The organism is Flaviflagellibacter deserti (genome assembly GCF_042652085.1).
In the GTDB taxonomy this organism is placed as follows: Bacteria; Pseudomonadota; Alphaproteobacteria; order Rhizobiales; family Methylopilaceae; genus Flaviflagellibacter; species Flaviflagellibacter deserti.
On sequence record NZ_JBHSJF010000008.1, the window covers coordinates 340,402 to 395,536 of the forward strand.

Sequence of the window (55,135 nt, forward strand, 5' to 3'; positions counted from 1 at the left end):
TGAGGCGCGGCGTCTGGGCGAACTCGCCGAGATCGAGAACCAGGCGAAGATGAAGCGCGCCCAGCGCCTCGACGAGCTGACCCGGACCTTCCAGGCCTCGTCGTCGGAACTGGTGCGGTCGCTGTCGGCGGCGGCGTCGGAGATGGAGGCGACGTCGGGCTCGATGTCGGCGACGGCGGAGGAGACCAACCAGCAGGCGGTGGTGGTGGCCTCGGCGGCGGAGCAGACCTCGGCCAATGTGCAGACGGTGGCGGCCTCGACCGAGGAGCTCGCCTCCTCGGTCGGCGAGATCAGCCGCCAGGTCGGCGAGAGCGCGCGGATCGCCGAAGCCGCGGTCGACGAGGCGAAGAAGGCCGATCAGATCGTCCAGTCGCTGGCGCAGAGCGCGCACAAGATCGGCGACGTCGTCTCGCTGATCGCCGACATCGCGGCGCAGACCAATCTCCTGGCGCTCAACGCCACGATCGAGGCGGCGCGCGCCGGCGAGGCCGGCCGCGGCTTCGCGGTGGTCGCTTCCGAGGTGAAGGAACTGGCCAGCCAGACCTCGAAGGCGACGAGCGACATCTCCAACCAGATCGCCGAGATCCAGACCGCGACCGAGGAAGCGGTGGCGGCGATCCGCGGCATCGGCGGCACGATCGATACGATCAACAAGATCACCTACACGGTGGCCGCCGCGGTCGAGGAGCAGGGGGCGGCGACCAACGAGATCGCCCGCAACGTCCAGCAGGCGGCGCAGGGCACCCAGCAGGTGACGATGAACATCGAGCAGGTGAAGGAAGCGGCCGGCACCACCGGCGCCGCCTCCGCCCAGGTGCTGGCGGCGGCGCAGGAACTCGCCCGCCACTCCGCCAATCTCGGCGGCGAGGTCAACTCCTTCCTCTCCAACGTCCAGGCCGCCTGATCCCCCAACCCCAGGCGTAACCAAAGGCCGGTCCAGAACGGACCGGCCTTTTCATTTTTGCATTCCGGGAATGGTCAGCCTGCCACGGCCGCCCGAAGGCGCAGTTTGTCGAGCCAGCGATCCCGATCCTCAAGCGATAGCTTGTCAGCTCGGCCGATGATCATGCGCCGGAGCGGCCGGATGCCGACGAGCCGCAGAACGTTACGCTCCAGTACCTTCAGCTCATGGGGACGGAACTGGAGAGGGTAGAGCGAGGATGGCATGCACATCGTGACGATCACGCTGGCGGTTTTGCCCGTCAGCAATGGCTTCGGCCCCGTTCTGCTTTCGGTCAGGGCGAAGCCGGGGCGAAGCAATTGTTCGAGAAAGCCCTTGAGCAGCGCCGGCATGCAGCCCAGCCAGAGCGGAAAGATCAGGACGATGTGGTCGGCCCAGGCGACGCTCTCCTGCGCCAGCGCGATCTCTTTCGATGGCGGCTGACGCCACTCGCTGTGGGAGCGGAGAAGAGGGAAAGTCACCGCCGCGAGATCGATGCGGCGGACGAGATGGCCGTTCTGTTGTGCCTCATCGCAATAGACGTCAGCCAGCGATTGGCAAAGATGAGGCTCTTTGCCATCCGGATGTCCCTGAATGACGAGGATGCGTGTCATCCCATAGGCGGATTAGAAAGCACTGTTAGTTTCACCCTGTCGCGGAAAACGATGTGGCGGGTGGTTGTGAGGACGATCGCGTCGATGCGCTCGAGCTCGCTGAGCATGCGCGATACGGTTTCGATGGTGAGTCCGAGATAATCGGCGATGTCGTAGCGCGACATCGGCAGATCGACAGAGGTTTCGGTTCCGACGCGGGAGCCGAGATTGAGCAGGAAGTTCGCGAGCCGCTCGATGGCGCTCCTGCGGCTGAGGACGACCTGGGCACGTGTGCGCTCGAGCGTGCGGCCGGTGAGCGACAGAAGCTCCTGGGCCATGGCGCAATTGTTCTCGGCTGCACGATCGATCAGCGAGCGCTGGAAAACGAGAAGCTGGGTCGCGGCGACCGCTTCGGCGGACAGCGAATGATCGTCATTGAGTTCGAGGCCGAACACGTCGTCCGGAAAATGAAAGGCATCGATCTGCCGGCGGCCGTCGCCGAGAAGGGTGAAGGTGCGTACGACACCGGATTTGACCTTGTAGACGAACCTGCGGGGCATGCCCTGCCCGAAGACCCGTTCGTCGGCCGCGTAGCTCATCACCACGGCCGGAACCGTGCCGGTGCCGCTCAGCTGCTCCGATCGTGGCGCCGAATGACACGCATCGATGCGCTCTTCGTGGGCAACTCCGATTGTCGAGCAGGCCGTGAGCATTTGCGGTCTCCCTCCGTCTCCAAATCAGTATGCGGAGCGGGGAAATCGCGAAATAAGGAGTGTCGCGTACGGGATTTCGCTTAACGTTCAACGGAGCATGACGCTCCCATCGGTTGCGGGTAACGAGTCGTAGTTCTTGATGACAGATCAGGCCGCCCGTTCGGAGACGAAAAAGGCCATCGGCTATGTCGTGGCTTGTGCCACCCTAGCGACGGGCGTGCTGATACGCGGTCTGCTCGAGCCCTTCACCGGCACGGCCGCCGGCTATCTCCTGTTCTTCCCGTCCATCGTCGTCGGAGCCGCGATCGGTGGCCTCGGGCCGGCTTTGACCGCGACTGCGCTCGCTACCTCCATCGGCATGCATGCGAAATGGCAGGCCGGACTGGCGCAGACCGATCTTCTCTATGCCGCCCTGTTCGCACTCAACGGGATCGGCATCGGCATCATTGGCGAGCGCGTCCGGCGAAGCCAGTGGCGGTGGAAGACCACGACGCGGGCGCTGCGCGGACGCGAGGCGCATCTGAAGTCGATCCTCGACACCGTGCCGGATGCGATGGTCGTTATCGACGAGCAGGGCATGATCCAGTCCTTCAGCTCCGCCGCCGAGCGGCTGTTCGGCTGGTTCGCCGACGAGGCTGTTGGCAGAAGCATCTCCATCCTGATGCCCACTCCCTATCGGGAAGCGCACGATACCTATCTCTCGCGCTATCTCGCGACCGGCGAGGCGCGCATCATCGGAACCGGCCGGGTCGTCGTCGGCCTGCGCAAGGATGGCTCCACATTTCCGATGGAATTGTCGGTCGGCGAGATGCGCTCGATGGACCAGCGCTTCTTCACCGGCTTCGTCCGCGACCTGACCGAGCGGCAGCAGACCGAAACGAGGCTCCAGGAACTGCAATCCGAACTGATCCACATCTCCCGGCTGAGCGCGATGGGCGAGATGGTCTCCACGCTCGCGCACGAGCTCAACCAACCGCTCTCGGCAATCGCGAACTACCACGCCGGAACGCTGCTCTACCTGAAGGACAGGAATGACGAGACCGCGGAGCTACTGCGCTCGCCGTTGCAGCATGCGAGCGATCAGGCATTGCGGGCCGGCGAGATCATCCGGCGCATGCGCAATTTCGTGGCGCGCGGCGAGACGGATCGGGAGGTCTTCAGTATCGGGCGCATCGTCGAGGAAGCGGGCGCACTCGCGCTTGTCGGCGCCAAGGAGCGCGGCATCCGGACGTCCTTCGTCTTCCAGCGCGAGAACATTCATGTCTTCGCCGATCGCGTTCAGATCCAGCAGGTCATCCTCAATCTCATCCGCAATGCGGTCGAGGCCATGGACGGCTGCCCGCGCCGCGAACTCCTCGTCATGGTTGCGAAAACGGAAGGCGGTTATTCCACAGTCAGCGTGGCCGATACCGGCAGCGGCATCGCGCCCGAGGTCGCGGACCAGCTGTTCCAGCCCTTCGTGACCACGAAACGCGAAGGGCTCGGCGTCGGCCTGTCCGTCTGCCGGACGATCATCGAAGCAAACGGCGGTCGGATCGAAGTTGACGAAAACCCAGGCGGCGGCACGATTTTCAGGTTTACACTGCCCCTGACTCAGGAGGAGGCTGCCGATGGCCGATGACTCGGTCGTGTGTGTCGTTGACGATGATGCGGGAGCGCGCCAGTCGCTGAGTTTCCTGCTCGGCATGGCGGGCATGAAGGCGGAAGCCTTCGAAGCTGGCCCGCATTTTCTGGAATCCCGGGCTGCCGATATCTGCAAATGCCTGATCGCTGATGTCCGCATGCCGCTGATGTCCGGCATCGAACTTCTGGACGCGATCAAGGCGCGGCGCCCTGAGCTCAGCGTCATCGTCATAACCGGCCATGGCGACGTCCCGCTGGCAGTCGAGGCGATGAAATCCGGCGCGGCCGACTTCATCGAGAAGCCTTTCGACAATGAACGTCTGCTCTCGTCCGTGCGGGCGGCGATATCCCAGCCCAGCGAAGAGATGAATCCCGTCAAGGCGGCGATCGAGGAGCGGCTGAACACCTTGTCGAGCCGCGAGAGGCAGGTCCTGATGAGTCTCGTGCGCGGCAATCCGAACAAGATCGTCGCCTATGAACTCGGCATCAGCGCCCGCACGGTCGAGATCCACCGCGCGCATGTGATGTCGAAGATGCAGGCGAAGAGCCTGGCCGATCTCGTGCGCTTCGCGCTGGTCGCGGGCTGCCTCAACGAGCCGGGTTAGGCCGCCTTCGCGGCGATGGCCGCGCCGCCGATGATCAACAGCGCCGCGACGATGATCGCGAGGCTCGATTCGGCCTGCCCGGTCAAGATCAGGAGCAGGGTCGAGACGAGCGGGGCTAGGTAGGAGAGCGCGCCGAGAAGCGGCAGGTTGCCGTGCTTGGTCGCATGATCCCAGGCGAAGAAGGCGAGGCCCGTCGGGCCGAGCCCGAGCGCGACGATCGCCAGCCATTGCCCGCCGTTCGGCGCGATTGTCGTTTCGAAGACCAGATGACAGATCGCGCCCGCGACGGCGATCGCGCCGCAGACACCGACGAGCATGCCGCTAGGCGTCGCGCCATATTTCCGGTTCGCGACCGAATAGCCCGACCAGACGAAGGCGCAGCCGAACGCGGCGAGATAGCCCATGGCCGCCCCCGCCGAGGCGGCTTCGGTGTTCTTGCCGAGGAACAGGCTGAACGTGCCGGCAAGGCCGAGCACTGCGCCGATCAGATGGGGGAGCCGCAATCGCTGCCCGGCGGCGAGCGTCGACAGCAGCACGATCAACAGAGGCCAGAGATAGGCGATCAGGCTCGCCTGCGCGGCGGGAGCGGCCGAGAGCGCGAAGAAATAGAGCGCGTGGTAGAGGAAGATGCCGACGAAAGCGGTCAGCCAGGGGGCCGCCGGCTGGCGAAGCTCGGCCAGACGTTCGCGCCCACCCATGGCGAGTGCCGCGAGGCCTGCGAGAAAGGCCACGCCGAAGGTCAGCGACAATAGCTCGAAGCTCGGAATGCCGTTCGCGTGGACGGTGAGCAGGGCAAGCGCCGCCCACAGCATGATCGCGACGAGGCCGATACCGGTCGCCCGCGCCTGGCCGGGACGCGCCGCTGTTTCGCTGAGTTCCGACATTCCATCCTCCGCGCCGTCTCTAGCCCCGCCGGCGCGCTCCGGATTGGCGTTTCCTCGCGAAGTTTATGCAGAACCTCTCGCCGTGACGGCAAGGCGGGCGTTTCGCCGGTATTGCCCAGGAGTGATGCCGTCGGAGAGGCGCATGCGGCGGGTCAGGGCGCTTTGGTCCGTGTGTCCGGTTCGAGCGGCGATCTCGGCAATGGATAGGTCCGTTGCCGCGAGGAGCTGCCTCGCCTGGTCGAGCCGCAGTCGCGACAGAGCCGCATGGGGGCTTTCTCCCAAGGTTTGCTTGAAGAGAGCATGAAGGCGCGAAGGACTGACGCCGCAGGCAGATGCGATCTCCGCTATGCCAATCGACCTCGAGCTGTGCGCTCGCATGAACGACAAAGCGGTGTGGATCCGACCGTCGCGGCGATGGGACAGGCTCGAGATGAAGAGGCCGTTCCACGCCGAAATCGCTTCGGTCGTCAGGTCCTCGCGCGCGAGCCGGGCCTCCAGAAAGTCGATCAGGCCCTGAGTATCGGCGCCGATCGTGAAGAACGGTGTCCCGACGAATGTATCGGCCATTCCTGTCGGCACGAATGCGTCCTCGACCGGAAGGTCGGCGACGATGAAGCGGTTCTTGCCGCGTGCGCTGAACGCATGCGTTTCGCCGGCGGCGATGAACACGCCGACGCCCTGCGAGACCTGTCCGTTGCGATGCTCGACCTCAAGGTCGAGGGCACCCCGGCACGGCAGCACGATCTGATGATAATCGTGCCGGTGCAGATTCACCTGATCCGCGTAGGATCGCAGTTCGACGCAGATCCCGTTCATCGTGATTCCCGCATCGCGGCCTCGAGCACCTCGAACATCCGCTCATCCAAGGACTGCGAAACATTGAAACGCAAGAAGCCATTCGCGCTTCGTGATAGGCTGAAGGCATTGCCAGGTGCGAGCACGACGTTCCGGGCGAGTGCCCGTTTCGCGATCTCGGCGGCGTCTAACCCCTCAGGGAGGCGGCACCATAGGAGCATGCCGGCTTCCGGCTCGATCCACGGTGTCAGGCCGAGTGGCGCCAACCGGGCGATCGTGGCGTCGCGTGCCCTGGAGAGGCGCACGCGCAGCCCCTCCATGTGTCTGCGATAGCTGCCGTCCTTGAGGATCGACAGGACAAGCTCGGCCGACATCCGGCTGCTGCCGAACGAGGTTGCGATCCGCAGATCCGTGAGACCCTCGATCCAGCCGCGCGGCGCGGCGATGAAGCCGCAGCGGAGCGACGCCGAGAGCGTCTTGGAGAAACTGCCGATATGGACGACGCGGTCCAGCCCGTCGAACGCCGCGAGCCTCGGCGCCGGCGTCTGTTCGAAATCGGCGAAGATGTCGTCTTCGACGATGGTCAACCCGGCCTCGTCGGCCAGCTTGAGCACCTTGTGCGCCGTGACCGGCGAGAGCGTCGCGCCCGTCGGGTTCTGCAGCGCGGAATTGGTGATGTAGAGCCGCGGGCGGTGTTCGCTCAGTGCTCGGGCGAACAGGCCGATATCCGGTCCGCTCGGCGTATACGGCACGCCGACGACCCTGGCCTGATGAGCGCGCAGCATGGAGTGGAAGTTGAAATAGCAGGGGTCGTCGACGAGCACGGTGTAGCCGGGCTGCAGCAGATAGCGGCAGACGAGGTCGATCGCATGGGTGCCGGAATCGACGAGCAGGATTTGTTCGGGCGATGCCTCGATCCCGCGTTCCGCCATGCGGCGCGCCAGCAATTGACGGAGCGGCGTCAGGCCGAGCGGGGAACCGTAATCGGCGAGTGTGGAATCATCGGCGCGCGAGAGCGCCCGCAGCGCCTTTCGCAGGGCGTCCTCCGGCATCCATGACGGAGGCAGCCAGCCGCAGCCGGGCTTCAGCACATCGTCGCCGGCTTCCAGCGATTGGCGCGCGATCCAGAACGGATCGACCGCCCGGTCGAGCGTCGGCCCGATCTCGGCGAGAGACAGAGGCGCCAGCGGTGCCGCGACATAGAAACCGGAGCCGGGCCGCGAGCGGATCGCGCCTTCGGCCGCGAGCCGGTCATAGGCCTCGACGACTGTCGAGTTGGAGACCCGCATCGTCTTCGCGAACGCACGTATGGATGGGAGTTTCGCGCCGGGCACGAGCGTTCGCGCGGCGATCCGGCCCCGGATCGTCGCCACCAGGCCGTCGGCAAGCGTGCCGTTGCCGATGACCCGCTCTTCCATCTGTACCGCTCCGGAGCCCATTACAGTTATGCTAAACTGTACTCCACCGTATCTGGGAAATCCACGCTCGATCGCCGCATGAATGGCCATGGGAGATCGGAATGGGTGAAGCGAATTCGGGCTGGATCAACGGCTTTCTCGGCGTCGTCATCTTCAGCGGCTCACTGCCGGCGACGCGAGTGGCAGTAATGGATTTCGATCCGATATTCCTGACCATGGCGCGTGCCGCCATTGCCGGGCTGCTCGGCGCGCTGCTCATACTGGCCTTCCGGGAAAGGCGTCCGGGTCGCGGCGATCTCGTTTCTCTGCTGATCGTCGCGCTTGGCGTGGTCGTCGGATTTCCGCTGCTGACAGCATTGGCGCTTCGGCACATCACCTCCGCCCATTCGATCGTCTTCATCGGCCTCCTGCCACTGTCGACCGCGATCTTCGCGGTGCTGCGCGGTGGCGAGCGGCCCCGGCCGGTCTTCTGGCTGTTTTCCGGTCTCGGCAGTCTCGCCGTCGTCGGCTTCGCCTTGGTGCAAAACGGTACGGCTTCGCTGACGGGTGATCTGATGATGCTCGGGGCAATCGTCGTCTGCGGTCTCGGCTATGCCGAGGGAGCGAAGCTCACACGCACGCTCGGCGGCTGGCAGGTCATCTCGTGGGCGCTGATCCTGTCGCTGCCCTTCACGGCGGCGCTCGCGATCGCCACCATGCCGGCGAGCTTTGCGGGCGTCGGCCAGCCGGCATGGCTCGGCCTCGGCTATGTCTCGACCTTCAGCATGCTGATCGGCTTCGTGTTCTGGTATCGCGGCCTCGCCCAGGGCGGCATCGCGGCGGTCGGGCAACTGCAACTGCTCCAGCCATTCATCGGCCTGACGCTGGCGGGTTGGCTGCTGCACGAGCCCGTCAGCGCATTGATGCTCGCGGTAACGATTTTCGTCGTGCTCTGCGTTGCCGGTGCGAGGAGATATGCCCGCTGATCGTCAGAATGGTCGGAGCAGGACCTGATCGCTCCAGACCGTGCTGCGGACCTCGGCGATGCCGATACCGGCGCGCTCGGCCAAGGGCCGGAACACTTCGATGCCCCGGAGGATCAGCTTGACCCGGCTGCCCTCGGCCAGCCGCTGGCGCGCCTCGTCGGCCCGGGTCACGGAACCGGCGACGAATTTTACGTTCGCGGCCTTCAGCGCGCTCAGATTGGCGACGATTGCCTCGTCGTTCCCATATTCGAACAGGCCGCCCTCGGAGCAGGCCGCCACGACGCCAGTCAGGCTGCCGAGCAGATTGCGAAGGACCGCCGTGTCGTTCCAGTCATAGGCCAGGTGTTCGAAGGAGATATCGAGCCCGGCGAGCTTGCGGCCGCGATCCTGCAACGCATGGAGGGCGTTGCGCCCGAAATACGGGCCGGGCTCGGCCATGTCGAGGACGTGGATCGTGAGCGGCCGGTTCAGCAGTTCCGGAGACGAGACCGCCAGCAGCATCAGGGCGTTGATGCTGTCCATCGCCGGCCCGCCCGCGATGTTGACGATATGCAGCGGGCGCTTGTCGTTCTCGGAGAGCTCCGCCCGCAGGCCATCCGCGATCAGGCGCGCGGTCTGCTGGGTCCGCATCCGCAGGAAGGTCGCATGCGGCGAGGACGCGAATCTGCGGTCCATCGGCGTGTCGTGGGGCGGCACGAGATGGTCGCCGCCGAGCTTCATCACATAGGTGCTCATCCCGTCGAGGAACGAGCCCTTGGGGTCGAACAGGGCGCGCGCCAATCGGGATTTCTTCGCCGCCGATTTCAACAGGAGCCGCCAGATGAATTTCGGCACGCGGCGGCGCTGGCGCTCGCTCCTTTCGATCTCGCGATTGAGTGCGGCGATCGTCTCCGCATCTTCCCGGATCGCAAACCGTGAATGCGCAATGTCCAGCACCGGCAGTTCGTAACCTTCGCGCGTCATGGCGAAGGCCACGCCGTCGCGCTTCATGTCGTCGATAGCCGACGTCATCGACCTAACCTCTCAACTCGATACTCTTTGGTCGTTTCGGAAACGTCCGGGTTCGGGTGCCGCTCCATTGGCTGGCCACCGCTCATGACCCGAGAAAATGCAGCGCTCCGTCCGGCCGTGTCGCAACGGCACACGGACGCTCTAGACGATCCGCGGATCACCGCACGAGCGTGGATGTATCAAAGGCTGTCGGATCGCTTGAAGTTTACAGATTGACACATGCCGCTCGCGGGGTGGGAAACTTCTGCGACATCTCCGCCCCACCATGACGTCCTACCTACCGACCCTTGGACGGGGCTGCCGGGACGGAATCACCGTTGCCGCGGCACCGCCTGGGCGACTGCTGATGGAGGCCATGATGCTTTTCCACGAACGCGGCGCGTTGCCTGTTCGTTTAGGCAATTGGGCGATCGGCGTGCTCCTTGCGGTATCCGTTGCCCTGCCGCTTCCGGCGAGCGCGCAGCTCGTACCGGCCCAATACCAGCCGGAATCCGGCCAAGCCGGCAAGGATGTGGTCTGGGTGCCGACGCCTCAGGCTCTCGTCGATCGCATGCTCGACATGGCGAAAGTCACCCCTAAGGACCGCCTGATCGATCTGGGGTCTGGCGATGGCCGGACCGTGATAACGGCCGCGAAGCGCGGGCTGACCGCCAGAGGCATCGAATACAATCCCGACATGGTGGCGCTGGCGCGGCGGAACGCGGCCGACGCCGAGGTCGCCGAGCGCGCGACTTTCGAACAGGCCGATCTCTTCGAAACCGATCTTTCGACGGCCGAGGTGATCACCCTGTTTCTGCTTCCCTCGATCAACGAGAAGCTCCGTCCGCGCATCCTCGAGCTCGCGCCCGGCACGCGGATCGTTTCCAATACGTTCGATATGGGCGACTGGCCGGCTGACGAGACCTCGGTGGTCGGCGACGGTTGCGAGCGCTGGTGCCGCGCCCTGCTCTGGATCGTTCCGGCCAAGGTCGATGGAGCCTGGCGGCTGGGTGAGCAGGAGTTGCGCCTCAGCCAGCGCTATCAGTCGTTCTCCGGCACCCTGGGTTCGGCGACCATCGCCGATGCGAAGCTCGACGGCACGAAGATCTCCTTCACCGCCAACGGCGTCCGATACACCGGGACGGTGAGCGGCGACACGATGAAGGGCGATTCATCGACGGGCAGTCCATGGTCCGCCTCACGCGGCTGATTCCATTCACCTCTCTGGAAGGAACGAGCCGTGACCGATCACGCCAGCCCGTCCGTCGACAAAAGCCCCCGTCCCATCCTCTCCGTCGTCGACGGGATTTCCATGCTGGTCGGCATCGTCGTCGGGATCGGCATCTTCAAGACGCCGCAGATCGTCGCTGCCAATGTCGGCAGCGAGGCGACGTTCCTCGCCGTGTGGCTGCTCGGCGGCGCGATTACCCTGGTTGGAGCGCTGGTCTATGCCGAACTGGGCTCCGCCCACCCGAACACCGGCGGGGAATATCATTTTCTCGACAAGGCCTTCGGCCGCACGACCTCGCTGATGTTCGCCTGGGCGAGGCTAACCGTCATCCAGACCGGCGCGATCGCCGCGGTTGCATTCGTGTTCGGCGACTACGCTCAGCGCATCCTTTCCCTCGGCGATTGGGGTTCGGCGATTTATGCCAGCCTGGCGATCCTGATTTTCACCCTGATCAATCTGTTCGGGACGCCAAAGGGCCGGGGCGTCCAGCTGTTCTTCAGCGCGTTGACCATCCTGGGAGTCTCGACCATCGCCCTTGCCGGCATTCTGCATGATGGGGCGCCTCCGCAGCAGCCCGCTGCTTCCACAGCGCCGAGCGGCGCCGTCGGGCTCGCCATGGTCCTGATCCTGCTGACCTATGGCGGCTGGAACGAGACGGCCTATCTATCCGCGGAATTGAAAAATCCGAGGCGCAACCTTCCGCGTGTGCTGCTCTTCGGTATCGCCGTGATCACGGTTCTCTACGTGCTGATCAATCTGGCCTACCTGAACGTCCTCGGTCTGGAAGGGCTCAGGCAGAGCGATGCCGTCGCGGCCGATGCGATGGCGCGAGTATTGGGCGACGGCGGCTCCGCCTTTCTCGCGCTCGCGATCTGTGTCGCCGCGCTGAGCACGCTCAACGGAACGATCTTCACCGGCGCGAGGCTCTATTATTCCCTCGGTCGCGATCTGCCGCTCATCGGTCCGCTGGGCACCTGGCAGACCGAGAGGAACGCGCCGGTGAACGCCATCATCGCCCAGAGCGCGATCGCTCTCGCCCTCGTGCTCCTTGGCGCGGCAACGAGGACGGGCTTCCAGACGATCGTTGAATATACCGCGCCGGTATTCTGGTTTTTTCTGCTGCTGGTAGGGCTGGCCGCCCTGATCCTGCGGACGCCGGGCGCCCGGTCGGGTGAGGTCTTCCGCGTTCCGTTCTACCCGGCCGCTCCGCTGATCTTCAGTCTGACCTGCGCCTACCTGCTCTATTCGAGCGTGGTCTATACCGGCACGGGCGCGCTTCTCGGCGTCGGCGTCCTGCTGCTCGGGTTGCCGGTGGTGCTGGCGGACCGGGCGGGCGGGGTCTTTAGGGCGATCACCCGACCCTGAGCTTGGCCGATGAGGTGACGCTTGCGGACACCAGGGATCAGATTTCGCCCTCCAGCGCGTCGAACGCTTCATGCAGTAGCTCGTCAAATGGACGTTTGCCGTCTTCCCTGCTCAAGGCATCGGACGCGAGACGCATCGCGCCAATGGCCATCATGGCAACGAGTCTGAGTCCAGTTTCGCGCTCAGGCTTCGGCCATCGTTCCCGCAGAGCCGCAAACAGCGCCTTCTCGTGCTGGATGTAGGACGCTTGCTTTCGAGCCTGAACCGCTTCGCTGGAACGCATCAAGCGGTCGATAGCGATCATGTCGTCGGCAGGGATGGGCGCGCAAACCTTCAGTATCGCATCGCGGATAGCGTGAAGAGGTCGCTTGTCCTGCGGCTCTTCCCGCAGCGCGGCGACGAGCATGTCGCCCATGCCGTTTTGCAGGGACAGCAGAATGTCGTCCTTCGATTTGAAATAATAGAAGAACGTCCTCCGTGAGATGCCCGCCTTGGCCGCGATCTCGTCGAGCGTCGTCGCCTCATAGCCCTTCTCGATGAAGAGGCACATTCCGGCATCAGTGATGCGCCGCAGGGTTTCGCGGCGCTTGTGTTCCCGCAAGCCTTCGCGGGGCGCGTTCTGGTCGCTGCTCCTTGTCATGGAAAATGGCCTGTTGAAAATTACACTCAGTGCGATATTATTTTACACCAAGTGCAGTTTTTTGAGAAGGCAGGATCATGGCAAAGTGGACGGCGTCGGATATTCCCTCGCAGACAGGACGCTCAGCCGTCATCACCGGCACCGGGGGGCTCGGGTACGAGAGCGCCCTCGCTCTGGCGCGGGTGGGCGGTGAGGTCATCATCGCGGGCCGCAATCCCGAGAAGGGCGCGGCTGCGGTCACGAAAATCCGTCACGAAGAGCCTTCTGCGATCGTCCGGTTCGAGCAGGTCGATCTTGCCAGCCTCCAGTCCATCGCGGATTTCGGCGAAAGGCTACGGAATCAGGAAGACAACCTTGATCTCCTCATCAACAACGCGGGCGTGATGGTGCCGCCGAAGCGGCAGGAGACCGCGGATGGTTTCGAGTTGCAGCTCGGCACCAACTATCTCGGCCATTTCGCGCTCACGGGCCAGCTCATGCCGCTTTTGCTCAAGGGGAGGAATGCGCGGGTGGTCACGCTATCGAGCGTCGCCGCCCGTAACGGCGCGATCGACTTTGACGATCTGAATGCGGGCAAGAGTTACAATCCGATGCAGGTCTATAGCCAGTCGAAGCTCGCCTGCCTGATGTTTGCGTTCGAGTTGCAGCGGCGCAGCGAAGCCAACCTGTGGGGCGTTGAGAGCATCGCCGCGCATCCAGGCGTTTCCCGCACCGATCTCCTGCACAACGCGCCGGGCCGCTGGAGCATCACCGGCATCACGCGGTCCCTGCTCTGGTTCCTGTTCCAGCCCGCGTCGCAGGGCGCCCTCCCCACGCTCTTCGCAGCCACGTCACCTCAGGCGAAACCTGGCGCGTATTACGGCCCGGACAGGATGAGTGAAACACGCGGGCATCCGGCCTTGTCGAAGGTCCCGCCGCAAGCATCGGACCGGGCTGCTACCGCGCGCCTCTGGCAGGTCTCCGAGGAGCTTACCGGCACCCGTTTCGGGTAATCACCCGCGCAGCCGCTGCAGCTTCTGGATAGTAAAGGTGGCAATCGGCGGGGAAATGGCGGAGAGGGTGGGATTCGAACCCACGGTACCCTTGCGGGCACAACGGTTTTCGAGACCGTCCCAATCGACCTCTCTGGCACCTCTCCGCGAGCCGTCATGCGATGGGAAGCGACCGTGTATACGGACCTTTCGCGCCGCACAAGCGTGAACCGTGAATTGGTTGACGCAGGACCGTCATGGATATAAGGAGAGCCCCTCGCAGAGGTGGGATTCGTCCCGGTCCTCTTCGTATCACCCTTAGGCTGCAAAGAAGACGGTCCTTCGAGGCCGATCCGAACACGGGAGAAATCGATGTTCGCAGTCATCAAAACCGGCGGCAAGCAGTACCGCGTCGCCGCGAATGACAAGATTACCGTCGGCCGTCTGGCTGGCGATGTCGGCTCCACGGTGGAGCTCGGCGAGGTTCTGGCGCTTGGCGGTGATACGCCGAGCTTTGGCGCTCCGTTCGTGGATGGCGCCCGCGTCGTGATCGAGATCGTCGAGCACAGCCGCGGCGACAAGGTCATCGCGTTCAAGAAGCGTCGCCGGCAGAATTCGAAGCGCAAGCGTGGTCACCGTCAGGACCACACCGTGATCCGCATCACGGACATCCTGGCGAAGGGCCAGGAAGCCAGCGCGAAGCCGAAGGCGGCCAAGAAGGTTGTCGAGGCGACAGATGCAGACGCAGCCCCGGCCAAGAAGCCGGCGGCGAAGAAGGCCGCCAAGGCGGCCGAGACCGAGACGGAGTAAAGACCGATGGCACATAAGAAAGCAGGCGGTTCGTCGCGCAATGGTCGCGACTCGGCCGGCCGTCGCCTCGGCGTGAAGAAGTTCGGCGGCCAGGCGGTCGTTGCCGGCAACATCATCGTGCGTCAGCGCGGGACCAAGTGGCATCCCGGCGCGAACGTTGGCATGGGCACGGATCACACCCTTTTTGCCCTCGTCGATGGCCAGGTGGCCTTCGTCTCGAAAGCCAACGGCCGCACGTATGTGACGGTCGCCCCGGCCATGGCCGAGGCAGCAGAGTAAACGGCGGATCAAGCGACGGTTCCGCCGGTGTCAGTCGACCCGGTGGAGCCGAATGGGCTCCAAAGTTCCGAAGGGGAGGCTGGCAAAGTCTCCCCTTCGTCGCATCTGGAGCTGCGTCATGATCTGCGAAGAACGCGAAGCATTACAGCACGAAGACTGTATCCTCAGGACGGGCAGATTGGTCCTGCGCCGTCCGCGCGCGAGCGATGCCGAAGGCGTCGCCCGTCTCGCAAACGATCGATGGATCGCCGAGAACACGGCGATGATTCCGCACCCCTATACGCTCGCCAATGCCAAGGACTGGATTGCCGGCATCCGCGCCGACGACAAACAGCATTTCCTGGCATTCGCGGAGATCGATGGCGTTCAGACGCTGGTCGGCGCGGGCGGCTTGAGCGAGGGTGAGGGCGGCGTACTGGATTTGGGCTATTGGCTCGGTGCGCCGTTCCGCGGAAAAGGCTATGCGACGGAGATCGCCCGCGCGCTCGTGGATTATGCCTTCGAGCAGATCGGTGTTGATCGCATCACCGTGTCGTGCCGTGTGACCAACACGGCGTCGCGACGCGTGATCGAGAAATGCGGATTTCAATGGTCGGGCTGCGGCCTTGCCAGCTCGCTCGGTTTCAAGGGCGCCTTTCCGGTCGACCGCTTCCGTCTGGAGCGGTGGATCTGGGAGAGCCTGGTGTCCTGGGGCCGCAATCGTAGCGGACGGCGTATCGTCCCGCAGATGCAGTCCCAGATGGGAGAAGCGACTTTATGAAGTTCCTTGACCAGGCGAAGGTCTACATCCGCTCCGGCGACGGTGGCGCCGGAGCGGTTTCCTTCCGCCGCGAGAAGTTCATCGAGTTCGGCGGGCCGAACGGCGGCGACGGCGGCCGCGGCGGCGACGTATGGGCGGAGTGCGTCGATGGGCTGAATACGCTCATCGACTACCGCTACCAGCAGCACTTCAAGGCGAAGACGGGCGGTCACGGCATGGGCGCTAACCGCACCGGCGCGGGCGGCGACGATGTCGTCCTCAAGATGCCGGCGGGCACGCAGATCTTCGAGGAGGACGAGGAGACGCTCATCGCCGACATGACCCATGTCGGCCAGCGCGTTCTTCTGGCAAAAGGAGGCAATGGCGGCTTCGGCAACGCCTATTTCAAGACCTCGACAAATCAGGCGCCGCGCCGCGCGAATCCGGGTCTCGAGGGCGAGGAGCGCTGGCTGATCCTGAAGCTGAAGCTCATCGCCGACGCGGGACTCGTTGGCCTGCCCAATGCCGGCAAGTCGACCTTCCTGTCCACGGTGACCGCGGCGAAGCCGAAGATCGCCGACTACCCGTTCACGACGCTCCATCCCGGTCTCGGCGTCGTCCGTCAGGACGGCCGAGAATTCGTGCTCGCTGACATTCCGGGCCTGATCGAGGGCGCGCATGAGGGTATCGGCCTTGGCGACCGCTTCCTCGGCCATGTCGAGCGCTGCCGCGTTCTCCTTCATCTCGTCGACGGCACGCAGGAGCATGCGGGCGAGGCCTACAAGACCGTTCGCGCCGAGCTGGAAGCCTATGGCGGCGGGCTCGCGGAGAAGGAGGAGGTCGTCGTCCTGACCAAGGCCGACGCGCTCGATCCCGAGACGCGCAAGCAGCAACTCGCCCGCCTGAAACGCGCGGCGAAGAAGACGCCGCTGATCATGTCCGCCCATTCCGGCGAGGGCGTGCCTGAAGCGCTTCGGGCACTGCTGGGCATCATCGACATTGATCGCGCCATCGAGGACGCGGAAAAGGCGCCGGTCGCGCGCACCGAATGGCGACCGTGACGGCTGACGCAGTTTTGTGTTAGCGCCTGTCCACTCTCGCTTTTCGGCCGCCCCGTGACCGTTCCCCAGCTCATCCAGTTCCGCCGCGTCGTCGTGAAGATCGGCTCGGCCCTGCTCGTCGACCACGAACAGGGCGCCTTGAAGCGCGCCTGGCTGGAGAGTCTCGCCGAGGATATCGCGGCGATCCGCCATCGCGGTGCGGATGTGCTGGTCGTCTCGTCTGGCTCGATCGCGCTCGGCCGCACCATCCTCGATCTGCCGAAGCGGGTGCTCCGCCTCGAAGAAAGCCAGGCCGCCGCGGCCGTCGGCCAGATCGCATTGGCGCGCGCGTGGTCGGAAGTGCTCGGCACCCATGGCCTGACCGCCGGCCAGATTCTGCTGACGCTCGGCGATACGGAAGAGCGCGAGCGCTATCTCAACGCCCGCGCGACCATCGCCCGGCTGATCGACTTCAAGGCCGTCCCGGTCATCAACGAGAACGATACCGTCGCCACGACCGAGATTCGTTACGGCGACAACGACCGCCTCGCCGCGCGGGTCGCGACCATGGCGAGCGCCGATCTCCTGATCCTGCTGTCGGATATCGACGGACTCTATACGGCCCCTCCGGCGCAGGACCCGAGCGCCAAACATATCCCGGTCGTCCCGCGCATTTCGGCGGAGATCGAAGCCATGGCCGGAGGCGCCGCCTCGGCGCTGTCGCGCGGCGGTATGCGGACCAAGATCGAGGCCGGCAAGATCGCGACCTCGGGCGGCACCCATATGGTCATCGCCTCGGGCAAGATCATGCATCCGATCCGCTCGATCGAGCAGGGCGGTCGTTCGACCTGGTTCCTGGCCTCGGGCACTCCCTCCGCCGCCCGCAAGACCTGGATCGGCGGTTCACTCGAACCGAAGGGCGCTCTGGTCCTCGACGACGGCGCGGTGAAGGCACTCCGCAGCGGCAAGAGCCTGCTCCCGGCGGGCGTGACGCGTGTCGAAGGTGGCTTCCAGCGCGGCGATGCGGTGGTCATTCGGGATTCGGACGGCACTGAGATCGGCCGCGGGCTCGTCGCCTACGATGCCGCCGACGCGCTTCGCATCGCCGGCAAGAACAGCGCGGCCATCGAGGAAGTGCTCGGTGCGCCCTTCCGCAGCGTCATGGTCCATCGCGACGATCTGGTGATCGCCGGGCGGTAACGTCGGGTAGAGCACGGCTTTGCCGCAAGTGAACGCTGGGTCCAGATTCTGCGATGCGCCGCCCGCGCACGCGATCCGCGAAATGCAATTGACGGGCGTTAATCGCTCGTCATAGCGACCAGCCGCTCCGCGTCTTTCGGCGCGGCGCTTTTCTGGTCATTGTCGAAGTAGACGAAGACGTCGCGACCCTCCTTGCGCCAGCCTGCAATCGCCGCCGCCGTGTCCGACAAGGCGTCGTCCGCGTAGCTGCCGGCATAGCGCCCGTCTGTCCCGTGACCTCGTACATACACGAAATCCGCGGTAGCCTCCGGTGGTGCCGGGGCGGCAGCATGGTCGCTGATGCAAAGCGCGATATTGTGGTCGCGCAGCAGGTTGAAGATCGCCGGCTCGTACCAGCTCTCGTCGCGGAACTCGAACGTGTAGCGGTGTTCCTTCGGCAGTTGCGTCAGGAAGCTCGCGAGTCGCTCGCGATCGACCTTCATCTGCGGAGGCAATTGGAAGAGCACTGGTCCGAAAGCCGGTCCGAGGCCGGACATTCTGCCGAACACCATCTCGATGCTGTCTTCGCAGTCCTTCAGCCGGCGGAAATGGGTGATGAACCGTGATGCCTTCCAGGCGAAGACGAAGCCCTCGGGAACGGTCTCGCGCCATTCGTCGATCGCCTTGACCGTCGGCAGCCGATAAAAGGAGTTGTTGATCTCGGCGGTATCGAAGCGGCTTGCGTAGAAGCTGAGGAGCTCCTTTATCTTCACTTCCTTTGGGTAGAAGGGGCCGCGCCAACTGCCATAATGCCAGCCGGACGTGCCAATACGCAGCTGCGTTCCGGCGGCTGTATTCAGTGTGTCGCTCCGCGTTTTCTGCCGTATAGAAGACGCGCGATTAGAGTTTTCGAGTATGGTCATGAATGTTGCCACCCAGGGGCTGAACGCACTAAAGGCCCAAGAGGTCGCGTCGGCTTCGAATATTTCTTCGGTTATGAGCGAAATCGGGCGCTCGGCCAGTGCCGCCGCGCGGGTGCTGGCGCTTGCCGGCCGACCGGAGAAGGATCGCGCGCTCAAGGCCATGGCCGCCTCGATCCGCCGTCATGCACCGGATATCCTCGCCGCAAACGAGATCGACGTCGCAGAGGCGCGCAAGGCGGGCTCGACCGGCGCGCTGATCGACCGGCTGATCCTCAACGACAAGCGCATCGAAGGCATGGCCGAGGGCATTGAGACCGTGGCCGCGCTGGAAGATCCGGTGGGCCGAGTGCTGGCGGGCTGGACCCGTCCGAACGGCCTCGAATTCGAGCGCGTCTCCTGGCCCATCGGCGTCATCGGCGTCGTCTATGAAAGCCGCCCGAATGTCACCGCTGACGCCGCCGCGCTAACGCTGAAGTCGGGCAATGCGGTGATCCTGCGCGGCGGATCGGACAGCTTCCGCTCCTCGTCGGCGATCCATGCCGCAATCGTCGAGGCGCTGCGCGAGACGGGCCTGCCCGAGGCCTCCGTCCAGATGGTGCCGACCCGCGACCGTGCCGCCGTCGGCGAGATGCTGTCGGGCCTCGACGGCAATCTCGACGTCATGGTGCCGCGCGGCGGCAAGAGCCTCGTCGCCCGTGTCCAGTCGGAAGCGAAGGTGCCGGTATTCTCGCACCTTGACGGCAACTGCCACATCTACGTCCACGCTCCTTGCGATCTCGACATGGCAAAAACCATCGTCCTGAACGCCAAGCTCCGCCGCACCGGCGTCTGCGGTGCGGTCGAGACGCTGCTCGTCGATAGGGCCCTCGCTGGGACACATCTCGCGCCGCTCGTGACCATGCTGCTCGATGCCGGCTGCGCAGTTCGCGGCGATCAGGCGACGCGGGCGGTCGATCCGCGCGTGACGACGGTGACCGAGGAGGACTGGGCGACCGAGTTCCTCGACTCGATCATCGCGGTCGGCGTCGTCGACGGCCTCAATGCCGCGATCGAGCACATCGAGACCCACGGCTCACATCACACCGATGCGATCCTGACCGGCGACACCGATGCCGCCGAGCGGTTCCTGCGGGAAGTCGATTCCGCCATCGTCCTGCACAATGCATCGACCCAATTCGCCGACGGCGGAGAATTCGGCTTCGGCGCCGAGATCGGCATCGCAACCGGCCGCATGCATGCGCGCGGTCCGGTCGGGCTGGAGCAACTGACGAGCTTCAAATACCGCGTCCGCGGGTCGGGCCAGACCCGGCCGTGACGGAGCGGCTCCCGGCCTCGGTGCCGGGCATGCGGATCGGTCTCTACGGCGGTTCGTTCAACCCGGCCCATGCCGCGCATCGCATGGTCGCCGAGCGTGCTCTCAAACGGCTTGGCCTCGATCGCGTCTGGCTGCTGGTCACGCCCGGCAATCCGCTGAAGGAGACGAACGGTCTCCGTCCACTCGCCGAGCGCATTGCCATCGTTGGTCGCGTGATGCGCGATCCCCGCATTGTCCCGACCGGCATCGAGGCCACGCTCGGCACGCATTTCACGATCGACAGTCTGAAGGCACTCAAGGCCCGCTGCCCGGGCGTCCGCTTCGTCTGGATCATGGGCGGCGACAATCTGCGCGACTTTTCACGATGGCGCGATTGGCGGGGAATCGCCCGGCAGATGCCGATCGCCGTGATCGACCGGCCGGGCACGACGCATTCGGCCGTGCGCTCGAACGCGGCGCAATGGCTAAGACCATACCGGATCGAGGAAAGCGACGCGGCGATGCTCGCCGACCTCAAGCCGCCATCATGGGTTTTCCTGCACGGCCCCCGCTCCGACCTGTCCTCGACGGCCGTCCGCCAGGGCGCTTCACCCGAGCCAGCTTGAAGAATACGTCATCTGGGCCCATTATCATGACGGTGCGGACATGATCCGCACTCATCGAGGGCGATACCACTGCAGATGCACCAGACCCCGGAGCCAGCCTTGACTGTGCTTCCGACAAGCGCCGGCCCCTTTTCGGGAGACGGCCTGATTTCCCTGATCCACGGCCTTCTCGACGAGGCGAAAGCCGAAGAGACCGTCGCGATCGATCTGAAGGGAAAATCTTCCCTGGCGGACCAGATGGTGGTCACCCAGGGACGCTCCAACCGCCACGTAGCCTCGATTGCCGATCGCGTCGTGCAAGGTCTGAAGGATGCCGGTGCCGGCAAGCCTCGGGTCGAAGGCATGAACACGGCCGACTGGGTGCTGATCGATGCGGGAGACGTGATCCTCCACATCTTCCGCCCGGAAGTCCGCGCCTTCTACAATCTCGAGAAGATGTGGTCCGCCGACCGTCCGGAAGAGCGGCTGGTCGTCTGAGCGTATCATGACGGCGGCATGAGGATTGTTGTCGCCGCCGTCGGGCGCATGAAGGACGGGCCTGAGCGTGAACTCGCGGCCCGATATCTCGAACGTGCGGAACAGGCCGGGCGCGCCATTTCGCTCGGACCCTTCGACATACGCGAAATTCCGGAGAGCCGGTCGCGCCGGCCGGAAGATCGCAAGCGCGACGAAGCGCAGGCCATTCTCGCGCTCCTTGATTCGTCCTCGCCCCTGATCGTTCTCGACGAGCGCGGCAAATCCCCCTCCAGCACGGAATTTTCGGCCCGCATCGGCCGTTGGCGCGACGAGGGGGCATCGGCTCTTCAATTCGCCATCGGCGGTGCTGACGGACTTGACGAGACAGTCCGAGCGAGGGCTGCAATGGTGCTGTCCTTCGGCGGACTGACCATGCCGCACCAGCTCGTGCGCGTGCTTTTGGCCGAGCAGCTCTATCGCACTACGACCATTCTCTCGGGACATCCCTATCACCGGGAGTGACTGGAGCGCCGGCAAGTGGTTAATGGATCGTCAATGCTTGCGGGACTTCACTGAGCCGATGCGGCGGTATTCAGGCTCACTTCTTCTACGCGGACTGTTCGTGGCCGGCCTTTGCTCGGCCCCTGTGCTTGCCCAGGCACAGGACCAGCAATCCGACCCCGAGATCAGGCAGAAAGAGCTCCAGGATCGCAAGGGAGAGCTTGAGCGCTCCAAAAAGTCCGAGACCGCGATCCACGCCGAGATCGAGGTCTTGTCGCGCGAACGCGCCGAGCTCAACGCCGATCTCGTTCGCACGGCGGGAAAGATCCGCGACACCGAGACCAAGATGAGCGCGACGGAGCAGCGCCTCACCGATCTCGGCGAGGACGAGGCCGATGTCCGCAAGAAGCTCGATGGCAGCCGTGCCGTCGTCGCCGAACTCCTCGCCGCGCTCCAGCGGATGGGTCGCCAGCCGCCGCCAGCTCTTCTCGTTCAGCCGGAGGATGCGCTCACCTCCGTCCGCTCGGCGATGCTGCTCGGCACGGTCCTGCCGGAGATTCGCGAGCAGACCGAGGAATTGGCGCAGGACCTGGCGGAGCTGAATCGCGTCCGCAATGACATCTCGGTCGAGAGGAACAGACTCACCGCCGATCGAGCCGATCTCGACGCTTCGCAGGCGCGCCTAAAGCTGCTCGTCGATGCCCGCCAGCGGCGGCAGGAGGAGCGGGAGAAAGCCCTCGTCGAAGAGCAGGATCGCAGCCAGCAGCTTTCCCGCGAGGTGAAATCTCTCGAAGATTTGATCGCCCGGATGGAGCGGGATGTCGCGACCGCCCGCGACGCCGCAGCCGCCGCGGCAGCGGCCCAGCCACCGGTCAATCCCGGCCGTTCCGACTTCGCCGCCCTCAACGATCCGGGCCGCATGTCGCCGGCGATCGCCTTCTCTTCCGCGAGGGGCATGTTGCCGCTTCCGGCCTCCGGCGAACGCATTTTCGGGTTCGGCGAAGACGATGAATTTGGCGGACAGCGCAAGGGCGTCTCAATTTTGACGCGAGCGGCGGCTCAAGTAACAGCGCCCTGCGACGGCTGGGTGGTCTATGCGGGGCCGTTCCGATCTTACGGACAACTCTTGATCCTGAACGCTGGCGGTGGATACCATGTCCTCTTGGCGGGAATGGACAAGATCGATGTCTCTCTGGGGCAGTTCGTTCTGACCGGCGAACCCGTCGCCCAAATGGGCGAAAATAGTAAAGTAGCTTCGCTCGTCACTGCGAATTCCGCACAGCCCGTGCTGTATGTGGAATTTCGCAAGGACGGCCAGTCGATCGATCCTAGCCCCTGGTGGGCCAGCAGCACTGCCGAGAAGGTCCGTGGATGATGCGTAAGGTTTCCCTTGTTTTTGCCGGCGCCCTTCTCGGCGCCACCGCGATGAGCGTCGTCCAGGAGCCGGGTCTTTTCACCAAGGCCTGGGCAGCGGCGAACGCGGACACGTATCGCAGCCTCAATCTCTTCGGTGACGTGTTCGAGCGCATCCGCGCCGACTATGTCGAGAAGCCGGACGACTCGAAGCTGATCGAGACCGCCATCAACGGCATGCTCGCGGGCCTCGATCCGCATTCGAGCTACATGGACGCCAAGCGCTATCGCGACCGCCAGGTCGACATTCGCGGCGAGTTCGGCGGCCTCGGCATCGAAGTCTCGATGGAAAACAATCTGGTGAAGGTCGTCAGCCCGATCGACGACACGCCAGCGGCCCGCGCCGGCATCCTCGCCAACGACATCATCACCCATATCGACGGTGATCCGATCGAGGGCCTGACGTTGCAACAGGCGGTCGAGAAGATGCGCGGACCGGTGAACACGCCGATCGTGCTCAAGATCATGCGCAAGGATTCGGAGCCGCTCGAGGTCAAGCTCGTGCGCGACCTGATCCGCATTCAGGTCGTCAAGCACCGCACCGAAGGCACCGATGTCGGCTATATCCGCCTCGCCTCGTTCAGCGAGCAGACGGCCGAAGGCATGCAGAAGGCGATCGAGGACATTCACTCGAAGATCCAGGACAAGGATCTGAAGGGCTACGTCATCGACCTGCGTAACAATCCGGGTGGTCTGCTCGACCAGTCGATTCAGGTCGTCGACACCGTGCTCGAGCGCGGCGAGGTGGTCTCCACCCGCGGCCGCCAGCCGGAAGACGTGCAGCGCTACAGCGCACGTTCCGGCGACTTGACGAATGGCAAGCCGATCATCGTGCTGATCAATGGCGGTTCCGCTTCCGCGTCGGAGATCGTCTCCGGCGCCCTGCAGGACCACAAGCGCGCGACGATCCTCGGCACGCGTTCGTTCGGCAAGGGTTCGGTGCAGACGCTCATCACCATGGGCAATAACGGCGCCCTGTCGCTGACCACCGCCCGCTACTACACGCCGTGCGGCCGCTCGATCCAGGCCAAGGGCATCGAGCCGGACATCATGGTCGAGCCGGTGATCCCGGACGAGCTGAAGGGCAAGGACCGCACGCAGGGCGAAGCCGGTCTGCGCGGGCACCTGCTCGGCACCGGCGAGAAGCCGCGCCAGGCCGATCCGGTCTCGCAGGACGAGATCTCGAACGACGACAAGGACAAGGATAAGGGCGGCGGATCATCGGCCTATGTTCCGCCGGATCCGAAGGACGACGTCCAGCTGCAGAAGGCGCTTGAGCTCCTGCGCGGCACGGCGACCGATGCGACCTTCCCGCCGAAGCCCGGCGAACTCAGCGCCGAGTGCGCCCAGATGGCCAAGAAGTCCGATGCGGGCTCCAAGGCTCCGAAGAAGGTTGCCAACTGACCTTTTTCACAGGTCAGCTTACGAGAATCAGCGGCTGCGATTAGATTCGCAGCCGCTTTCTTTTTGCTCGGGTGCCAGCCGTGGCGGCGGACGACGACCTGAACGTCCCTCTCGGAACGTCGAAGCGGCCGAAGCGCCGTCTTCCTGATGTGATGCCCTATCTCGCCGGGCTGATCGGCATTGTCCTTCTGGTCCCCGTGGCGTGGGTCGCCATCGTCGACGATCCTCTGGGAGGCGAGCCATCGGCGATCGCGAAGATCGAACGGCAGCGCACTCGCCCCACGACGCCAACCGACGGCACACAGGCCGCGCCGCAGACGCAATCCGCATCCGGTGCCAATGCAAGCGGACCCGCGAAGGCGGAGCCTGGTGAACAGGCAGGAAAGAGCGGACCTCTCATCATCAAGGTGCCGTCGCCGAACGGAAGTCCGAAAGGTCCGTTTTCGGGCGTCGATCCGGCGCTGTCGGAGACCGTCAAGCAGGGTGCCTTGCCGAAGATCGGCGAGGATGGTCGCCGGCCGCTCGACGTCTATTCCTCGACCTCGGTCGCCGAAGCCGAGGACCGCCGCCCCAAGGTCGCGCTCCTGATCGGTGGGCTCGGCATCGCCGACAAGACCACCGAGGCGGTGATCGAGAAGCTGCCGGGCCAGATCACTCTCGGCTTTACGCCCTATGGCGCGGATTTGCAGACCTGGATCAACAAGGCGCGCGCCCACGGCCACGAGATCATGCTGCAGATACCGATGGAGCCGTTCGACTACCCGAACAACGATCCCGGTCCCCAGACCCTGCTGACCGCGCTGCCGACCGACGCCAATATCGACCGTCTGAAATGGGTCATGAGCCGCTTCGGCGGTTATTTCGGCGTCACTAATCTGATGGGCGCCAAGTTCATCGGCAACGAGGAAGCCCTGATGCCGATCCTGACCGAGACGGCGCGCCGGGGCCTCGCTTTCCTCGATACGGGCGTCTCGCCGCGCAGCGTCGTGTCCAAGCTCGCGACCGATTCGGGTGCCTCGGTCGCACGCGCCGAGATGGTCATTGACGAGACACCCGAAGCGGCGATGATCGATGCCGCTCTGGCTCGTCTTGAGGACCGCGCTCGCAATGAAGGCTCGGTCATCGGCGTCGCCAGCGCCTTGCCGGTGACGCTCACGAGCGTCGAGCGCTGGGCGGCCGGGCTCAACGCCAAGGGCATTTCGCTCGTCCCGGTCAGCGCCGTCGTGAAACTGTCCAACCCTTCCTGAGTGCCATGGGCGATCCCGAAAGCCTGCCTTACCGCCCCTGCGTGGGCGTCATGCTCGTCAACCGCGATGGTCTCGCCTTTGTCGGTCGCCGCGCGCCGGGCGGCCAGGAAATCGGCGAGACCTTTGCCTGGCAGATGCCGCAGGGCGGTATCGATGACGGTGAGGACGTCTACGAGGCGGCGCTTCGCGAGCTCTACGAGGAGACGAACGTCAAATCGGTCGAGAAGATCGGAGAGACCAGGGATTGGGTGACCTATGACCTGCCCCCGGACATCGTCGGCAAGGCCTGGAAGGGGCGCTATCGCGGCCAAAAGCAGAAATGGTTCGCGCTCCGCTTCACCGGCAAGGACAAGGAAATCGACGTCGAGAAGCCCGGCGGCGGCCACCACAAGGCCGAGTTCATCGAGTGGCGCTGGGAGAAGATCGAAAACCTCACCGGTATCATCGTGCCGTTCAAGCGCGCGGCCTATGAGGAAGTGATCGCGGAACTCGCGCCTCTGGTTGCGAAGTGAGCGATAAACCCTACCGCCCGAATGTCGGCGTTGCCCTGTTCAACCGCGACGGCCTCGTCTTCGCGGGCCATCGCTTCGCCTCCTCGGGCCCGGAACTGATCGATCCCGCAACCGCCTGGCAGATGCCGCAGGGCGGCATCGACGAGGGGGAGGACATCATCGCAGCCGCCCGCCGCGAACTCTGGGAAGAGACTGGCGTGAGGACCGCCTCGGTCCTCGGCGTTACCGAGCACTGGTGGACCTACGATTTTCCACCCTACGACGGTCCGACGACGCACAAGCTCGCGCCGTTCCGGGGGCAGAAACAGCGCTGGGTCGCCTTCCGTCTGGAGGGTTCGCTCGACGAAATCCGGATGGATGTCGAGGGCTGCGACGAGGACCCCGAGTTCGACGCCTGGGGCTTCTTCCCGCTGGCCATGCTGCCGGCCCTCGTCGTGCCGTTCCGGCGGCCGGTCTATGAGAAGGTCGCGGAGGCTTTCGCCGTCTATTCGGCGCCGCTCGGCTAGCACCAAGGCGTACCTGGCCATCCCTTCGGCGATACGACCGTGCGCTTCATCGAGACGTTCAAGAGCAGCTATTACACGGATCTATCGCTCAATCAGTGGCTCGCGCTGACACCGCCGGAACTGGTGCATGCGCACCTGAACCTGGATCCGCAGACATGAGCGTGTTCGACAAGAACAAGACGCCCGTCGTCTGATCACGTTCCCGGGAATCCGCGGGGGCGGTCAGACCGGCCAGTCGCCGAGCCGCCATGCGGAATCCCAGAACATCCATTCGAGCTGCGTCGCCCGCTTGAACGCGGCGTGCATCGCCGCGACCGTTTCCGGTGCCGCCTTGGCGGCGACGCGGTCGGTCGTGGCGATGACGGCGTTCACCGCTTCGTGGAAGTCCTCGCCGGCATAGGTGTCGATCCAGGCCTGATAGGGATTGGGCGAAGCGGCGCGGCCGAGGATGTCGGTGCCGACCCTGGCGTATATCCAGAAGCAGGGCAGGAGCGCCGCCAGAACGAGCGGATAGCTCTCCGACCACGCCGTCGCGACTAGGAAGTTCGAATAATGATGGCAGACGGGCGAGAGCGGAGTCTTCTCGAAATCGGCCGGCGTCACCCCGAACTGCTTGAAATAGTCGGCGTGCAGGGCCCGCTCGACAATGATCGCGACCTTGGCTCCTTCGGCAAACTGCACGATCCCGTCGGTATCGTCTGCCTTGGCCGCCGCGACCGCGAGGGCACGGCCGAACGCGATCAGATAATGGGCGTCCTGGATGATGTAGTGCTTGAACCGGTCCTCGGTCAGCGTGCCGGCCGCCAGCGCCTCGTTGAAGGGCATGGTGCGGATCGTCTCGTAGAGCGCCGCGTTGGCGCTCCAAGCATCTGCTGAGAAGGGCATATTAGGCCTCGCTTCCCTCTCCCTCGGGGAGAGGGCGACTCAAACCGGCAGGTTCGAGCGGGGTGAGGGGTAAGACCTGTCGAGAGGGCGTACCCCTCACCCGGCCAAAGCTGCCGCTTTGTGCCGACCTCTCCCGCTGGGAGAGGTAAAATCGTCAGTGTGAGGCGTGGACGTGGTGAGGCACCACGAGCGCCTGCAGGTCCTTGATCCAGGCGAGCTGCTGCTGTGCCTTCGCGCGGCTCTCGTCGTCATGCGCGAGCGAGATTGCGTGCTCGGCTGCGGCGATCTCGGTCGCAAAGCGGGCGTCGTTCAGCTCCTCGACCGGCAGCGCGAGGTCGGCGAGGATCGTCAGGCCGGTCGGATTCACCTCGGCGAAGCCGCCACGGACATAATAACGACGCGCGTTCGAGCCGCTGCGAGCGGTCACGATACCCGGACGCAGGACGGTGATGAACGGCGCGTGGCCGGCGAGCACGGTGAACTCGCCCTCGATGCCCGGCACCGTCACTTCGTCTGCTTCCTCGGAAACGACGAGGCGTTCCGGAGAGACGAGTTCGAAGGGGAAGCTGGCCATGCTCTTAGTTCCTTAGATGCGCCGGCCACCGCCGACGACGAAGCCCAGACCGAGCCCGATGATTGCACCGATCGCGGCGAAGATTCCGATGTGCTGCCACTGGTCGGAGGTCAGCTTGCCGCCGCTCTCCGCCCGGCCCTCGCCCGTGATCTGGATGTTCAGGCCGGGGAGATTGATCTCCGCGGACTCCGGACGGGTGACGTAGCCGGTGAGGCCTCCGGCGAGGAGGCCGAGTACGAGAAGGATGACCTTCGTGTTCACCGGCTACCGTAACCTTTCAGATCAGGCCGCTTCGGCGGCGAGCTTCTGGGCCTTCTCGATGGCTTCGTCGATCGAGCCGACCATGTAGAAGGCGGCTTCCGGCAGGTGATCGTACTTGCCTTCGACCAGACCCTTGAAGCTCTTGATCGTGTCTTCGAGCGCCACGAGCTTGCCCGGCGAACCGGTGAAGATCTCGGCGACGTGGAACGGCTGCGACAGGAAGCGCTCGATCTTGCGGGCGCGGGCGACCGTGACCTTGTCGTCTTCCGACAACTCGTCCATGCCGAGAATGGCGATGATGTCCTGGAGAGCCTTGTAACGCTGCAGGATCTGCTGGACCTGACGGGCGACATTGTAGTGCTCCTCGCCGAGGATCGCCGGCGAGAGCATGCGCGAGGTCGAGTCGAGCGGGTCGACCGCCGGATAGATGCCCTTTTCGGCGATCGAGCGCGACAGAACGGTCGTCGCGTCAAGATGGGCGAACGAGGCGGCCGGGGCCGGGTCGGTCAGGTCGTCGGCCGGGACGTAGATCGCCTGCACCGAGGTGATCGAGCCCTTGGTCGTGGTGGTGATGCGTTCCTGCAGCGCGCCCATGTCGGTCGCGAGCGTCGGCTGGTAACCCACCGCCGAAGGAATACGGCCGAGAAGCGCCGACACTTCCGAACCCGCTTGGGTGAAGCGGAAGATGTTGTCGACGAAGAACAGCACGTCCTGACCCTGGTCGCGGAAGTTCTCGGCGACGGTCAGGCCGGTCAGCGCGACGCGGGCGCGGGCGCCCGGGGGCTCGTTCATCTGGCCGTAGACGAGGGCGCACTTGGAGCCGGCAGTCGAACCGCCGTTCTCCTTCGGGTCCTTGTTGACGTTCGACTCGATCATCTCGTGATAGAGGTCGTTGCCTTCGCGGGTGCGCTCGCCGACGCCGGCGAACACCGAATAGCCGCCGTGGGCCTTCGCGATGTTGTTGATCAACTCCATGATCAGAACGGTCTTGCCGACGCCGGCGCCACCGAACAATCCGACCTTGCCGCCCTTGGAATAGGGAGCCAGCAGGTCGACGACCTTGATGCCGGTGACCAGAATCTCCGACTCGGTGGCCTGCTCGGCGTAGGACGGGGCGGGCTGGTGAATGCCGCGCGTGCCTTCACCCTTGATCGGGCCGGCTTCGTCGACCGGCTCGCCGATGACGTTCATGATGCGGCCGAGCGTGGCCTCGCCGACCGGCACCGTGATCGCGGCGCCCGTGTCGGTGACCGGCTGGCCACGGACCAGACCTTCGGTCGAGTCCATCGCGATCGTGCGGACAGTGTTCTCGCCGAGGTGCTGGGCGACCTCCAGAACCAGGCGGTTGCCCTGGTTCCGCGTCTCCAGCGCGTTCAGGATCTGCGGCAGATGTTCGTCGAACTGAACGTCGACGACGGCGCCGATGACCTGGGCGATGCGTCCCGTTGCGATGGCCATAGGTAGTCTCCTTGAATCCGGTCCGGTCAGGCGGCGATCAGCTTGACGGGGATGTTCCCCATCGTCGCCTTGGAATAGGGGCAAACGGTGTGGGCGTCCTCGATCAGCGCCTGGACCTTGTCCTTGTCGACGCCGGGGATGGACACCGTGAGCTCGACGGCGAGCGAGAAGCCGCCATCGACGTGAAGAGTGACGTCGGCCGTCACGCGGGCATCCTGCGTGTCGACGCCGTGCTTCTTGCCGAGAACGAGAAGCGCCTGGCCGAAGCAGGCCGAGTAACCCAGAGCGAACAGCTGTTCGGGGTTATGGCCCTCGCCGCTGCCGCCGAGATCCTTCGGCAGGGCCATGGCGAGCGCGAGCCCGCCATCGGCGAGGATCGCACGGCCGTTGCGGCCGCCCTTGGTCGTTGCAGAGGTCTTGTAAGCCATGGCCGATCCTCCTCGTTCGCTCAGAGCGCCTCGGCGCCCGAGATGATTTCGATGAGTTCCTTGGTGATCTGCGCCTGACGAGTACGGTTGTAGTTCATCGTCAGCTTCTTGATCATGTCGCCGGCATTGCGCGTGGCGTTGTCCATCGCGCTCATGCGCGCGCCCTGCTCGGACGCCGCGTTCTCGAGGAGAGCGCGGAAGATCTGGATAGCAACGTTCCGCGGCAGAAGATCGGCGAGGATCTCGTTCTCGTCCGGCTCGAACTCGTACGGAACGGCTGGGCCTTCCGTCGCTTCGACCGGGATCTGCGCCGGGATGATCTGCTGCGCCGTCGGGACCTGCGAGATCACCGAGCGGAAACGCGAGAAGAACAGGGTCGCGACGTCGAACTCGCCGGCCTCGAAGCGGGCGATCACGCTTTCGGCGATCGATTGCGCGTTCGAGAAGCCGATCTGCTTCACTTCGCGAAGATCGACGGCCGATTCCAGACGACTCGCGAAGGTACGGCGCAGGATTTCAGCGCCCTTGCGGCCGACCGGAAGGATCGTGACGTCCTTGCCTTCCGCGATCAGGCGGTTGGCGTGTTCGCGTGCGAGACGCGAGATCGACGAGTTGAACGCGCCTGCCAGGCCACGCTCGGCGGTCGCGACGATCAGCAGGTGCTTCTGGTCGCGGCCGGTGCCGCGGAGCAGCAGCGGGGCGTCCGGCGAATTGGCAAGGCCGGCCGCAAGATTGGCCAGAACGCGGTCCATGCGCTCCGCATAAGGACGCGCAGCCTCGGCCGCCATCTGGGCGCGACGCAGCTTCGCCGCGGCGACCATCTGCATCGCCTTGGTGATCTTCTGCGTCGCCTTGACGGAGGCGATGCGGTTGCGGAGGTCTTTAAGCGAAGCCATCGGGTCTCAGCTCGTCAGGCGAAGGTCTTGGCGAAGGCATCGACCGCCGACTTCAGCTTGGCGCCGTTGTCGCTGGAGATTTCCTTCGAGGTGCGGATCGCGTCGAGCAGGTCCTGGTGGTTGGCGTGCAGGTAGCTCAGGAGACCCGCTTCGAACGGCAGGACCTTCGAGACCGGCAGGTTGTCGAGATAACCGTTGGTGCCGGCATAGATCGACACGACCTGCTCCTCGACCTTCAGCGGCGAGAACTGCTGCTGCTTCAGGAGTTCGGTGAGGCGCGAACCGCGGTTCAGGAGCTTCTGGGTCGTGGCGTCGAGGTCAGAGCCGAACTGCGCGAAGGCCGCCATTTCGCGGTACTGCGCGAGCTCGCCTTTGATCTTGCCGGCGACCTGCTTCATCGCCTTGATCTGGGCGGAGGAGCCGACGCGCGACACCGAGAGACCGACGTTCACCGCCGGGCGGATGCCCTGGTAGAACAGGTCCGTCTCGAGGAAGATCTGGCCGTCGGTGATCGAGATCACGTTGGTCGGGATGTAGGCCGACACGTCGTTCGCCTGCGTTTCGATGACCGGGAGAGCGGTCAGCGAACCGGCGCCGTTCTCGTCGTTCAGCTTCGCGGCGCGCTCGAGGAGACGCGAGTGAAGGTAGAACACGTCGCCCGGATAGGCTTCGCGGCCCGGCGGGCGGCGCAGCAGGAGCGACATCTGACGATAGGCGACGGCCTGCTTGGAGAGGTCGTCATATGCGATCAGGGCATGCATGCCGTTGTCGCGGAAGAATTCGCCCATGGCGCAGCCGGCGAAGGGCGCCAGGAACTGCATCGGAGCCGGGTCGGAGGCGGTCGCTGCGATGACGATCGAATAATCGAGCGCGCCGTTCTCTTCGAGCACCTTCACGAACTGCGCCACGGTCGACCGCTTCTGGCCGATCGCGACGTAGACGCAGTAGAGCTTGGCCTTCTCGTCCGTGCCCTGGTTGATGGGCTTCTGGTTGAGAATGGCGTCGAGGATGACGGCGGTCTTGCCGGTCTGGCGATCGCCGATGACGAGCTCGCGCTGGCCGCGGCCGACCGGGATCAGGGCGTCGATCGCCTTGAGGCCCGTCTGCATCGGCTCATGGACCGACTTGCGCGGAATGATGCCCGGCGCCTTGACGTCGACGCGGCGGCGCTCGGTGTATTCGATCGGGCCCTTGCCGTCGATCGGGTTGCCGAGAGCGTCGACGACGCGGCCGAGGAGGCCCTTGCCGACCGGAACGTCGACGATGGCGCCCGTGCGCTTGACGGTGTCGCCTTCCTTGATTTCGCGGTCCGAGCCGAAGATGACGACGCCGACATTGTCGGTTTCGAGGTTGAGGGCCATGCCCCGGACGCCGCCGGGGAACTCGACCATCTCGCCGGCCTGGACCTGGTCGAGGCCATAGATGCGGGCGATGCCGTCACCGACGGACAGAACCTGTCCGACTTCGGAGACTTCGGCTTCCTGTCCGAAATTCTTGATCTGGTCCTTGAGGATCGCGGAGATCTCAGCGGCGCGGATGTCCATCAGCGCACCTCTTTCATGGCGTGTTGGATGGCGGAAAGTTTGGTTCGAACCGAGGCGTCGACCATGCGGCTGCCGAGCTGCACGATGATGCCACCGATAATCTTGGAATCGACCTTGACGTCGACCTTCACGTCCTTCGACGTGATCTCCTTGAGGGCGTCCTTGACGTCCTTCATGCGCGCGTCGGACAGCGGCTCGGCCACCGTCACTTCGGCTGTGAGTTCGCCGCGAGCCTTGGCCACGATGGCGCGGAAGCTGCGGATGATGCCCTGGATCGCGAACAGGCGGCGGTTCTGCGCGGCGAGGCGGATCAGGTTGCCGGCGATGCCACCGATCTTGGCGGCGTCGAGAACGGCGGAGATCGCCTTCAGCTGCTCTTCCGATGAAAAGACGGGGCTCTTCACCAGGCGCTGCAGATCGGCACTGTCCTTAAGGAGGGCTTCAAAACGGCCGAGATCGGCGTCTACGGTATCGACGGCCTTGGCCTCGGAGGCCAGCTCATACAGCGCGGTCGCGTAGCGGCCGGCCATGCCTGTCGGGGTCGCGTCGTCTGCTGGCACCGAAACGGTCTCTCGTCTTCCATCCCAAGGCCCGGGACCGCCGTTTCAGGCAATACGCAAGCCATTGGAATTTATTGGATTTTCTTAGGCCAGGAGGCCGGTCCACGGAGGCGATCCCTCTGTAAACCGCGGGTTGACTAACACAGCGGTCGGGGCGGGGCAACACGATGACATGCGACGGAATCGCCCCATATTTTCGCCCGATTTCAGAGAGGGCGGGTTACCGTCTTATCCCGGCCCTCAAAGGAAGCTCACCGGGTCGACGTCGATATGCAGCGTCAGTGCTCCACGCAGGGGTAGTGCCGAGGCGAGCCATCCCCTGATGAAGCCCGAAAGATCGGTCGCGCGGGGAGCCTTTACGATCAGCCGGATACGATGGCGCCCGCGGATAACGGCGATCGGCGCCTCGGCTGGGCCGAGCAGGCGGATGTCGGGCGTTCCCGGGAAAACGCGGGCGAGCGACCGGGCATAGCTCTCGGCCTCCGCGCGCGCTGGAGCGGTGACGAGCAGGCTCGCCATCCGACCGAATGGCGGCAGCGCCGCGTCCGAGCGCGCATTGATCTCGGCGGCGTAGAACGACTCGCTGTCGTGTGCCTTGAGCGCCTGCATCACCGGATGGCCGGGATCGTGCGTCTGCACGAAGCCGCGCCCCGGCCGGTCGCCTCGCCCGGCGCGCCCGGTTACCTGCTCCAGAAGCTGGAACGTGCGCTCGGCCGCGCGCGGATCGGCAGTGCCGAGTCCGAGATCGCCGTCGACCACACCGACGAGCGTCAGGTCCGGAAAGTTATGGCCCTTGGTGACGAGTTGGGTGCCAACAACGAGATCGACCGCGTGCTCGGCGATCGCCGTCAGTTCAGCGCGCATCCGCTCCGCGCCGACCGTGATGTCGCTCGAAAGGACCGCCAGCCGCGCATCCGGAAACAGGGCGGCCGCCTCGTCGCGGATGCGCTCCACGCCCGGCCCGACCGCCGCAAGCTTCTCCGAATCGGCCCCGCATTTCGGACAGGCTGGCGGCACCGGCTCGTGGTGGCCGCAATGATGGCAGACGAGCTGATTCCGGAACCGGTGCTCGACCAGCCAGGCGGTGCAGTTCGGGCAGGCGAATCGGTGGCCGCAGCTTCGGCAGAGCGTCAGCGGCGCGAAGCCGCGACGATTCAGGAAGAGCAGCGCCTGCTCGCCGCGCTCCAAGGTCTCGCGGACGGCTTTCTCCAGTGGCGGCGCGATCCATCGGCCGCGCTGTGGAGGATTCATCCTGAGATCGATCAACCCGATCTCCGGCAGTGTCCGGCCGCCATAGCGCTCCGGCAGGAGGTGGTGTTTGTAGCGTCCGGTCTCCGCATTGACGCGACTCTCGATGGAGGGCGTCGCCGAGACGAGGACGACCGGTGCGTTCGACAGCCGTCCGCGCACCACCGCCATGTCGCGGGCATGATAGATTGGCGTATCGTCCTGCTTGAACGCGGTGTCGTGCTCCTCGTCGACGATGATGAGGCCGAGATCACGGAACGGCAGGAACAGGGCCGAGCGGGCGCCGACGACGATCTGCGTCTCGCCGCTCGCTGTTCCGGCCCAGGTCCGGGCCCTGCGGCGCGGGGCGACCGTCGAGTGCCATTCGCCCGGCGGCTCCCCGAATCTCTTGGCGACGCGGTCGAGGACGGCGCGGGTCAGCGCGATCTCCGGCAGCAGGATCAGCACCTGCCGCCCCATCCTCAGCGCCTCGGCCGCGGCTTCCAGATAGACCTCGGTCTTGCCGGCTCCGGTCACGCCTTCAAGCAGATGCGTCTCGGCGGCCTTCTCCCGCACGCTTGCCGCCAGCGCTTGGGCTGTCAGTGCCTGGTCCTCGTTCAGTTTCGGCGCCGCATAATTCGGGACGAGGCCGGACCCGATCGGTTCCGGCGGGAGTTCGACGACCGTCAGCGCGCCTTCGCCGATCAGTCCGTCGACCACGCCCGAGGATACGCCCGCCTCGCGCGCCAGATCGGCCTTGCTTCGCGCCATCCCATCGGCCGCCGCGTCAAGCACCCGCCGTCTGGCCTCCGTCATCCGGCGCGGCTCTTCACCGGTCGTACGTACGGCGCGTTTCGCGGGCTCGTCGCCGACATGCCGTGCGCCGCGCATCGCAATCCGCAGCACCATGCCGGCCGGGGAGAGGGTATAGCGCGACACCCAGTCGACGAATTTGAGCAGTTCAGGCGCAAGTCGCGGCAGGTCGAATACGCCGGAAACAGGCTTCAGCTTCGCGGCCGGCACCTCGGGATCGCCCGGGCCCCAGGCGACGCCTGCCATGGCGCGGCGGCCGAGCGGCACCTCGACGATGTCGCCAGGCTCGATCTCGGACCCTTCGGGCAGCGAATAGGTGAAGCTGCGGTCGAGCGCGACCGGCAGCAGGACTTCGACCCTGTCCTTCATTCGGGTTTGTGGCAGACCGCTTCGATATTGTGGCCGTCGGGATCGAACACGAAGGCGGCGTAATAGTTCGGGTGGTACTGTTCGCGCAGTCCGGGCGCGCCGTTGTCGCGGCCGCCGCTTGCCATGGCCGCGTGATAGAAGCCGTCGACCCCGGCGCGGCTCTCGGCGATGAAGGCGAAATGCATGGGAGGCGTGGTCTTTCCCTCGGAGCCGATCCAGAACGCCTGCTCGTCGTCGCGCCCGAAGCCCGCGGCCTTGTTGATCCCGTCCTGCTGGACGACTTCCGTCAGCAGCGACAGGCCTAGCGGCGCGAGCGCGGCTGAATAAAACTCTTTGGCCTTGTCATAATCGCCCACGCCAAGGCCTATATGATCAATGATCATTGTCGTTTCCCGGAACCCGCGAGACCTTACCCATGAAATTCTTCGCTGACACCGCCGATGTTGCTGAGATCCGTGAACTGGCCGAAGCCGGCCTGATCGATGGCGTCACCACCAATCCGTCGCTCGTGCTTAAAGCCAATCGTCCCTATAGCGACATCCTGAAGGAGATCTGTGACGTGACCTCCGGGCCGGTCTCGGCCGAAGTCGCGGCCACCGATCTCGACGGCATGCTCAAGGAAGGCCGTGAGCTCGCGAAGATCGCCTCGAACATCGTCATCAAGGTGCCGCTGACCCTCGACGGCCTCAAGGCCTGCCGCACCTTCCGTTCTGAAGGCACGATGGTCAACGTCACGCTCTGCTTCTCGGCGAACCAGGCTCTGCTCGCCGCCAAGGCTGGCGCGAGCTTCATCTCGCCCTTCATCGGCCGCCTCGACGACATCAACCTCGACGGCATGGACCTTATCGCCGAGATCCGCCAGATCTACGACAACTACCCGACCATCGAGACCGAAATCCTCGCCGCCTCGATCCGCTCGCCGAACCACGTCAAGGAAGCCGCCCTGATCGGCGCCGACGTCTGTACCTGCCCGGCCGCGGTCATCAAGAGCCTGGTCAAGCACCCGCTGACCGACAAGGGCCTCGAACAGTTCGTATCCGACTGGAAGAAGACCGGTCAGACGATCGCGTGACCACTCACGAAATTGTTGGAACCAAACGGGAGCGGGCGACTTTACTTTCATTCGCCCCTCCCACGGTGTCACAGTGTCCTCCCACGGTGTCACAGTGTCGTATTTGCCCCGCGGTCCTGAAAGCGATACCGCCACAATGAAGGCTGCCGGAGACCATCTCGCCTCGCTCGGAGCCGAGATGCGCTATAAGCTTCTGGTCGACGCGGTTACTGATTACGCCATCTACATGCTCGATCCCGCTGGGATAATCAGCAGCTGGAACAGCGGGGCTGAGCGTTTCAAGGGATATGTGGCGTCCGAGGTCATCGGCAGCCATTTCTCGTTGTTCTACACGTCCGAGGATCGAGAGCGCGGAGAGCCGGAACGTGCCCTCGCGACGGCCGAGCGGGAGGGCAGGTTCGAGACCGAAGCCTGGCGGGTCCGCAAGGACGGCACCCGTTTCTGGGCCCATGTCGTGATCGATCCGATTCGCGATCCGAAGGGGCGGCTGATCGGCTTTGCTAAGATCACGCGTGACAACACCGAGCGTCAAGCAGCGCGCGAAGCACTCTTGGAGAGCGAACGCCGCTTCCGCATCCTCGTCCAGGGGGTGACCGATTACGCGATCTACATGCTCGATCCGCAAGGCCAGGTCACGAATTGGAACCCCGGCGCCGAGCGCATCAAGGGCTACGGCGTGGACGAGATCATCGGCCAGCACTTTTCCCGTTTCTATACGCCCGAGGACATCGCGACCGACTTACCGAACAGAGCGCTGGACACGGCCGCCCGAGAGGGCAAGTTCGAGAGCGAGGGCTGGCGTGTTCGCAAGGATGGCACCCGCTTTCGGGCAAGTGTTGTCATCGATGCCATCCGCGACGATGCAGGCGAATTGGTCGGCTTCGCGAAGATCACTCGCGACGTCACCGAGCAGCACAAATCGGCCGAAGCGCTGGCTCAGGCGCGGGAGGCGCTGTTCCAGGCCCAGAAGCTGGAAGCGATTGGCCAATTGACCGGCGGCGTCGCGCACGACTTCAACAATCTTCTTACCGTCATTGTGTCCAGCCTCGATCTGCTCAAGCGGAAGGTCTCCGAACCTCGCGAGGTCCGGATCGTGGAGAACGCGCTCCTCGCCGCCGAACGCGGCGCGAAGTTGACGAACCAGCTTCTCGCCTTCGCTCGCAAACAGTCCCTGCGTCTCGAAAAGCACAATCCAAACCAGCTGATCGACACCTTCGAGCCGATCCTGCGCCGCGCGATCGGGGATACGATGTCGGTCGGTGTCACCCTGTCCGTGGGGATGCGCACGGCGATGCTCGATGTCGCGCAGTTCGAAGCCGCGCTGCTCAATCTGGTGGTCAATGCGCGTGATGCCTGCGGCGGAACGGGGTCGATCGAAATAGCGACGGTCGTCGAAGAGGTGGTCGAGCCTCGCCGCCTGCTGATGTCGTCGATCGAGCCCGGGCACTATGTGCGCGTGTCGGTCAGTGACACCGGTGAAGGCATGTCCGCCGACGTTCTGGCACGCGCTTGCGAGCCCTTCTTCACGACGAAAAAGATTGGTGAGGGGACGGGCCTCGGCTTGAGCCAGGTCTATGGCTTTGCCAGCCAGTCGGAGGGCCACATCGACATCCACACGCGCCAGGGTGAAGGCACCACCGTCACGATCTACCTTCCCGCCGGCGAGCCGGCTGAGGACACGCTCGCGCGCAGCCGTGGCGGCAGGACGGTTCTAGTGGTCGACGACGACGAGCAGGTGATGATCGTCGCGGTCGAGCTGTTCGAAAGCCTGGGCTATGACGTTCTCACCGCCGCCGACGCTATCATTGCGCTGGAGATCCTCAAGCGGGACAGGCCCATCGACCTGCTGTTCACCGACGTCGTGATGCCACGAGGCATGAGCGGCATTGATCTGTTTCACGAGGCGCGACGGTTGCGTCCGGAAATGAAGGTGATGCTGTCGTCGGGCTTCCCGCTGCCGGCGCTCGAAAAAGCCAATATGCAGCTCGGCGATACCGCGTTTATCGCGAAACCCTATCGGTGGACCGAGCTCGTGGAACGATTGAGGGGACTCGAATTGGCGCCGTCCTGACGCCGCTCACCAGTCCTTAAATCCCGCTCGGGCATTCTCATGAAATGCCCGAAGCCGCCTCCATCGCCCTGCCTGTAAAAGCGGACGTCCAATCCGCCTTTTCCGCCTGGACCACGCATCTCGCCGCGGAGCGCCGCCTCTCGCCGAAATCGGTCGAGGCATATGGGCGGGATGTCCGCTTCTTCCTGACCTTCCTCCAGACCCATCTCGGCGGTCCGGCTTCGCTCGACGATCTCAAGTCTCTCGGCCCGCGCGATGTCCGTGCCTTCCTAGCGCGCCGCCGCTCCGAGGGGTTGCAAAGCCGCTCGATCATGCGGGCATTGGCCGCCGCGCGCAGCTTCTCGCGCTTCCTGGAACGCTCGGGCAAGGGCTCGGCCTCTGCGCTCACCGCCATCCGCGCCCCGAAGATAGCGCGCAGCCTGCCGAAGCCTCTCGCCGCATCCTCCGCCCGAAAAATCGTCGACGCCGAGACCCGCGCCGGCGAAGAACGTGAGCCATGGGTGCTCGCCCGAGATGCCGCCGTGCTGGCACTGCTCTACGGCTGTGGCCTCCGCATCGCTGAAGCGCTGTCGCTCACCCGCGCCGAAGCGCCGATCGGCGCGACCGCGAGACTCACCGTCACCGGCAAGGGCAACAAGATGCGCGGCGTGCCGGTGATCCCGGCCGTAGCAAAAGCGGTGGAAGTCTATATCGCGCTGTGTCCCTGGACGCTGATGGCGGATGAACCGCTGTTCCGCGGTACCAAAGGCGGGCCGCTGTCACCCCGCATCGTCCAGCGCGCGATGCAGGAAATGCGAGGCGCGCTCGGCCTGCCGGAGAGCGCCACCCCGCACGCTTTGCGGCATTCCTTCGCGACGCATCTCCTGGCGCGCGGCGGTGACCTTCGTTCCATCCAGGAACTTTTAGGCCACGCAAGTCTTTCTACCACGCAGATCTATACCGAAGTGGATTCCGCCAGGCTGATCGCGGTGCACGCCGCAGCTCATCCACGCGCCTGATCTTCAGGCGTGAACCGGAATCGTTTCTTCGGCGACACATTGCAAGACATCGGGCGGAAACAGGGCACACCTATTAACCGCCGCAACTCGAAACCGGAGGCTATCGTGTCTCTTAAACGTAATCTGATCCTGCTCGGCTGCTATTTCGCCGCGCTCGTCTTCATGTCGCTGCCGTTCACCCTCATCGAGACGGACGGCCCACCCTCGACGTTCGCGCAGGTCGAAGCACGCTGAATGATGTGACGCCGTGTGGCGTCACATATGAATGGCGCGCTTCTCCACCGCGAACGCCGCTTCCTTGACTGCTTCTGACAGCGTCGGGTGAGCGTGGCAGGTCCGGGCGATATCCTCGGACGACGCGCCGAATTCCATCGCAATCGCAGCTTCCGCAATCAGCGTCCCGGCATCGGGGCCGATGATGTGCACGCCGAGAACCTCGTCCGTCTTTGAATCGGCGAGGATCTTCACGAAACCGTCCGTCGTGCCGTTCGCCTTGGCGCGGCCGTTCGCCGTGAACGGGAATTTGCCGATCGCGTAATCGATCCCGTTCTCCTTCAGCTCTTCTTCCGTCCGGCCGACGGAAGCGACCTCGGGGTCGGTATAGACGACGTTCGGAATGACGGCGTAATTCACATGTCCGGCCTTGCCGGCGAGAAGCTCGGCGATCGCCACGCCCTCGTCCTCGGCCTTGTGTGCGAGCATCGGCCCGTCGATCACGTCGCCGATGGCGTAGATGCCGTCCACGCTCGACTTGTAATGGCCGTCGACCGCGATGCGACCGCGCTGGTCGAGCTGAACGCCCGCGGCTTCGAGCCCGAGACCCTCGGTGTATGGAACGCGGCCGATCGCGACCAGCACGACATCGGCTTCCAGGATCTCCGCATCGCCGCCGGCAGACGGCGCGACGCTGACCTTCAGCACATCACCGGACGTGTCGACGCCGGTCACCTTCGAGCCGAGCTTGAACACCATTCCCTGCTTGGAAAGGATGCGCTCGAAGCTGCGACCGAGCTCGGAATCCATGCCGGGCAGGATGCGATCGAGGAACTCGACCACCGTCACCTCGGAGCCGAGGCGGCGCCAGACCGAGCCGAGTTCGAGGCCGATCACGCCGCCGCCGATCACCAGCAGTCTGCCCGGCAGCTTGTCGAGTTCCAGAGCGCCGGTCGAGGAAACGACCCGCTTCTCGTCGATCTCGACGCCGCGGAGTCTTGTCACGTCCGAGCCGGTCGCGATGACGATGTTTTTCGTTTCCAGCACCTGCTCGCTGCCGTCCTCGGCCTTCACCAGGACCTTGCCCGCCGAGGGGATCGAGCCGCTGCCGAAGAAGCTGTCGACCTTGTTCTTCTTCAGCAGGAATTCGACGCCCTTCACATTGCCGTCGACGCCCTTCTGCTTGAACGCCTGCATCGTGGAGAGGTCGAGCTTCGGCGCCGGAACGCCGATGCCCATCTCCGCGAATTTGTGGCCCGCCTCGTCGAACAGGTGCGAGGCATGCAGCAGCGCCTTCGACGGAATGCAGCCGATGTTTAGGCAGGTTCCGCCGAAAGTCGCCCGCTTCTCGACGACGGCCGTCTTGAGGCCAAGCTGGGCAGCACGAATCGCACACACATAGCCGCCGGGGCCGGTGCCGATGACGATGAGATCGTAGGACATTTGATTCTCGTGGGGCGCTTCGGGGAGGAGCGGACGGCAACCCTATATGGGGTGGCCTCGGGTGTCATCAACGTGGAGGGTTCGGTTCGGAAATCGGGACAACCAGATGGGGATTTCGACTTTGGTCTACGTTGCACTGCAGGCCTAGGGGCGCTCCTCTTACCACAAAATGAATTCATAATTCATAGGGGGGTGGAGCGCCAATGTGGAGCCAAGTCTACAATCCGTTCAACAACATGGCGCTGTCGACGCTCGCGGCGGCAATTCCGGTCGTGCTGCTTCTGGCGATGATCGCCTCGGGCAAGATCAAGGCGCATCTCGCGGCCATCATCGCGCTTCTCGCCGCAATCGCGGTCTCTGTTTTCGTCTTCACGATGCCGGCGAGTTTGGCATTCCGCGCCACCATCCTCGGTGTCGTCACCGGCTTCTTCCCGATCGGCTGGATCGTCCTCAACGTCATCTTCATGTACCGGCTCACCGTCGCGACCGGGCGCTTCAAAATTCTCGAGCGTGCGATCGGCGGCGTCACGCCGGACCGCCGCCTCCAGCTCCTCCTGATCGCATTCTCGTTCGGCGCATTCTTCGAGGGCGCGTCAGGTTTCGGTACTCCGGTCGCCGTCACCGGCGCGATCCTGATGGGTCTCGGCTTCTCGCCGCTCGCGGCGTCCGGCCTGTCGCTCATCGCCAACACCGCGCCGGTCGCCTACGGCGCGCTCGGCACCCCGATCGCCGGCCTCGCCAGCGTCACCGGTCTCGATCCCTATCTTCTGGGCGCGATGGTCGGTCGCCAGCTGCCGTTCTTCTCGCTCATCGTCCCGTTCTGGGTTGTCTGGGCGTTCGCCGGCTGGAAGGGCATGAAGGAAGTATGGCCGGCGGTGCTGGTCTGCGGCGTTTCTTTCGCCATTCCGCAATTCGTGATCTCGAACTTCATCAATCCCTGGATCGTCGACATCGGCGCCTCGCTGATCTCGATGGCGGCCCTGATCGGCTTCATGCGCATCTGGCAGCCGAAAAAGCTCTGGCTGTCGCCTGCGCTTCGCACCAGGGACGATTCGGCCTCGACCATGGCCCCGCGCGAGCTTCAGCCCACCGATCTCAAGCCGACCTCGGCCGAGGTCTGGAGCGCGGTCACGCCGTGGATCATCGTCTGCGTCATCCTGCTGGTCTGGGGTTCGGGCTGGTTCAAGACCTGGGTCAACGGGATCTTCACCTGGAACTATCCGGTCGAGGGCCTGCACAATCTCGTCCAGAAAGTCCCACCAGTGGTGCCCGCTCCGTCCTCGGAAGGCGCGGTGTTCTCCTTCACCTACATCTCCTACACCGGCTCGGGCATGCTGCTCGCGGCGCTGATCTTCGGCCTCATCGTCGCCGGCTTCTCGCCGGTGCGGCTGGTCAGGGAATACGGCAAGACGATCTGGATCCTGCGCGCGTCGCTGCTCACCATCGCGGCCATGCTCGCGATCGGCACCCTGACCCGCTATTCCGGCGTCGACGCCACGCTCGGCCTCGCCTTCGCCTCGACCGGCGTGCTGTACCCGTTCTTCGGCACGCTGCTTGGCTGGCTCGGCGTCGCACTGACCGGTTCGGACACGGCGTCGAACGTGCTGTTCGGCGGCTTGCAGAAGATCACCTCCCAGCAGCTCGGCCTGTCGCCGATCCTGATGGGCGCGGCGAACTCCTCGGGCGGCGTCATGGGCAAGATGATCGACGCCCAGTCGATCGTCGTCGCCTCGACCGCCACCAACTGGTTCGGCCACGAGGGCACGATCCTGCGCTTCGTGTTCTGGCACTCGATCGTGCTGGCCTGCCTCGTCGGCGGGCTCGTAATGCTCCAGGCCTACGTCTATCCGTTCACCGAAATGGTCATTCACTGACGGGTGAGATGAAACTGCGCGTGTCCCGGGGCGGCGAAGCCGAGCCCGGGATCCATAGCCCCGGTGCTAACAGCCGTCATCCTCCGTCAAGCCGGAGGATGACGGCAACGGAATTGCCGCGGCGTATAGGTTCCGGGGCTCCGCTTCGCGGCGCCCCGGAACACGTAATCACCCGAACAGCAGCACCATCAGCATCACGAACAGCCCGATCGTCGCGACGGTCCAGACCAAGGTTCGGACATAGGGAATGCCCGCCAGATAAAGCGGGATGTACACGACGCGCCCGGCGAACCACAGCCAGGCGCCGACCGCGCCCCAGCCGCCGGTCTTCTGCGTGACCGCAAGCGCCAGCGACAGCGCGACCAGTGCCGGAAACGTCTCGAGATAGTTCTTCAGCGCCCGCTCGGCGCGACCCGCGACCGGGTTCATGAGCGGCTGCGTCTCGTCACGCGCTCCCGCATTCCATTGCCGCCCGCGTTCCTTCGTTCCGATCGAGCTCTGCAGCGTGATGTGGACGAGGAGCAGGACGACGCCGAGCGCCAGAACCAGGATTTCGGAAGGAAGATTCACGGCGCCGCCTTCTGCAAGGCAAGCCTTACCCCGAATGCGATGAAGACCGCGCCCGTCGTCCGGTTGATCCAGCGTCCGGCACGGGAATAGGCGGCCCGGATCGCCTTGGTCGTGAAGAAGACCGCGACCAGAGAGAACCAGGCGCCGACCATCACCGCCATGATCGTGCCATAGCCGAACTGAACCGGTATCGGCGTCTCGTGCGAAACGAGCACCGTGAACAGCGAACGAAGAACAAGGCGGCCTTCGGATTCAGCAGATTGGTCAGGAAGCCCATGCCGAACGAGCGCAGCAGTGAGCGGCCGTTGCTCGGGGGGTCGGCATGGGCAATCGGCGCCGCCGGAGTGGGCGCGCGCAGCGACATCACGCCGATGAAGATCAGATAGGCCGCGCCCGCCCATTTGATGATGTTGAAGGCCAGGATCGACTGCGAGACGAGCAGGCCGACGCCGAGCACAGTGTAGGTGACATGGACGAGGATCGAGGCTGCGAGCCCCCAGGCCGCCATCACCCCCGCGCGGCGTCCGAAGCCGGTGCTTTCGCGGACGATGAATGCGAAATCCACGCCGGGTGCGACGACTGCAAGCGCGAAGACGCCGAGCAGTGCGGCGAGTTCAGAAATGTCGATCACGCGGCCTGCGGGGCGAGGGGGGCGTTGAACTCCCAGACATGGCCGAAGGGATCGCGAACCTTGCCGTAACGCGAACCCCAGAACACGTCCTGCGCCGGCAGGACCAAGGTGGCGCCGGCCGTAACCGCGCGCTCGATCGCGGCATCCGTGTCGGAAGGCGCCTTCATGTTGATGTTGATCGCCATGCTGGCGCCGCCGCGCGTCAGCGGCGACAGGACGTCGCCGCCAAACTCCGGAAACTCGTCATGCAGCATGACCTCGCCGCCGAAGAGGGCGAGGTTGGCGTGCATCACGCGTTTGCCGTCCTCGGCCATGTGCTTGAAGGTCGTCGTGGCGCCGAACGCCTTCTCGTAGAAGGCGATCGCCTCGCTGCCGCCCTTCACGCAGAGATGGGCCTGGATCGGCGGAATATCGGGTCCGAACGCCATGGCGTCATCTTCTCAGAGGTCGAGGATCAGGCGGGCCGGGTCCTCCAGCGCCTCCTTGACCCGGACGAGGAAGGTGACCGCGCCCTGGCCGTCGACGATGCGGTGGTCGTAGGAGAGGGCGAGATACATCATCGGGCGGATGACGACCTGGCCATTCTTCGCCACCGGACGCTCCTCGATGCGGTGCATGCCGAGAATGCCCGACTGCGGCGCGTTGAGGATCGGAGTCGACATCAGAGAGCCGTAGACGCCGCCATTGGTGATCGTGAACGTACCGCCCTGCATGTCCTCGATGGAAAGCGCGCCTTCGCGTGCCTTCTTGCCGAGGCCGGCGATCGTCTTCTCGATATCGGCGATCGTCATGTCCTGCGCCTCGCGGACGACGGGCACCACGAGGCCACGATCGGTGCCGACCGCAACGCCGATATTGTAATAGTTCTTGTAGACGAGGTCCTCGCCGTCGATCTCGGCATTGACCGCCGGGATTTCCTTCAGGGCCTGGATACAGGCCTTCACGAAGAAGCCCATGAAGCCGAGCTTCACGCCGTGCTTCTTCTCGAACTGCGTCTTGTATTCGGTGCGCAGGTCCATCACCGCGCCCATGTCGACGTCGTTGAACGTCGTCAGCATGGCGGCGGTGTTCTGGGCATCCTTGAGGCGCCGGGCGATGGTCTGGCGCAGGCGGGTCATCTTCACCCGCTCCTCGCGCACGGCATCGGCCGGCGCGGAAGGAGCGCGGACCGTGGCCGGAGCCGCTGCCGCCGCCGGGCGGGCGCCGCCACCCTCGATGACCGAGAGCATGTCGCCCTTGGTCACGCGGCCGTCCTTGCCACTGCCTGAAACGCTCGCCGGATCGACACCGCTTTCGGCGCCGAGACGACGAACGGAGGGAGCAACGGGGAGCTCGGTGACCTTCTGGGTCGCCGGGATATCCTTCGGCACCGCGCGCTGCTTGGGCTCTTCTTCAGCGGCGTTGATCGGCTTCGCCGTGTCTGTCTTTTCGTTCGGCTTGCCGGTACCGCCGCCATTCGCTGCCGCGGGAGCCGCCGCGGCGCCGTTGGCGTCGATCGCGCCGAGCCGGGCGCCGACCTCGACCGTGTCGCCTTCCTTCACCGCGATGTCCGACAACACGCCGGCGGCAGGGGCCGGGACTTCGACCGTCACCTTGTCGGTTTCCAACTCCACCAGCGGCTCGTCGGCTCGCACCGTATCGCCGGGCTTCTTGAACCACTTGCCGATCGTCGCCTGGGTAACGCTTTCACCCAAGGTCGGAACGCGGATCTCGGTCGCCATCTTACTCCCCTATCGCGCCATCCGGCGTCTTCTCGCGTTCACGCGAACGCTTCGTCCAGGAATGCCCTGAGCTGGGCCTGATGCTTCGACATCTGGCCGACGGCCGTCGACGCCGCTGGCGGACGTCCGACATAGCGCGCACGTCGCACGTCGCCTTTTCGGCCGCCTGCCCAGTTGATGTACTGATCGACGAAGAACCAGGCGCCCATATTGCGCGGCTCTTCCTGGCACCAGACGATCTCGGCGTTCTTGAATCGAGACAGCTCCTGCGCCAGCGACTTCGCCGGGAACGGGTAAAGCTGTTCGATACGCATGATGCAGATGTCGTCGATGCCGCGCTTCTCGCGTTCCTCGAACAGGTCGTAATAGACCTTGCCCGAGCAGAGGATGATGCGGCGCACCTTCCCCGGCTCCTTGAACAGCTCACCGCCCTTGCGCTCGTCAGCGTCGTCGTGCAGCCAGCGATGGAAGAATGTGCCTTCCTCGAACTTGTCGAGCGTCGAGACCGCCCGCTTGTGGCGGAGCAGGCTTTTCGGCGTCATCAGCACGAGCGGCTTGCGGAATTCACGGTTCAGCTGACGGCGCAGAACATGGAAATAGTTCGACGGCGTCGTGATGTTGCAGACCTGCATATTGTCTTCGGCGCACATCTGCAGATAGCGTTCCAGACGGGCCGACGAATGCTCCGGGCCCTGGCCCTCATAGCCATGCGGCAGGAGCATCACGAGGCCGGACATGCGTAGCCACTTCTTCTCGCCGGACGAGATGAACTGGTCGATGACGACCTGGGCGCCGTTGGCGAAGTCGCCGAACTGAGCTTCCCAAAGGGTCAGCGCGTTCGGCTCGGCCAGCGAATAGCCGTACTCGAAGCCGAGCACCGCCTCTTCCGAGAGCATCGAATTGATGACCTCGTAATGACCCTGGTTTTCGCTCAGGTGATTGAAGGGCTTATAGCGCGCCTCGGTCTCCTGGTCGGTCAGAACCGAATGGCGCTGCGAGAAGGTGCCGCGCTCGACGTCCTGGCCGGACAGGCGAACGGGGTGGCCCTCCAGCAGCAGCGACGAGAACGCCAAAGCCTCGCCGGTCGCCCAGTCGATGCCTTCTCCGGTCTCGATCGCGGTCCTGCGATTGTCGAGGAAGCGCGCGATCGTCTTGTGCAGGTGGAAGCCGGCCGGAACGCTCGTGATTTTCCGGCCGATCTCCTTCAGCGTCTCCTTCTCGACGCCGGTCGTGCCGCGTCGGGCATCGTCGGTGTCCTTGCCTGCGGGCTTCAGGCCGGCCCAGCGGCCGTCGAGCCAGTCGGCCTTGTTCGGCAGGTAGTTGCCGCCGCCTTCGAACTCGGTCTCCAGGCGCGCGCGCCATGCCTCGCGCATCTGATCGACCTCGCCCGGCGCGACCACGCCCTCCTGCTCGAGCTTCCTGGCGTAGAGTTCGAGCGTCGAGGGGAGCTGGCGGATGACCTTGTACATCGCCGGCTGGGTGAACGACGGCTCGTCGCCTTCGTTGTGGCCGTAGCGGCGGTAGCAGAACATGTCGACCACGACCGGCTTCTTGAACTTCTGCCGGAATTCGGTCGCGACCTTGGCGGCGAACGTCACCGCCTCCGGATCGTCGCCGTTCACGTGCAGCACCGGCGCCTCGACCATCTTCGCCACATCCGACGGATAGGGCGAGGAGCGGGCGACGCGCGGGCTCGTGGTGAAGCCGATCTGGTTGTTGATGATGAAGTGGATCGAGCCGCCGGTGCGGTGACCCTTCAGGCCGGAGAGGCCAAAGCATTCGGCGATCACGCCCTGGCCGGCGAACGCGGCGTCGCCGTGGATCAGGAGCGGCAGCACCTTGGTGCGCTCGGTATCCTTGTGCTGGTCCTGCTTGGCGCGGACCTTACCCAGAACGACCGGGTCGACGATCTCGAGATGCGACGGGTTCGCGGTCAGCGACAGATGCACCTTGTTGCCGTCGAACTCGCGGTCGGACGAAGCACCCAGATGATACTTCACGTCGCCCGAGCCCTCGATGTCGTCGGGAGTCGAGGAACCGCCCTTGAACTCGTGGAACAGCGCGCGGTGCGGCTTGCTCATGACCTGGGTGAGCACGTTCAGACGGCCGCGATGGGCCATGCCGAGCACGATCTCCTGCACGCCGAGATTGCCGCCGCGCTTGATGATCTGCTCCAGCGCCGGGATCAGGCTTTCGCCGCCGTCCAGGCCGAAACGCTTGGTGCCGGTATATTTGACATCGAGGAAGCGCTCGAAGCCCTCGGCCTCGACCAGCTTGTTCAGGATCGCGCGCTTGCCCTCGCGGGTGAAGGCGACGCCCTTCTCCGGGCCTTCCATGCGCTCCTGGATCCACGCCTTCTCGGCAGGCTCGGAGATGTGCATGAACTCGACGCCGATCGTCGAGCAATAGTTGCGGCGGAGGATCGCCACGATCTCGCGCATGGTCGCGTATTCGAGGCCGAGCACGTAGTCGAGGAAGATCTTGCGGTCCATATCGGCTTCGGTGAAGCCGTAGGACGCCGGGTCGAGCTCCTCCTGAGCCCGTGATGGCTGGATCTTGAGCGGGTCGAGATCGGCCGCCAGATGGCCGCGCATGCGGTAGGCGCGGATCAGCATCAGCGCGCGGACGGAATCGCGTGTCGCCTGATGCGCCTCTTCCGACGAGATCGCCTGGCCGATTTCCTTCGCCTTCGACTGGATGCGGTCGGAAACCGCTTTCTCGGCGATATGGATTTCACCGGGCGCCCAATTGCCGTCGAGCGCGGAGACCAGTTCGCCGTTCAGGGGCTGAGGCCAATCCGGCCGGGACCATGAAGGCCCTTCGGCATTCTTCGCCGCGTCAGCCGGTCTGTCGCCCAGTTCCGCGAAGAAGGCGCGCCATTCGGCGTCTACCGAATTCGGATTGTCGATGTAGCGGGCGTAGAGGTCTTCGACATAGGCCGCATTGGCGCCGTCGAGAAAGGCGGTGTTCAGGAAAGCCTGGTTCGCCGTTTGGCGTGACATGGTCGTCGCGTCCTTTGGACGTCCACGGCGGTTCTTGTGGCCGCCGTTCTGGAGGAAGGGGCAGTTTCCGGAAGACGAAAACTGTCGACTGAGAATCAGTCAGATCGGACCGGGTTTCAACACCCGGCACCGATCTTTTTGGAGATAAACGCTCTTTACGGCAGCCGTGCGTCAGGCTCCCAGATGCGGTGCGATTTGTTGGCAGGCCTCAACCAGTCCGCGCACGCTTTCGATCGACTTGTCGAACATGCTGCGTTCGTGACCGTTGAGCTCGATCTCGACGACCTTTTCGACGCCGTTCGAGCCGATGACCACCGGCACGCCGACATAGAGGCCGTCGACGCCGTACTGGCCGGTCAGGAAGGCCGCGCAGGGCAGGACCCGCTTCTTGTCGCGCAGATAGCTTTCGGCCATCGCGATCGCGGACGCCGCCGGGGCGTAGAACGCGGAGCCGGTCTTCAGCAGGCCGACGATCTCGCCGCCGCCTTTACGCGTGCGGTCGACGATGGCGTCGATCTTCGCCTGGGTCGTCCAGCCCATCCGCACGAGGTCCGGCAGCGGGATACCGGCGACCGCCGAATAGCGGGTCAGCGGAACCATGTCGTCGCCGTGGCCGCCGAGCACGAAGGCGGTGACGTCCTTCACCGAGACGCCGAGTTCCTCGGCGAGGAAGTAGCGGAAGCGGGCCGAGTCGAGCACGCCGGCCATGCCGACGACCTTGTTCGCCGGAAGTCCGGACGACTTCTGCAGCGCCCAGACCATCGCGTCGAGCGGGTTGGTTATGCAGATCACGAATGCGTTCGGCGCATACTTCTTAATGCCCGCGCCGACCTGCTCCATGACCTTGATGTTGGTGCCGACGAGATCGTCGCGGCTCATGCCCGGCTTGCGCGGCACGCCGGCGGTGACGATCACGACATCCGCGCCCTCGATGTCCGAATACGAATTCGTGCCCTTGAAGACCGCGTCGAAGCCCTCGATCGGAGCGGATTCGGCGATATCGAGCGACTTACCCTGCGGCGTGCCTTCGACGATGTCGAACATCACGATGTCGCCGAGTTCCTTCAATCCGGCGAGAAGGGCGAGCGTGCCGCCGATCTGTCCGGAGCCAAGCAATGCGATCTTATTGCGGGACATTTGGAGTTTCCTCTGAGGGGTAATTGCTATCGCGGTTTTGAATTATGAATTCAAGTCACGGCGCGTCCGTGGGGGAGGGAAAGCCACTCTTTTGATCTCATTTCGACCAGCCGGGAGGCCGTCCGCTTGAATGCGACGGCCTGTTTTCCCGACGTCAGTAGAGCATCGGGTTCGGCGGCCGCCGAGGCGATCAATTTGACCCTGTTATCGTACAATTCGTCTATCAGGATGATGAAGCGCCGAACCTGGTCCGGAGCTGCCGTGTCGAGCAGCGGGATCCCGTCGAGCACGATAGAATGGTATCGCTGCGCGATCGCGCCAAGGTCGGCCGGTCCGAGAAGGGCGCCGCAAAGGCCTTCGAAAGTGTAGCGGGCGACGCCGTTCAGCGCGTTCGGCACGACCACGTCACGCCCCTGCACGCGCAGCGTCTGCGGCCCGCCCTTCGCGGCCCCGGCCAGCCGCTCGAACGCAGCGTCCACCGCCTTCTTGGCCGTGCCATCTGCCGGAACGTACCAAGTCGGCGCGGCGGCCAGTTTTTCCAGTCGGAAATCCGAGGGCGCGTCGAGCTTCACGACGTCGACCCGCTCTTTCAGGAGATCGATGAACGGCAGGAAGAGGTGGCGGTTCAGCCCATTGCGATAGAGGCCGTCCGGCGGCTCGTTCGATGTGGTGACCAGAACGGCGCCGCGCTCGAACATCCGCCCGAACAGACGGCTCAGCAGCATGGCGTCGGCGATGTCGGTCACCTGGAATTCGTCGAGGCAGAGCAGCTTGCCCTCCGCCGCGATCTCGTCGGCGACTTCGAGGATGGCGTCGCCGCCCTTTCCGTTCTGCCGCTGCCGCACCTCGTGCAGCCGGCCATGGACCTCCACCATGAAAGCGTGGAAATGCGCCCGCCTTTTCGCGTCGTGCGGCGCGAGATCGAAGAACTGGTCCATCAGCAGCGTCTTGCCGCGTCCGACCTCTCCCCAGATGTAGAGGCCGCGCGGCGCGGGAGCCTTCTTGCCGAAGAGGCGGTCGAATAAGCCCGGGCCTTTCGGCGTCCCGTCGAGTTCGGTCAGCAGGGCATCGAGCTTCCCCACTACAGCAATCTGCGCGGGGTCCGGCCTGATCGCGCCCAAGCGCGCCAGTTCGGCATAGTTCTGGTCAAGCGTTTGTTGCATGGCTGGGGCGCAAGTTACGGCGGCTCCTGTCGAATACTTGCCCTAGGAAAGAAGGTTTTTCCACATAACCGGTCTGGTTTGCGACAGTTGCGTGGCGGAAGTGAAACTTTTTTGTAACGCAGGGAACCGAATCCCGGGTGAGCCGTTTTACCTGCTTGACGAAAATTCTGTCTGCTTCATCCTTCGCCGTAGTGCGGGGGATGAGAACGTGCGGCACGGGCTGATTTTCTTGGCGGTGGTCCTTTGCGGCCTTGGTCTGTTCGCGGTTTCCGACGAGGCCGAGGCGGTGACCCTGATTTCGGATGCGCGTCTGACACTTCCTGAATTTGCCCAGAAGACCGGGCAGGATCCAGGCATGTACGAGACGCGCTATGCCGCGACCGGCATGATTATCTGCTCGGGCGTGTATTCGACCGCGCAGCTCACGATCCGGCACGATGTTGTCACGACTGCGGCACATGCCTTCTTCGACGCTGACGGCAGGTCGCGTGGCAATCTCTCTTCCTGTGTGTTCGCGATCGCCATCGACGGCGTCCAGCATGCGATCCCGATCGATGCGAACTCGCTCCGCGTCGGCTCGCGCGATCCATACGCGGTGTCGCCGGTCCATGACTGGGCGGTCGTCCGGCTGACTGAGGGCGTGCCGAATGCCCGTCCCTATGCGCTCGGCACCGCCGAGGCGGAATCGGCCGGCACCAATATCGTCATGCTCGCCCATCGCCATCGCGGCTGGGTCCATGACGGTCGCAAGGCGATCGAGGCCTGCGTGATCCGCACATCGCACCGCATCGAATCGGCCAGCGCCCGCGAGATCGCCATCGACTGCAGTGCCGGCGAAGGCGCTTCCGGCAGCGCGATCATGCTGCCCGGTTCGTCCTGCGCTATGGTCGGCATCTATGTCGGCTGGCGCTCGACCCATCCGGACAAGGCCGGTCCGTTCTCCGAGACCCACATGAATTTCGGTGTCGCCGTCGAAGGTCCGTTCCGCAACGCGATCATGGCGATGACCAACGGACCGGACACCGAGCCGGCCCAGCCGCCGGCAGTGATCCCGCCGGTCGCGCAGGAACCGATCAGGACACAGGCCGCGAGCCTGCACTGAACAAAAAGGCCGGGGAGACCCGGCCTTTTCGATTCTGACCATCCTTGAAATCAACGCTTCCGCTTCGGTGCGGGAATCGGCATCGGCACCGAATCCGAAACGGATGTCGCCGCCGCCATCGCGGCCTGCGCTTCCTGCACCGCCGGCTCATAAATCGGCGCCGGACTGAGCAGGTCTGTCATTGCCGACATCAAAGGAGCGGGGGCAGGCGCCAGCTCGAAGCTGGACGGCAGCAGTGGCACCAGGGAAGGAACGGCCTCGGTCTCTGGCACCGGGTCCGTGACCGGCGCAGCCGGAATGGGAGCGACAGGGGCGGGCGCGACGGCAGGTTCGACCGGCGTGGCGGCGCTTCGGCCGCTCGACGTCACCTCGGGGATGTTGACCTGGCTCGCGGCCAGTCCGAGCAGTTCGTTCGCCTCATGGACGGTCGGCTCGTCGACCGGCTTGCGGATCGCCGCCGCGAGTGCGATCCCCGCGCTGTCGGAACGGCCGGTCTCGACCGCGCGCTTGTAGGCCGCCAGGCAATCGAGCGCCGAGGTCCGGGGTGCGGCGTTTGCCGCCGCATGCACGGCGCCGATCCGGCCCTTGAATGTCGTAGCGCCCGCGGCTTCCGCCTTCGGCGCAACGGCGTTTGCGACCTCCGCGGTTCGGGGCGAGCCGGAGAGCTGCACCAGCACTTCGCGGTCGTCGCCGTCGAGGGTCACTCCGAGGAGCTCGTTGGCCTGACTGACGATTTCGTGCGTGAGCCTGTGGCCCGAGGTGACGCGGAGCAATACGGCCGCCGTTTCGAGATCGCCTTCGTTCACTGCCCGCTTGTACGAAGCCAGAAGTTCGATCGCGGATTTCGCGCCGGCATCCTTGACCATGTTCGGCTCGACCTGCGCCGCGTCGAGACGATCGAGGGGCAAGGCGGCGACGGCGGCGGGCTTGCCCTTGCCGCGATTCCTGCCCTTGGCGAATTTCTTGCTCTTCTTGGACTTTGCCTTGGCGACTTTCTTGCCCTTGGCCACGGGTTTGGCGGTCGCGGCTTTCGCCGCCGGCTTGGCTGCGGTGGCGGGCTTGGCTTGGGCGGCGGCTTTCGCCGGTGCCGCGGGCTTTGCCGTTGCCGCAAACGCGCCTGCGAGTTCAAGCGCCCGCGTCGACACGTCCACCCGCAGCGGCGCGACCGCGAAGGCGATGCACGCGGCGCAGCTCAGAATCATCGCGGGTCGGGTCGTGATCATGCGTTCGGCAGATTAGAAGATGTCGAATTATCGTTGAACGTGCCCCGTAAGTCACGTTCCGTTAACATCTGTTACCTGCAAAGCGGCCGAAAAGCGGTGAAATGCGTCCGCTACGTACAATCACTTGTGAGTTACATCCGCCGTTCGAGCATCAGGTTCTTGATCTTCGCGATCGCCTTTGCCGGGTTCAGGCCCTTCGGGCAGACATTGGCGCAGTTCATGATCGTGTGGCAGCGGTAGAGCCGAAACGGGTCTTCCAGCGTGTCGAGACGTTCGCCCATGCCCTCGTCACGGCTGTCGATCATCCAGCGATAGGCCTGCAACAGTGCCGCCGGGCCGAGATATTTGTCGCCGTTCCACCAATAGCTCGGGCACGAGGTCGTGCAGCAGGCGCAGAGGATGCACTCGTAGAGGCCGTCGAGCTTTTCCCGATCTTCCGGCGACTGCGTCCACTCGCGCTCCGGCGGCGGCGTCTCGGTCTTCAGATACGGCTCGATCAGCGCGTGCTGGGCGTAGAAGGTGCTGAGATCGGGGACGAGATCCTTGATCACCGCCATGTGCGGCAGCGGATAGACCGCGATCGAATCGCCGCCCGCCTCGTCCATGCCCATGGTGCAGGCCAGGGTATTGGCGCCGTTGATGTTCATCGAACACGAACCGCAGATGCCCTCGCGGCAGGAGCGGCGAAAGGTCAGGGATGAGTCGATCGTGTTCTTGATGTAGATCAGGCCGTCCAGGATCATCGGCCCGCAATGCTCCCGGTCGACGTAATAGGTGTCGACGCTGGGGTTCTCGCCGTCGTCGGGGTTCCAGCGATAGACGCGGAACTCGGTCACCCGCTCGGCGCCCTCCGGCTTCGGCCAGGTCCGGCCCTGCTTGATCCTCGAGTTCTTCGGCAGACTGAATTCAGCCATTGAGCGGGTTCCTCTAGGGAAATCTAGGCCCGGCGCACGGTCAATACACCCGCTTCTTCGGAGCGATGTACTGGACCTCGTCGGTCAGCGTGTAGGAGTGGACCGGGCGATAATCGATGGTGACGGTGCGCGCGTCGGTGTCCGCCCAGGACAGAGTGTGCTTCATCCAGTTCTCGTCGTCACGCTCCGGGAAATCCTCGCGGGCATGGGCGCCGCGGCTTTCCTTGCGGTTCGCGGCGCTCTCCACGGTGACGACCGCCTGGGCGATCAAGTTGTCGAGTTCTAGCGTCTCGATCAGGTCGGAGTTCCAGACCAGCGAGCGGT

57 protein-coding genes and 1 tRNA gene (1 of these 58 cut by a window edge) are annotated in these 55,135 nt (G+C 64.7%); 27 read left to right on the forward strand and 31 right to left on the reverse strand.

What is annotated here, in order from left to right; genetic code table 11:
* On the forward strand, nucleotides 1-904 hold a 904-nt coding region (locus ACFPFW_RS17350; RefSeq protein WP_379771700.1), incomplete at its 5' end, for a methyl-accepting chemotaxis protein.
* Nucleotides 905-978: 74 nt separating this feature from the next.
* Here ACFPFW_RS17350 and ACFPFW_RS17355 read toward each other — a convergent pair.
* Nucleotides 979-1,554: an NAD(P)H-dependent oxidoreductase gene (locus ACFPFW_RS17355; protein WP_114957887.1), complete on the reverse strand. Its 576-nt coding sequence runs from the start codon at nucleotides 1,552-1,554 to the stop codon at nucleotides 979-981.
* A complete protein-coding gene (locus tag ACFPFW_RS17360) occupies nucleotides 1,551-2,246 on the reverse strand; it encodes a helix-turn-helix domain-containing protein (RefSeq protein ID WP_114957886.1) in 696 nt (231 codons plus the stop codon). The genes ACFPFW_RS17355 and ACFPFW_RS17360 overlap by 4 nt, the downstream gene beginning before the upstream one ends.
* 139 nt (nucleotides 2,247-2,385) lie before the next feature.
* On the opposite strand from ACFPFW_RS17360, the gene ACFPFW_RS17365 reads away from it, so the two are divergent.
* Nucleotides 2,386-3,867: a PAS domain S-box protein gene (locus tag ACFPFW_RS17365; protein ID WP_114957885.1), complete on the forward strand. Its 1,482-nt coding sequence runs from the start codon at nucleotides 2,386-2,388 to the stop codon at nucleotides 3,865-3,867.
* Complete coding sequence (gene fixJ / locus ACFPFW_RS17370; RefSeq protein WP_114957884.1) at nucleotides 3,857-4,474, forward strand: response regulator FixJ; 618 nt, start codon at nucleotides 3,857-3,859, stop codon at nucleotides 4,472-4,474. Before ACFPFW_RS17365 ends, fixJ begins: the two co-directional genes overlap by 11 nt.
* On the opposite strand, the gene yddG is transcribed toward fixJ, so the two are convergent.
* The 3 genes from yddG to ACFPFW_RS17385 all read right to left on the reverse strand — a co-directional run bounded on the left by yddG (nucleotide 4,471) and on the right by ACFPFW_RS17385 (nucleotide 7,571).
* Complete coding sequence (yddG, locus tag ACFPFW_RS17375) at nucleotides 4,471-5,358, reverse strand: aromatic amino acid exporter YddG (protein ID WP_114957883.1); 888 nt, start codon at nucleotides 5,356-5,358, stop codon at nucleotides 4,471-4,473. The two genes, fixJ and yddG, sit on opposite strands and share 4 nt — an antisense overlap.
* A gap of 63 nt (nucleotides 5,359-5,421) precedes the next feature.
* Nucleotides 5,422-6,174 carry an AraC family transcriptional regulator gene (locus ACFPFW_RS17380; protein WP_114957882.1) on the reverse strand — a complete coding sequence of 251 codons (753 nt, stop codon included), beginning with the start codon at nucleotides 6,172-6,174 and terminating at the stop codon, nucleotides 5,422-5,424.
* Nucleotides 6,171-7,571 carry an aminotransferase-like domain-containing protein gene (locus ACFPFW_RS17385; RefSeq protein WP_114957881.1) on the reverse strand — a complete coding sequence of 467 codons (1,401 nt, stop codon included), beginning with the start codon at nucleotides 7,569-7,571 and terminating at the stop codon, nucleotides 6,171-6,173. Before ACFPFW_RS17385 ends, ACFPFW_RS17380 begins: the two co-directional genes overlap by 4 nt.
* 101 nt (nucleotides 7,572-7,672) lie before the next feature.
* On the opposite strand from ACFPFW_RS17385, the gene ACFPFW_RS17390 reads away from it, so the two are divergent.
* Nucleotides 7,673-8,536, forward strand: coding sequence for a DMT family transporter (locus ACFPFW_RS17390; RefSeq protein ID WP_114957880.1), 864 nt, complete (start codon nucleotides 7,673-7,675; stop codon nucleotides 8,534-8,536).
* Nucleotides 8,537-8,539: 3 nt separating this feature from the next.
* Here the strand turns inward: ACFPFW_RS17390 and ACFPFW_RS17395 are convergent, their stop codons facing one another.
* Nucleotides 8,540-9,547, reverse strand: a complete 1,008-nt coding sequence (locus ACFPFW_RS17395; RefSeq protein WP_114957879.1) for a hypothetical protein — start codon at nucleotides 9,545-9,547, stop codon at nucleotides 8,540-8,542.
* A 355-nt stretch (nucleotides 9,548-9,902) separates the two neighbouring features.
* On the opposite strand from ACFPFW_RS17395, the gene ACFPFW_RS17400 reads away from it, so the two are divergent.
* Together ACFPFW_RS17400 and ACFPFW_RS17405 are read left to right on the forward strand one after the other, a co-directional pair.
* Nucleotides 9,903-10,736 carry an SAM-dependent methyltransferase gene (locus tag ACFPFW_RS17400; protein ID WP_379771705.1) on the forward strand — a complete coding sequence of 278 codons (834 nt, stop codon included), beginning with the start codon at nucleotides 9,903-9,905 and terminating at the stop codon, nucleotides 10,734-10,736.
* A gap of 30 nt (nucleotides 10,737-10,766) precedes the next feature.
* Nucleotides 10,767-12,122 carry an APC family permease gene (locus ACFPFW_RS17405; protein ID WP_379771707.1) on the forward strand — a complete coding sequence of 452 codons (1,356 nt, stop codon included), beginning with the start codon at nucleotides 10,767-10,769 and terminating at the stop codon, nucleotides 12,120-12,122.
* A 37-nt stretch (nucleotides 12,123-12,159) separates the two neighbouring features.
* On the opposite strand, the gene ACFPFW_RS17410 is transcribed toward ACFPFW_RS17405, so the two are convergent.
* Nucleotides 12,160-12,723: a TetR/AcrR family transcriptional regulator gene (locus tag ACFPFW_RS17410; RefSeq protein ID WP_379771709.1), complete on the reverse strand. Its 564-nt coding sequence runs from the start codon at nucleotides 12,721-12,723 to the stop codon at nucleotides 12,160-12,162.
* Nucleotides 12,724-12,839: 116 nt separating this feature from the next.
* Between ACFPFW_RS17410 and ACFPFW_RS17415 the strand changes: the two genes are divergently transcribed.
* Nucleotides 12,840-13,754, forward strand: a complete 915-nt coding sequence (locus tag ACFPFW_RS17415; protein WP_114957877.1) for an oxidoreductase — start codon at nucleotides 12,840-12,842, stop codon at nucleotides 13,752-13,754.
* A 56-nt stretch (nucleotides 13,755-13,810) separates the two neighbouring features.
* Here the strand turns inward: ACFPFW_RS17415 and ACFPFW_RS17420 are convergent.
* Nucleotides 13,811-13,900, reverse strand: a tRNA-Ser gene (locus ACFPFW_RS17420).
* A gap of 205 nt (nucleotides 13,901-14,105) precedes the next feature.
* Here ACFPFW_RS17420 and rplU point away from each other — a divergent pair.
* From rplU to proB, 5 genes are all read left to right on the forward strand, one after another.
* Nucleotides 14,106-14,543, forward strand: coding sequence for a 50S ribosomal protein L21 (gene rplU / locus ACFPFW_RS17425; protein ID WP_114957876.1), 438 nt, complete (start codon nucleotides 14,106-14,108; stop codon nucleotides 14,541-14,543).
* Nucleotides 14,544-14,549: 6 nt separating this feature from the next.
* Nucleotides 14,550-14,822: a 50S ribosomal protein L27 gene (rpmA, locus tag ACFPFW_RS17430; RefSeq protein ID WP_114957875.1), complete on the forward strand. Its 273-nt coding sequence runs from the start codon at nucleotides 14,550-14,552 to the stop codon at nucleotides 14,820-14,822.
* A 178-nt stretch (nucleotides 14,823-15,000) separates the two neighbouring features.
* Nucleotides 15,001-15,582: a GNAT family N-acetyltransferase gene (locus ACFPFW_RS17435; RefSeq protein ID WP_379771712.1), complete on the forward strand. Its 582-nt coding sequence runs from the start codon at nucleotides 15,001-15,003 to the stop codon at nucleotides 15,580-15,582.
* Nucleotides 15,579-16,622: a GTPase ObgE gene (gene obgE / locus ACFPFW_RS17440; RefSeq protein WP_114957873.1), complete on the forward strand. Its 1,044-nt coding sequence runs from the start codon at nucleotides 15,579-15,581 to the stop codon at nucleotides 16,620-16,622. Before ACFPFW_RS17435 ends, obgE begins: the two co-directional genes overlap by 4 nt.
* A 54-nt stretch (nucleotides 16,623-16,676) precedes the next feature.
* Nucleotides 16,677-17,801, forward strand: a complete 1,125-nt coding sequence (gene proB, locus ACFPFW_RS17445) for a glutamate 5-kinase (protein ID WP_114957872.1) — start codon at nucleotides 16,677-16,679, stop codon at nucleotides 17,799-17,801.
* A gap of 98 nt (nucleotides 17,802-17,899) precedes the next feature.
* Here proB and ACFPFW_RS17450 read toward each other — a convergent pair whose 3' ends face one another.
* Nucleotides 17,900-18,703 carry a DUF72 domain-containing protein gene (locus ACFPFW_RS17450; RefSeq protein ID WP_114957871.1) on the reverse strand — a complete coding sequence of 268 codons (804 nt, stop codon included), beginning with the start codon at nucleotides 18,701-18,703 and terminating at the stop codon, nucleotides 17,900-17,902.
* A gap of 73 nt (nucleotides 18,704-18,776) precedes the next feature.
* Here ACFPFW_RS17450 and ACFPFW_RS17455 point away from each other — a divergent pair, with 73 nt between their 5' ends.
* The 9 genes from ACFPFW_RS17455 (at nucleotide 18,777) to ACFPFW_RS17495 (ending at nucleotide 26,662) form a co-directional block, all read left to right on the forward strand.
* Entirely contained in the window at nucleotides 18,777-20,018 is a 1,242-nt protein-coding gene (locus ACFPFW_RS17455) for a glutamate-5-semialdehyde dehydrogenase (protein ID WP_114957896.1), read from the forward strand.
* Nucleotides 20,015-20,623, forward strand: a complete 609-nt coding sequence (locus ACFPFW_RS17460; protein ID WP_114957870.1) for a nicotinate-nucleotide adenylyltransferase — start codon at nucleotides 20,015-20,017, stop codon at nucleotides 20,621-20,623. The genes ACFPFW_RS17455 and ACFPFW_RS17460 overlap by 4 nt, the downstream gene beginning before the upstream one ends.
* A 105-nt stretch (nucleotides 20,624-20,728) precedes the next feature.
* Complete coding sequence (gene rsfS, locus ACFPFW_RS17465) at nucleotides 20,729-21,100, forward strand: ribosome silencing factor (RefSeq protein ID WP_379771791.1); 372 nt, start codon at nucleotides 20,729-20,731, stop codon at nucleotides 21,098-21,100.
* 18 nt (nucleotides 21,101-21,118) lie between these two features.
* Nucleotides 21,119-21,601, forward strand: a complete 483-nt coding sequence (gene rlmH, locus ACFPFW_RS17470) for a 23S rRNA (pseudouridine(1915)-N(3))-methyltransferase RlmH (protein ID WP_114957868.1) — start codon at nucleotides 21,119-21,121, stop codon at nucleotides 21,599-21,601.
* Nucleotides 21,602-21,659: 58 nt separating this feature from the next.
* Nucleotides 21,660-22,955 (forward strand): murein hydrolase activator EnvC family protein, encoded by a 1,296-nt coding sequence (locus tag ACFPFW_RS17475; protein WP_379771716.1) that lies wholly within the window; start codon nucleotides 21,660-21,662, stop codon nucleotides 22,953-22,955.
* A complete protein-coding gene (locus ACFPFW_RS17480; RefSeq protein ID WP_114957895.1) occupies nucleotides 22,955-24,397 on the forward strand; it encodes a S41 family peptidase in 1,443 nt (480 codons plus the stop codon). The genes ACFPFW_RS17475 and ACFPFW_RS17480 overlap by 1 nt, the downstream gene beginning before the upstream one ends.
* An 80-nt stretch (nucleotides 24,398-24,477) precedes the next feature.
* Nucleotides 24,478-25,644: a divergent polysaccharide deacetylase family protein gene (locus tag ACFPFW_RS17485; RefSeq protein ID WP_114957866.1), complete on the forward strand. Its 1,167-nt coding sequence runs from the start codon at nucleotides 24,478-24,480 to the stop codon at nucleotides 25,642-25,644.
* Between the two features lie 5 nt (nucleotides 25,645-25,649).
* Nucleotides 25,650-26,156 (forward strand): RNA pyrophosphohydrolase, encoded by a 507-nt coding sequence (locus ACFPFW_RS17490; protein WP_114957865.1) that lies wholly within the window; start codon nucleotides 25,650-25,652, stop codon nucleotides 26,154-26,156.
* Nucleotides 26,153-26,662 carry an RNA pyrophosphohydrolase gene (locus ACFPFW_RS17495; protein ID WP_114957864.1) on the forward strand — a complete coding sequence of 170 codons (510 nt, stop codon included), beginning with the start codon at nucleotides 26,153-26,155 and terminating at the stop codon, nucleotides 26,660-26,662. The genes ACFPFW_RS17490 and ACFPFW_RS17495 overlap by 4 nt, the downstream gene beginning before the upstream one ends.
* Before the next feature lie 222 nt (nucleotides 26,663-26,884).
* Here the strand turns inward: ACFPFW_RS17495 and tenA are convergent, their stop codons facing one another.
* The 10 genes from tenA to ACFPFW_RS17545 all read right to left on the reverse strand — a co-directional run bounded on the left by tenA (nucleotide 26,885) and on the right by ACFPFW_RS17545 (nucleotide 36,057).
* Nucleotides 26,885-27,547, reverse strand: coding sequence for a thiaminase II (gene tenA, locus ACFPFW_RS17500; protein ID WP_114957863.1), 663 nt, complete (start codon nucleotides 27,545-27,547; stop codon nucleotides 26,885-26,887).
* A gap of 154 nt (nucleotides 27,548-27,701) precedes the next feature.
* A complete protein-coding gene (locus ACFPFW_RS17505; protein WP_114957862.1) occupies nucleotides 27,702-28,121 on the reverse strand; it encodes a F0F1 ATP synthase subunit epsilon in 420 nt (139 codons plus the stop codon).
* 12 nt (nucleotides 28,122-28,133) lie between these two features.
* The gene (locus ACFPFW_RS17510; protein WP_114957861.1) at nucleotides 28,134-28,382 is read right to left on the reverse strand and encodes a hypothetical protein; all 249 of its coding nucleotides are present in this window, start codon (nucleotides 28,380-28,382) and stop codon (nucleotides 28,134-28,136) included.
* A gap of 21 nt (nucleotides 28,383-28,403) precedes the next feature.
* Nucleotides 28,404-29,840 (reverse strand): F0F1 ATP synthase subunit beta, encoded by a 1,437-nt coding sequence (atpD, locus tag ACFPFW_RS17515; RefSeq protein ID WP_114957860.1) that lies wholly within the window; start codon nucleotides 29,838-29,840, stop codon nucleotides 28,404-28,406.
* A 26-nt stretch (nucleotides 29,841-29,866) separates the two neighbouring features.
* Nucleotides 29,867-30,268 carry an organic hydroperoxide resistance protein gene (locus ACFPFW_RS17520; protein WP_114957859.1) on the reverse strand — a complete coding sequence of 134 codons (402 nt, stop codon included), beginning with the start codon at nucleotides 30,266-30,268 and terminating at the stop codon, nucleotides 29,867-29,869.
* 20 nt (nucleotides 30,269-30,288) lie between these two features.
* Nucleotides 30,289-31,164 carry a F0F1 ATP synthase subunit gamma gene (locus ACFPFW_RS17525; protein WP_114957858.1) on the reverse strand — a complete coding sequence of 292 codons (876 nt, stop codon included), beginning with the start codon at nucleotides 31,162-31,164 and terminating at the stop codon, nucleotides 30,289-30,291.
* Nucleotides 31,165-31,178: 14 nt separating this feature from the next.
* Nucleotides 31,179-32,708 (reverse strand): F0F1 ATP synthase subunit alpha, encoded by a 1,530-nt coding sequence (gene atpA / locus ACFPFW_RS17530; protein ID WP_114957857.1) that lies wholly within the window; start codon nucleotides 32,706-32,708, stop codon nucleotides 31,179-31,181.
* The gene (locus tag ACFPFW_RS17535) at nucleotides 32,708-33,268 is read right to left on the reverse strand and encodes a F0F1 ATP synthase subunit delta (protein WP_114957856.1); all 561 of its coding nucleotides are present in this window, start codon (nucleotides 33,266-33,268) and stop codon (nucleotides 32,708-32,710) included. Before ACFPFW_RS17535 ends, atpA begins: the two co-directional genes overlap by 1 nt.
* A gap of 240 nt (nucleotides 33,269-33,508) precedes the next feature.
* Entirely contained in the window at nucleotides 33,509-35,677 is a 2,169-nt protein-coding gene (locus tag ACFPFW_RS17540) for a primosomal protein N' (protein ID WP_114957855.1), read from the reverse strand.
* Nucleotides 35,674-36,057 (reverse strand): VOC family protein, encoded by a 384-nt coding sequence (locus tag ACFPFW_RS17545; protein WP_114957894.1) that lies wholly within the window; start codon nucleotides 36,055-36,057, stop codon nucleotides 35,674-35,676. Before ACFPFW_RS17545 ends, ACFPFW_RS17540 begins: the two co-directional genes overlap by 4 nt.
* Before the next feature lie 35 nt (nucleotides 36,058-36,092).
* Between ACFPFW_RS17545 and fsa the strand changes: the two genes are divergently transcribed.
* The 4 genes from fsa to ACFPFW_RS17565 all read left to right on the forward strand — a co-directional run bounded on the left by fsa (nucleotide 36,093) and on the right by ACFPFW_RS17565 (nucleotide 40,052).
* On the forward strand, nucleotides 36,093-36,749 hold the full coding sequence (gene fsa, locus ACFPFW_RS17550; RefSeq protein WP_114957854.1) for a fructose-6-phosphate aldolase: 657 nt from the start codon (nucleotides 36,093-36,095) through the stop codon (nucleotides 36,747-36,749).
* Nucleotides 36,750-36,885: 136 nt separating this feature from the next.
* Nucleotides 36,886-38,820, forward strand: coding sequence for a hybrid sensor histidine kinase/response regulator (locus ACFPFW_RS17555; protein WP_114957853.1), 1,935 nt, complete (start codon nucleotides 36,886-36,888; stop codon nucleotides 38,818-38,820).
* 44 nt (nucleotides 38,821-38,864) lie between these two features.
* Nucleotides 38,865-39,818, forward strand: coding sequence for a tyrosine recombinase XerC (locus ACFPFW_RS17560; protein ID WP_114957852.1), 954 nt, complete (start codon nucleotides 38,865-38,867; stop codon nucleotides 39,816-39,818).
* Between the two features lie 105 nt (nucleotides 39,819-39,923).
* The gene (locus ACFPFW_RS17565) at nucleotides 39,924-40,052 is read left to right on the forward strand and encodes a hypothetical protein (protein ID WP_379771722.1); all 129 of its coding nucleotides are present in this window, start codon (nucleotides 39,924-39,926) and stop codon (nucleotides 40,050-40,052) included.
* Nucleotides 40,053-40,073: 21 nt separating this feature from the next.
* Here the strand turns inward: ACFPFW_RS17565 and lpdA are convergent, their stop codons facing one another.
* Nucleotides 40,074-41,474 (reverse strand): dihydrolipoyl dehydrogenase, encoded by a 1,401-nt coding sequence (lpdA, locus tag ACFPFW_RS17570; protein ID WP_114957851.1) that lies wholly within the window; start codon nucleotides 41,472-41,474, stop codon nucleotides 40,074-40,076.
* A 203-nt stretch (nucleotides 41,475-41,677) separates the two neighbouring features.
* Here lpdA and ACFPFW_RS17575 point away from each other — a divergent pair, with 203 nt between their 5' ends.
* The gene (locus ACFPFW_RS17575) at nucleotides 41,678-43,348 is read left to right on the forward strand and encodes an L-lactate permease (RefSeq protein WP_114957850.1); all 1,671 of its coding nucleotides are present in this window, start codon (nucleotides 41,678-41,680) and stop codon (nucleotides 43,346-43,348) included.
* Nucleotides 43,349-43,516: 168 nt separating this feature from the next.
* Here the strand turns inward: ACFPFW_RS17575 and ACFPFW_RS17580 are convergent, their stop codons facing one another.
* From ACFPFW_RS17580 to zapE, 8 genes are all read right to left on the reverse strand, one after another.
* A complete protein-coding gene (locus ACFPFW_RS17580; RefSeq protein WP_114957849.1) occupies nucleotides 43,517-43,918 on the reverse strand; it encodes an MAPEG family protein in 402 nt (133 codons plus the stop codon).
* Nucleotides 43,915-44,079: a LysE family transporter gene (locus tag ACFPFW_RS17585; protein ID WP_379771725.1), complete on the reverse strand. Its 165-nt coding sequence runs from the start codon at nucleotides 44,077-44,079 to the stop codon at nucleotides 43,915-43,917. Before ACFPFW_RS17585 ends, ACFPFW_RS17580 begins: the two co-directional genes overlap by 4 nt.
* Entirely contained in the window at nucleotides 44,070-44,549 is a 480-nt protein-coding gene (locus ACFPFW_RS17590) for a LysE family translocator (protein WP_379771727.1), read from the reverse strand. The genes ACFPFW_RS17585 and ACFPFW_RS17590 overlap by 10 nt, the downstream gene beginning before the upstream one ends.
* Nucleotides 44,546-44,977: a VOC family protein gene (locus ACFPFW_RS17595; RefSeq protein ID WP_114957848.1), complete on the reverse strand. Its 432-nt coding sequence runs from the start codon at nucleotides 44,975-44,977 to the stop codon at nucleotides 44,546-44,548. The genes ACFPFW_RS17590 and ACFPFW_RS17595 overlap by 4 nt, the downstream gene beginning before the upstream one ends.
* Nucleotides 44,978-44,989: 12 nt before the next feature.
* Nucleotides 44,990-46,270, reverse strand: a complete 1,281-nt coding sequence (gene odhB / locus ACFPFW_RS17600; protein WP_114957847.1) for a 2-oxoglutarate dehydrogenase complex dihydrolipoyllysine-residue succinyltransferase — start codon at nucleotides 46,268-46,270, stop codon at nucleotides 44,990-44,992.
* A 38-nt stretch (nucleotides 46,271-46,308) separates the two neighbouring features.
* The gene (locus ACFPFW_RS17605) at nucleotides 46,309-49,272 is read right to left on the reverse strand and encodes a 2-oxoglutarate dehydrogenase E1 component (RefSeq protein WP_114957846.1); all 2,964 of its coding nucleotides are present in this window, start codon (nucleotides 49,270-49,272) and stop codon (nucleotides 46,309-46,311) included.
* A gap of 171 nt (nucleotides 49,273-49,443) precedes the next feature.
* Nucleotides 49,444-50,409, reverse strand: a complete 966-nt coding sequence (mdh, locus tag ACFPFW_RS17610) for a malate dehydrogenase (RefSeq protein ID WP_114957845.1) — start codon at nucleotides 50,407-50,409, stop codon at nucleotides 49,444-49,446.
* A gap of 50 nt (nucleotides 50,410-50,459) precedes the next feature.
* Complete coding sequence (gene zapE, locus ACFPFW_RS17615) at nucleotides 50,460-51,572, reverse strand: cell division protein ZapE (protein WP_114957844.1); 1,113 nt, start codon at nucleotides 51,570-51,572, stop codon at nucleotides 50,460-50,462.
* 208 nt (nucleotides 51,573-51,780) lie between these two features.
* Here zapE and ACFPFW_RS17620 point away from each other — a divergent pair, with 208 nt between their 5' ends.
* Nucleotides 51,781-52,674 (forward strand): trypsin-like peptidase domain-containing protein, encoded by an 894-nt coding sequence (locus ACFPFW_RS17620; protein ID WP_114957843.1) that lies wholly within the window; start codon nucleotides 51,781-51,783, stop codon nucleotides 52,672-52,674.
* Nucleotides 52,675-52,724: 50 nt separating this feature from the next.
* Here the strand turns inward: ACFPFW_RS17620 and ACFPFW_RS17625 are convergent, their stop codons facing one another.
* From ACFPFW_RS17625 to sdhA, 3 genes are all read right to left on the reverse strand, one after another.
* Nucleotides 52,725-53,897: a hypothetical protein gene (locus ACFPFW_RS17625; RefSeq protein ID WP_114957842.1), complete on the reverse strand. Its 1,173-nt coding sequence runs from the start codon at nucleotides 53,895-53,897 to the stop codon at nucleotides 52,725-52,727.
* 131 nt (nucleotides 53,898-54,028) lie between these two features.
* A complete protein-coding gene (locus ACFPFW_RS17630; RefSeq protein ID WP_114957841.1) occupies nucleotides 54,029-54,811 on the reverse strand; it encodes a succinate dehydrogenase iron-sulfur subunit in 783 nt (260 codons plus the stop codon).
* Nucleotides 54,812-54,851: 40 nt separating this feature from the next.
* A protein-coding gene (gene sdhA / locus ACFPFW_RS17635; protein WP_114957840.1) for a succinate dehydrogenase flavoprotein subunit crosses the window boundary here: on the reverse strand, nucleotides 54,852-55,135 show its 3' end. The gene runs 1,546 nt beyond the window's last position; 284 of the gene's 1,830 nt are visible here — the last part of the coding sequence; its start codon lies beyond the right edge, outside the window; its stop codon occupies nucleotides 54,852-54,854.

Excerpts from the sequence above, each read along its gene's own strand:
- ACFPFW_RS17540 (WP_114957855.1), bottom strand. The coding sequence starts at position 35,677 with ATGAAGGACAGGGTCGAAGTCCTGCTGCCGGTCGCGCTCGACCGCAGC.
- ACFPFW_RS17525 (WP_114957858.1), bottom strand. The coding sequence starts at position 31,164 with ATGGCTTCGCTTAAAGACCTCCGCAACCGCATCGCCTCCGTCAAGGCG.
- ACFPFW_RS17475 (WP_379771716.1), top strand. The coding sequence starts at position 21,660 with ATGCGGCGGTATTCAGGCTCACTTCTTCTACGCGGACTGTTCGTGGCC.
- rlmH (WP_114957868.1), top strand. The coding sequence starts at position 21,119 with ATGAGGATTGTTGTCGCCGCCGTCGGGCGCATGAAGGACGGGCCTGAG.
- ACFPFW_RS17455 (WP_114957896.1), top strand. The coding sequence starts at position 18,777 with ATGAGCGAAATCGGGCGCTCGGCCAGTGCCGCCGCGCGGGTGCTGGCG.
- atpD (WP_114957860.1), bottom strand. The coding sequence starts at position 29,840 with ATGGCCATCGCAACGGGACGCATCGCCCAGGTCATCGGCGCCGTCGTC.
- lpdA (WP_114957851.1), bottom strand. The coding sequence starts at position 41,474 with ATGTCCTACGATCTCATCGTCATCGGCACCGGCCCCGGCGGCTATGTG.
- rpmA (WP_114957875.1), top strand. The coding sequence starts at position 14,550 with ATGGCACATAAGAAAGCAGGCGGTTCGTCGCGCAATGGTCGCGACTCG.
- zapE (WP_114957844.1), bottom strand. The coding sequence starts at position 51,572 with ATGCAACAAACGCTTGACCAGAACTATGCCGAACTGGCGCGCTTGGGC.
- ACFPFW_RS17390 (WP_114957880.1), top strand. The coding sequence starts at position 7,673 with ATGGGTGAAGCGAATTCGGGCTGGATCAACGGCTTTCTCGGCGTCGTC.
- atpA (WP_114957857.1), bottom strand. The coding sequence starts at position 32,708 with ATGGACATCCGCGCCGCTGAGATCTCCGCGATCCTCAAGGACCAGATC.
- ACFPFW_RS17630 (WP_114957841.1), bottom strand. The coding sequence starts at position 54,811 with ATGGCTGAATTCAGTCTGCCGAAGAACTCGAGGATCAAGCAGGGCCGG.
- ACFPFW_RS17400 (WP_379771705.1), top strand. The coding sequence starts at position 9,903 with ATGATGCTTTTCCACGAACGCGGCGCGTTGCCTGTTCGTTTAGGCAAT.
- ACFPFW_RS17595 (WP_114957848.1), bottom strand. The coding sequence starts at position 44,977 with ATGGCGTTCGGACCCGATATTCCGCCGATCCAGGCCCATCTCTGCGTG.
- obgE (WP_114957873.1), top strand. The coding sequence starts at position 15,579 with ATGAAGTTCCTTGACCAGGCGAAGGTCTACATCCGCTCCGGCGACGGT.
- ACFPFW_RS17560 (WP_114957852.1), top strand. The coding sequence starts at position 38,865 with ATGCCCGAAGCCGCCTCCATCGCCCTGCCTGTAAAAGCGGACGTCCAA.
- ACFPFW_RS17555 (WP_114957853.1), top strand. The coding sequence starts at position 36,886 with ATGAAGGCTGCCGGAGACCATCTCGCCTCGCTCGGAGCCGAGATGCGC.
- ACFPFW_RS17415 (WP_114957877.1), top strand. The coding sequence starts at position 12,840 with ATGGCAAAGTGGACGGCGTCGGATATTCCCTCGCAGACAGGACGCTCA.
- ACFPFW_RS17605 (WP_114957846.1), bottom strand. The coding sequence starts at position 49,272 with ATGTCACGCCAAACGGCGAACCAGGCTTTCCTGAACACCGCCTTTCTC.
- ACFPFW_RS17480 (WP_114957895.1), top strand. The coding sequence starts at position 22,955 with ATGCGTAAGGTTTCCCTTGTTTTTGCCGGCGCCCTTCTCGGCGCCACC.
- ACFPFW_RS17380 (WP_114957882.1), bottom strand. The coding sequence starts at position 6,174 with ATGAACGGGATCTGCGTCGAACTGCGATCCTACGCGGATCAGGTGAAT.
- ACFPFW_RS17575 (WP_114957850.1), top strand. The coding sequence starts at position 41,678 with ATGTGGAGCCAAGTCTACAATCCGTTCAACAACATGGCGCTGTCGACG.
- ACFPFW_RS17355 (WP_114957887.1), bottom strand. The coding sequence starts at position 1,554 with ATGACACGCATCCTCGTCATTCAGGGACATCCGGATGGCAAAGAGCCT.
- ACFPFW_RS17505 (WP_114957862.1), bottom strand. The coding sequence starts at position 28,121 with ATGGCCAGCTTCCCCTTCGAACTCGTCTCTCCGGAACGCCTCGTCGTT.
- rplU (WP_114957876.1), top strand. The coding sequence starts at position 14,106 with ATGTTCGCAGTCATCAAAACCGGCGGCAAGCAGTACCGCGTCGCCGCG.
- odhB (WP_114957847.1), bottom strand. The coding sequence starts at position 46,270 with ATGGCGACCGAGATCCGCGTTCCGACCTTGGGTGAAAGCGTTACCCAG.
- ACFPFW_RS17385 (WP_114957881.1), bottom strand. The coding sequence starts at position 7,571 with ATGGAAGAGCGGGTCATCGGCAACGGCACGCTTGCCGACGGCCTGGTG.
- ACFPFW_RS17365 (WP_114957885.1), top strand. The coding sequence starts at position 2,386 with ATGACAGATCAGGCCGCCCGTTCGGAGACGAAAAAGGCCATCGGCTAT.
- fixJ (WP_114957884.1), top strand. The coding sequence starts at position 3,857 with ATGGCCGATGACTCGGTCGTGTGTGTCGTTGACGATGATGCGGGAGCG.
- ACFPFW_RS17490 (WP_114957865.1), top strand. The coding sequence starts at position 25,650 with ATGGGCGATCCCGAAAGCCTGCCTTACCGCCCCTGCGTGGGCGTCATG.
- ACFPFW_RS17360 (WP_114957886.1), bottom strand. The coding sequence starts at position 2,246 with ATGCTCACGGCCTGCTCGACAATCGGAGTTGCCCACGAAGAGCGCATC.
- ACFPFW_RS17450 (WP_114957871.1), bottom strand. The coding sequence starts at position 18,703 with ATGACCATACTCGAAAACTCTAATCGCGCGTCTTCTATACGGCAGAAA.
- mdh (WP_114957845.1), bottom strand. The coding sequence starts at position 50,409 with ATGTCCCGCAATAAGATCGCATTGCTTGGCTCCGGACAGATCGGCGGC.
- ACFPFW_RS17395 (WP_114957879.1), bottom strand. The coding sequence starts at position 9,547 with ATGACGTCGGCTATCGACGACATGAAGCGCGACGGCGTGGCCTTCGCC.
- ACFPFW_RS17520 (WP_114957859.1), bottom strand. The coding sequence starts at position 30,268 with ATGGCTTACAAGACCTCTGCAACGACCAAGGGCGGCCGCAACGGCCGT.
- fsa (WP_114957854.1), top strand. The coding sequence starts at position 36,093 with ATGAAATTCTTCGCTGACACCGCCGATGTTGCTGAGATCCGTGAACTG.
- ACFPFW_RS17625 (WP_114957842.1), bottom strand. The coding sequence starts at position 53,897 with ATGATCACGACCCGACCCGCGATGATTCTGAGCTGCGCCGCGTGCATC.
- yddG (WP_114957883.1), bottom strand. The coding sequence starts at position 5,358 with ATGTCGGAACTCAGCGAAACAGCGGCGCGTCCCGGCCAGGCGCGGGCG.
- ACFPFW_RS17585 (WP_379771725.1), bottom strand. The coding sequence starts at position 44,079 with ATGGCGGTGATGGTCGGCGCCTGGTTCTCTCTGGTCGCGGTCTTCTTC.
- tenA (WP_114957863.1), bottom strand. The coding sequence starts at position 27,547 with ATGCCCTTCTCAGCAGATGCTTGGAGCGCCAACGCGGCGCTCTACGAG.